General features: G+C 58.3%; 52 protein-coding genes, 2 tRNA genes and 1 pseudogene (1 of these 55 running past the window's edge). 20 read left to right on the top strand and 35 right to left on the bottom strand.

The window, feature by feature from the left end; translation table 11 throughout:
- On the top strand, positions 1-266 hold the final stretch of the coding sequence (chbG, locus tag G5533_RS03000) for a chitin disaccharide deacetylase (RefSeq protein WP_441254461.1). 499 nt of this gene lie to the left of the window's left edge; the window shows 266 of its 765 coding nt (coding positions 500-765); its start codon lies off the left edge, out of view; it ends in the stop codon at positions 264-266.
- 84 nt (positions 267-350) lie between these two features.
- Here the strand turns inward: chbG and G5533_RS02995 are convergent.
- A tRNA-Ser gene (locus G5533_RS02995) sits at positions 351-438 on the bottom strand.
- Between the two features lie 208 nt (positions 439-646).
- Here G5533_RS02995 and G5533_RS02990 point away from each other — a divergent pair.
- The 3 genes from G5533_RS02990 to G5533_RS02980 all read left to right on the top strand — a co-directional run bounded on the left by G5533_RS02990 (position 647) and on the right by G5533_RS02980 (position 3,996).
- Entirely contained in the window at positions 647-1,303 is a 657-nt protein-coding gene (locus tag G5533_RS02990) for a Bax inhibitor-1/YccA family protein (RefSeq protein ID WP_005338308.1), read from the top strand.
- Between the two features lie 164 nt (positions 1,304-1,467).
- Positions 1,468-3,621 carry a YccS family putative transporter gene (yccS, locus tag G5533_RS02985; protein ID WP_227342213.1) on the top strand — a complete coding sequence of 718 codons (2,154 nt, stop codon included), beginning with the start codon at positions 1,468-1,470 and terminating at the stop codon, positions 3,619-3,621.
- Positions 3,622-3,645: 24 nt separating this feature from the next.
- Entirely contained in the window at positions 3,646-3,996 is a 351-nt protein-coding gene (locus tag G5533_RS02980) for a TusE/DsrC/DsvC family sulfur relay protein (RefSeq protein WP_019446869.1), read from the top strand.
- A gap of 113 nt (positions 3,997-4,109) precedes the next feature.
- Here G5533_RS02980 and G5533_RS02975 read toward each other — a convergent pair whose 3' ends face one another.
- From G5533_RS02975 to G5533_RS02965, 3 genes are all read right to left on the bottom strand, one after another.
- The gene (locus G5533_RS02975) at positions 4,110-5,024 is read right to left on the bottom strand and encodes a Gfo/Idh/MocA family protein (protein ID WP_441254460.1); all 915 of its coding nucleotides are present in this window, start codon (positions 5,022-5,024) and stop codon (positions 4,110-4,112) included.
- A gap of 128 nt (positions 5,025-5,152) precedes the next feature.
- On the bottom strand, positions 5,153-5,284 hold the full coding sequence (locus tag G5533_RS02970; RefSeq protein WP_441254459.1) for a hypothetical protein: 132 nt from the start codon (positions 5,282-5,284) through the stop codon (positions 5,153-5,155).
- 241 nt (positions 5,285-5,525) lie between these two features.
- A complete protein-coding gene (locus G5533_RS02965; RefSeq protein ID WP_441254458.1) occupies positions 5,526-6,476 on the bottom strand; it encodes a transposase in 951 nt (316 codons plus the stop codon).
- A gap of 251 nt (positions 6,477-6,727) precedes the next feature.
- Between G5533_RS02965 and G5533_RS02960 the strand changes: the two genes are divergently transcribed.
- Together G5533_RS02960 and G5533_RS02955 are read left to right on the top strand one after the other, a co-directional pair.
- Positions 6,728-8,227, top strand: coding sequence for a histidine-type phosphatase (locus tag G5533_RS02960; protein ID WP_441254457.1), 1,500 nt, complete (start codon positions 6,728-6,730; stop codon positions 8,225-8,227).
- Between the two features lie 343 nt (positions 8,228-8,570).
- Complete coding sequence (locus tag G5533_RS02955; RefSeq protein WP_252412630.1) at positions 8,571-10,031, top strand: hypothetical protein; 1,461 nt, start codon at positions 8,571-8,573, stop codon at positions 10,029-10,031.
- 212 nt (positions 10,032-10,243) lie between these two features.
- On the opposite strand, the gene G5533_RS02950 is transcribed toward G5533_RS02955, so the two are convergent.
- The 5 genes from G5533_RS02950 to G5533_RS02930 form a co-directional block, all read right to left on the bottom strand.
- Positions 10,244-10,702, bottom strand: coding sequence for a hypothetical protein (locus G5533_RS02950; protein WP_252412629.1), 459 nt, complete (start codon positions 10,700-10,702; stop codon positions 10,244-10,246).
- Positions 10,703-10,835: 133 nt separating this feature from the next.
- Positions 10,836-13,235: a YgiQ family radical SAM protein gene (locus tag G5533_RS02945; protein WP_441254456.1), complete on the bottom strand. Its 2,400-nt coding sequence runs from the start codon at positions 13,233-13,235 to the stop codon at positions 10,836-10,838.
- 224 nt (positions 13,236-13,459) lie between these two features.
- Complete coding sequence (gene befA / locus G5533_RS02940) at positions 13,460-14,236, bottom strand: beta cell expansion factor BefA (protein ID WP_323912847.1); 777 nt, start codon at positions 14,234-14,236, stop codon at positions 13,460-13,462.
- 213 nt (positions 14,237-14,449) lie between these two features.
- Positions 14,450-15,889 (bottom strand): pyruvate kinase, encoded by a 1,440-nt coding sequence (gene pyk, locus G5533_RS02935; RefSeq protein WP_266134250.1) that lies wholly within the window; start codon positions 15,887-15,889, stop codon positions 14,450-14,452.
- Between the two features lie 174 nt (positions 15,890-16,063).
- Positions 16,064-16,918: a MurR/RpiR family transcriptional regulator gene (locus G5533_RS02930; protein ID WP_005334759.1), complete on the bottom strand. Its 855-nt coding sequence runs from the start codon at positions 16,916-16,918 to the stop codon at positions 16,064-16,066.
- A 347-nt stretch (positions 16,919-17,265) separates the two neighbouring features.
- Here G5533_RS02930 and glk point away from each other — a divergent pair.
- Positions 17,266-18,237: pseudogene (glk, locus tag G5533_RS02925) on the top strand (glucokinase); the annotation flags it as partial.
- A gap of 205 nt (positions 18,238-18,442) precedes the next feature.
- On the opposite strand, the gene G5533_RS02920 reads toward glk, so the two are convergent.
- Positions 18,443-18,943: an SRPBCC family protein gene (locus G5533_RS02920; RefSeq protein WP_005347626.1), complete on the bottom strand. Its 501-nt coding sequence runs from the start codon at positions 18,941-18,943 to the stop codon at positions 18,443-18,445.
- Between the two features lie 155 nt (positions 18,944-19,098).
- Between G5533_RS02920 and G5533_RS02915 the strand changes: the two genes are divergently transcribed.
- On the top strand, positions 19,099-19,521 hold the full coding sequence (locus G5533_RS02915; protein ID WP_216980278.1) for a GNAT family N-acetyltransferase: 423 nt from the start codon (positions 19,099-19,101) through the stop codon (positions 19,519-19,521).
- Between the two features lie 154 nt (positions 19,522-19,675).
- Here the strand turns inward: G5533_RS02915 and G5533_RS02910 are convergent, their stop codons facing one another.
- From G5533_RS02910 to G5533_RS02900, 3 genes are all read right to left on the bottom strand, one after another.
- The gene (locus tag G5533_RS02910) at positions 19,676-21,202 is read right to left on the bottom strand and encodes a methyl-accepting chemotaxis protein (RefSeq protein WP_421212002.1); all 1,527 of its coding nucleotides are present in this window, start codon (positions 21,200-21,202) and stop codon (positions 19,676-19,678) included.
- A 40-nt stretch (positions 21,203-21,242) separates the two neighbouring features.
- Positions 21,243-21,974: a substrate-binding periplasmic protein gene (locus tag G5533_RS02905; protein WP_441254455.1), complete on the bottom strand. Its 732-nt coding sequence runs from the start codon at positions 21,972-21,974 to the stop codon at positions 21,243-21,245.
- 550 nt (positions 21,975-22,524) lie between these two features.
- Positions 22,525-23,763 (bottom strand): uracil-xanthine permease family protein, encoded by a 1,239-nt coding sequence (locus G5533_RS02900; protein WP_005347636.1) that lies wholly within the window; start codon positions 23,761-23,763, stop codon positions 22,525-22,527.
- Positions 23,764-24,069: 306 nt separating this feature from the next.
- Between G5533_RS02900 and G5533_RS02895 the strand changes: the two genes are divergently transcribed.
- Positions 24,070-25,197: a hypothetical protein gene (locus tag G5533_RS02895; RefSeq protein WP_441254454.1), complete on the top strand. Its 1,128-nt coding sequence runs from the start codon at positions 24,070-24,072 to the stop codon at positions 25,195-25,197.
- A complete protein-coding gene (locus G5533_RS02890) occupies positions 25,194-25,535 on the top strand; it encodes an RT0821/Lpp0805 family surface protein (RefSeq protein ID WP_441254453.1) in 342 nt (113 codons plus the stop codon). Before G5533_RS02895 ends, G5533_RS02890 begins: the two co-directional genes overlap by 4 nt.
- Positions 25,536-25,622: 87 nt before the next feature.
- On the opposite strand, the gene G5533_RS02885 is transcribed toward G5533_RS02890, so the two are convergent.
- Entirely contained in the window at positions 25,623-27,338 is a 1,716-nt protein-coding gene (locus G5533_RS02885; RefSeq protein WP_236396763.1) for an NAD-dependent malic enzyme, read from the bottom strand.
- Between the two features lie 275 nt (positions 27,339-27,613).
- Here G5533_RS02885 and G5533_RS02880 point away from each other — a divergent pair, with 275 nt between their 5' ends.
- Complete coding sequence (locus G5533_RS02880; RefSeq protein ID WP_441254452.1) at positions 27,614-28,378, top strand: substrate-binding periplasmic protein; 765 nt, start codon at positions 27,614-27,616, stop codon at positions 28,376-28,378.
- 87 nt (positions 28,379-28,465) lie between these two features.
- Here the strand turns inward: G5533_RS02880 and G5533_RS02875 are convergent, their stop codons facing one another.
- From G5533_RS02875 to G5533_RS02830, 10 genes are all read right to left on the bottom strand, one after another.
- Positions 28,466-28,876: a hypothetical protein gene (locus G5533_RS02875; protein WP_013723543.1), complete on the bottom strand. Its 411-nt coding sequence runs from the start codon at positions 28,874-28,876 to the stop codon at positions 28,466-28,468.
- Positions 28,877-29,035: 159 nt separating this feature from the next.
- Entirely contained in the window at positions 29,036-30,007 is a 972-nt protein-coding gene (locus tag G5533_RS02870) for a formate dehydrogenase subunit gamma (protein ID WP_005334792.1), read from the bottom strand.
- Positions 30,004-30,630 carry a formate dehydrogenase FDH3 subunit beta gene (fdh3B, locus tag G5533_RS02865; protein WP_441254451.1) on the bottom strand — a complete coding sequence of 209 codons (627 nt, stop codon included), beginning with the start codon at positions 30,628-30,630 and terminating at the stop codon, positions 30,004-30,006. The genes G5533_RS02870 and fdh3B overlap by 4 nt, the downstream gene beginning before the upstream one ends.
- A gap of 4 nt (positions 30,631-30,634) precedes the next feature.
- A complete protein-coding gene (locus G5533_RS02860; protein WP_429058253.1) occupies positions 30,635-33,511 on the bottom strand; it encodes a formate dehydrogenase subunit alpha in 2,877 nt (958 codons plus the stop codon).
- A gap of 23 nt (positions 33,512-33,534) precedes the next feature.
- On the bottom strand, positions 33,535-33,738 hold the full coding sequence (locus G5533_RS02855; protein ID WP_005303194.1) for a transcriptional initiation protein Tat: 204 nt from the start codon (positions 33,736-33,738) through the stop codon (positions 33,535-33,537).
- A gap of 133 nt (positions 33,739-33,871) precedes the next feature.
- On the bottom strand, positions 33,872-34,489 hold the full coding sequence (locus tag G5533_RS02850; protein ID WP_441254450.1) for a TorD/DmsD family molecular chaperone: 618 nt from the start codon (positions 34,487-34,489) through the stop codon (positions 33,872-33,874).
- A gap of 9 nt (positions 34,490-34,498) precedes the next feature.
- The gene (locus G5533_RS02845; protein ID WP_441254449.1) at positions 34,499-36,268 is read right to left on the bottom strand and encodes a 4Fe-4S binding protein; all 1,770 of its coding nucleotides are present in this window, start codon (positions 36,266-36,268) and stop codon (positions 34,499-34,501) included.
- Between the two features lie 103 nt (positions 36,269-36,371).
- Positions 36,372-36,965, bottom strand: a complete 594-nt coding sequence (locus tag G5533_RS02840) for a DUF3306 domain-containing protein (protein WP_441254448.1) — start codon at positions 36,963-36,965, stop codon at positions 36,372-36,374.
- A complete protein-coding gene (locus G5533_RS02835; protein ID WP_441254447.1) occupies positions 36,958-37,512 on the bottom strand; it encodes a DUF3305 domain-containing protein in 555 nt (184 codons plus the stop codon). Before G5533_RS02835 ends, G5533_RS02840 begins: the two co-directional genes overlap by 8 nt.
- Positions 37,513-37,691: 179 nt before the next feature.
- Positions 37,692-39,557, bottom strand: a complete 1,866-nt coding sequence (locus tag G5533_RS02830; RefSeq protein ID WP_441254445.1) for a P-loop NTPase fold protein — start codon at positions 39,555-39,557, stop codon at positions 37,692-37,694.
- A 240-nt stretch (positions 39,558-39,797) separates the two neighbouring features.
- Here G5533_RS02830 and G5533_RS02825 point away from each other — a divergent pair, with 240 nt between their 5' ends.
- Together G5533_RS02825 and G5533_RS02820 are read left to right on the top strand one after the other, a co-directional pair.
- Positions 39,798-40,655, top strand: coding sequence for a formate dehydrogenase accessory sulfurtransferase FdhD (locus G5533_RS02825; RefSeq protein WP_441254444.1), 858 nt, complete (start codon positions 39,798-39,800; stop codon positions 40,653-40,655).
- 15 nt (positions 40,656-40,670) lie between these two features.
- A complete protein-coding gene (locus G5533_RS02820; RefSeq protein WP_013723539.1) occupies positions 40,671-41,537 on the top strand; it encodes a helix-turn-helix transcriptional regulator in 867 nt (288 codons plus the stop codon).
- 80 nt (positions 41,538-41,617) lie between these two features.
- Here the strand turns inward: G5533_RS02820 and G5533_RS02815 are convergent, their stop codons facing one another.
- Together G5533_RS02815 and G5533_RS02810 are read right to left on the bottom strand one after the other, a co-directional pair.
- A complete protein-coding gene (locus G5533_RS02815) occupies positions 41,618-43,720 on the bottom strand; it encodes a sensor histidine kinase (RefSeq protein ID WP_441254443.1) in 2,103 nt (700 codons plus the stop codon).
- 25 nt (positions 43,721-43,745) lie between these two features.
- Complete coding sequence (locus G5533_RS02810) at positions 43,746-45,101, bottom strand: sigma-54-dependent transcriptional regulator (RefSeq protein ID WP_266134262.1); 1,356 nt, start codon at positions 45,099-45,101, stop codon at positions 43,746-43,748.
- Positions 45,102-45,355: 254 nt separating this feature from the next.
- Here G5533_RS02810 and G5533_RS02805 point away from each other — a divergent pair, with 254 nt between their 5' ends.
- From G5533_RS02805 to G5533_RS02780, 6 genes are all read left to right on the top strand, one after another.
- A complete protein-coding gene (locus G5533_RS02805) occupies positions 45,356-46,198 on the top strand; it encodes a substrate-binding domain-containing protein (RefSeq protein ID WP_266134263.1) in 843 nt (280 codons plus the stop codon).
- A 129-nt stretch (positions 46,199-46,327) separates the two neighbouring features.
- A complete protein-coding gene (locus G5533_RS02800) occupies positions 46,328-47,029 on the top strand; it encodes an ABC transporter permease (RefSeq protein ID WP_019446238.1) in 702 nt (233 codons plus the stop codon).
- 34 nt (positions 47,030-47,063) lie between these two features.
- Positions 47,064-47,759, top strand: a complete 696-nt coding sequence (locus G5533_RS02795) for an energy-coupling factor ABC transporter ATP-binding protein (protein ID WP_441254442.1) — start codon at positions 47,064-47,066, stop codon at positions 47,757-47,759.
- Entirely contained in the window at positions 47,731-48,375 is a 645-nt protein-coding gene (mobA, locus tag G5533_RS02790) for a molybdenum cofactor guanylyltransferase MobA (RefSeq protein ID WP_441254441.1), read from the top strand. The genes G5533_RS02795 and mobA overlap by 29 nt, the downstream gene beginning before the upstream one ends.
- Positions 48,372-50,150, top strand: a complete 1,779-nt coding sequence (locus G5533_RS02785; RefSeq protein WP_227342171.1) for a bifunctional molybdopterin-guanine dinucleotide biosynthesis adaptor protein MobB/molybdopterin molybdotransferase MoeA — start codon at positions 48,372-48,374, stop codon at positions 50,148-50,150. Before mobA ends, G5533_RS02785 begins: the two co-directional genes overlap by 4 nt.
- Positions 50,151-50,212: 62 nt before the next feature.
- A complete protein-coding gene (locus G5533_RS02780; RefSeq protein WP_042054492.1) occupies positions 50,213-51,271 on the top strand; it encodes an FUSC family protein in 1,059 nt (352 codons plus the stop codon).
- A 58-nt stretch (positions 51,272-51,329) separates the two neighbouring features.
- Here the strand turns inward: G5533_RS02780 and G5533_RS02775 are convergent, their stop codons facing one another.
- From G5533_RS02775 to G5533_RS02740, 8 genes are all read right to left on the bottom strand, one after another.
- Entirely contained in the window at positions 51,330-51,884 is a 555-nt protein-coding gene (locus G5533_RS02775) for a DUF3332 domain-containing protein (protein WP_421255843.1), read from the bottom strand.
- Positions 51,885-52,064: 180 nt separating this feature from the next.
- Entirely contained in the window at positions 52,065-53,366 is a 1,302-nt protein-coding gene (locus G5533_RS02770; RefSeq protein ID WP_216978275.1) for a methyl-accepting chemotaxis protein, read from the bottom strand.
- Between the two features lie 91 nt (positions 53,367-53,457).
- Complete coding sequence (locus tag G5533_RS02765; RefSeq protein ID WP_441254440.1) at positions 53,458-53,937, bottom strand: GNAT family N-acetyltransferase; 480 nt, start codon at positions 53,935-53,937, stop codon at positions 53,458-53,460.
- A 97-nt stretch (positions 53,938-54,034) separates the two neighbouring features.
- Complete coding sequence (locus G5533_RS02760; protein ID WP_047439976.1) at positions 54,035-54,478, bottom strand: DoxX family protein; 444 nt, start codon at positions 54,476-54,478, stop codon at positions 54,035-54,037.
- Positions 54,475-55,227, bottom strand: a complete 753-nt coding sequence (locus tag G5533_RS02755) for an HvfC/BufC family peptide modification chaperone (protein WP_441254439.1) — start codon at positions 55,225-55,227, stop codon at positions 54,475-54,477. The genes G5533_RS02760 and G5533_RS02755 overlap by 4 nt, the downstream gene beginning before the upstream one ends.
- Positions 55,220-56,068, bottom strand: a complete 849-nt coding sequence (bufB, locus tag G5533_RS02750) for an MNIO family bufferin maturase (RefSeq protein ID WP_005362133.1) — start codon at positions 56,066-56,068, stop codon at positions 55,220-55,222. The genes G5533_RS02755 and bufB overlap by 8 nt, the downstream gene beginning before the upstream one ends.
- Positions 56,069-56,140: 72 nt before the next feature.
- Positions 56,141-56,404: a BufA1 family periplasmic bufferin-type metallophore gene (locus G5533_RS02745; protein WP_005334862.1), complete on the bottom strand. Its 264-nt coding sequence runs from the start codon at positions 56,402-56,404 to the stop codon at positions 56,141-56,143.
- Between the two features lie 434 nt (positions 56,405-56,838).
- On the bottom strand, positions 56,839-57,039 hold the full coding sequence (locus tag G5533_RS02740) for a YbfA family protein (protein WP_005334863.1): 201 nt from the start codon (positions 57,037-57,039) through the stop codon (positions 56,839-56,841).
- Between the two features lie 212 nt (positions 57,040-57,251).
- On the opposite strand from G5533_RS02740, the gene G5533_RS02735 reads away from it, so the two are divergent.
- Positions 57,252-57,545 (top strand): hypothetical protein, encoded by a 294-nt coding sequence (locus G5533_RS02735; protein ID WP_323911541.1) that lies wholly within the window; start codon positions 57,252-57,254, stop codon positions 57,543-57,545.
- Between the two features lie 48 nt (positions 57,546-57,593).
- Here G5533_RS02735 and G5533_RS02730 read toward each other — a convergent pair.
- Positions 57,594-57,667: transfer RNA gene (locus G5533_RS02730), tRNA-Cys, on the bottom strand.
- Positions 57,668-57,671: the final 4 nt, after the last annotated feature.

Here is a 57,671-nt window from a genome sequence, read left to right as displayed (position 1 = left end):
CGCAGAGCTGCGATCGGTTCGACGACCGCTTCTACGGCGCGCAGCTGACCCAAGCCAGCCTGCTGCAACTGCTCGATGAGGCCAGTGAACTGGGGGCCAATTCGCTCGAGATCATGTGCCACCCTTCCTTTGTCGATCTTGAAATGCAGGGCAGCTCCTACTGCCAGCCCCGCCTCAACGAACTGGCGATCCTGACCGACCCGTCCCTGCCCGCCCTTATCGCCGAGCGCGGCTACCGCCTCGCCAGCTATCGGGAGTGGCAATAGCCGCAGGCCATCAGGTGGACCGGTAAAAACCGCAGATACAAAAAAGCCCAAGCGATTGAATCGCTTGGGCTTTCTCTTTGAATATGGCGGAGGAGGTGGGATTTGAACCCACGGATGGTCGCCCATCGCCGGTTTTCAAGACCGGTGCATTCAGCCGCTCTGCCACCCCTCCGAACGGCGTGCATACTACGCTAAGCCCTTGTTCATATGCAATACATATTTCCTGTGGGATAGTGTGCGGGAGCAAAATGGCAGGTGGCTTGAAATTGTTCCTCGTCATCCCTATTTGTTCTACATACAATGCGTAAACATGCAGTAACAAACAGCGATCACGAGGCGGCTGCTCGCCGTCTCACCCGGACATCAAGAGGACACCCAAGATGGATACCCGTTCTATCTACACTGGCACCCAAAGTGCCGTACGCGATACCAACAAGGTGCTGCGTAACACCTATATGCTGCTCTCCCTCACTCTGGGCTTCTCTGCCGTGGTGGCGGGGGTCGCTACCGTGATGAACATGCCGCCGCTGCACTGGGCCGTGTTCCTGATCGGCGTCTACGGTCTGATGTTCCTGACCGAGAAGAATCGCAACAACGGCATGGGGCTGGTCTTCACCTTCGCCCTGACCGGTCTGCTGGGCTATAGCCTGGGCCCCATCATTAACATGTACATGAACAATGGTGGTGGCGAGATCGTGATGACCGCCCTTGGCGGCACCGCGCTCACTTTCTTCGGTCTGTCGGCCTATGCCCTGACCACCAAGCGTGACCTCTCTTTCATCGGCGGCATGCTGTTCGTCGGTTTCTGGGTACTGCTGGTGGCCATGATTGCCAACATCTTCCTGCAGATGAGCGCCCTGAGCCTGGCTCTGTCCGCCATGTTCATGCTCTTCTCCTCCGGTGCCATCCTGCTGACTACCCAGCAGATCGTGCGCGGTGGCGAGACCAACTACATCTCTGCCACCGTCACCCTGTATGTCTCCATCTACAACATCTTCCTGAGCCTGCTGAGCCTGCTTGGCGGCAACCGCAACTAATCAGAAACCCCGCTTCGGCGGGGTTTTTATTGGCGCCGATTTTTGTCAGGATAAGTTGTAAATCAAGGATATGAAGCGAAGTGGCCCTGATTTGGATCAGGGCCACTTCGCGCTTGGCGGGTTACTATCTCGCTCTCGTTTCGATCAAGGGTTTCACCTGTCTCATGCCGATGGATCTCTCTGGCCTGCTGCGCCGACTGCTGACCGATAGTCACATCTACTTCGCTCTCAAGGTGCTGCTGGCCATTCTCGGTCTGCTCGCCTTCACCCTGGCCACCGGCAATATCCAGCTCACCGTGCTGCTCTCCCTCGGGGTCGTGGCGGGTGCCATTGCCGAAACCGACGACAGCCTGTGGGGACGCCTTAAAAACCTCGCCATGACGCTCATCTGCTTCATGTTCGCGTCCCTCTGTGTGCAGTATCTCTACCCCACCCCCTGGCTGTTTGCCATCGGGCTGGCCAGCTCCACCTTTATCTTTGTGATGGTGGGGGCCCTCGGTGCCCGCTACGCCACCATCAGCTTTGGCTCGCTGCTGATCGCCATCTACACCATGCTGGGGGCCGCCAAGGCGCCGGATCTCTTCTACCAGCCGCTGGCACTCGGCGCCGGCGCCCTCTGGTACGGGCTGGTCTCGTTTATCTGGCTCTGGCTGCTGCCCTACAAGACCCTGCACGAGCAACTGGCCCAGAGCTACTTCGCCCTTGGCCGCTACCTGCTGGAAAAGTCCCGCTTCTTCCCGGCGGACGAGCACGGCGCCCAGGCCATTCGCCACAATCTGGCCCAGCTCAACATCAATCTGGTGAGCGCGCTGACCCTCACCAAGTCGGCCCTCAACGCCCGCCTGAGCCGCCGCCATCCGGCGAGCCCCGAGCTGGCCAGCCTGCTGCGCCTCTATCTTCTGGCGCTGGAGATTCACGAGCGAGCCACCTCCAGCCACTATCCCTACAGCCGGTTGGAAGCGGAGCTCAAGCAAGGCATCGTACTGGAAGGATTTCAGGAGGTGTTCCTGCAACTCTCCGAGGCATGCCAGCGGCTGGGTTACGCCATTCTGGTGCACAAGCCCTACGCCCATAACAAGCGCATCCACTGGACGCTGGAGGCCCTAGGCGATCAGCTGGAGTTCACCAATCTCAAGCAGCACTACCCGAAAACCCTGCTGACGCCGATGAAATTCCTGCGCCGCAATCTGGCCAGCATCAACCAGTTGCTGGGCAGCGCCGAAGTGCTGCAAAACCCCGAGCAGCCGGAGCAGGATCTGCCAGCGCTGGCGCGCCCCCCCCGCCTGCCGCTGCTAGCCCAGCTCAAGCAGCACCTCACCTTGCACTCCATGGTGTTTCGCCACGCGCTGCGTTTGTCGCTCGGACTGGTGATCGGCTACGGCATACTGCAAACCTTTGATATGGATAAGGGCTACTGGATTTTGCTGACCGTGCTGTTTGTCTGCCAGCCCAGCTACAGCGCCACCCGCCGCCGACTGGTGCAGCGGATGCTCGGCACCTTCGCCGGCATACTGGTGGGCATTCCGGTGCTCTGGCTGTTTCCCGAGCTGCACGTCCAGCTGGTGGTGATGGGGCTGGCCGCTTTCCTCTTCTTTACCCAGGTGCGCAACAACTACAGCGCCGCGGTCTGCTTTATCACCCTCTACGTGCTGATGGCGTTCAATCTGCTTGATGGCATCGGCTTTGCCATTCTCGGGCCACGGCTGCTCGATACCCTGCTCGGCTGCCTGATCTCTTACGGGCTGGTGGCCTGGCTCTGGCCGGACTGGCAGTACAAGCGGCTGCCGACTCTTATCGCCAATTCGCTCTCGGCCAACGCCCGCTATCTCTCGGCGGTGCTGGCGAGCCTCAAGCAGCAGCGGGACGAGTCCATCGACTATCGGGTGGCGCGCAAGAGCGCCCATCTGGCGGACAGCGAGCTGGCCACCGCCTGGCAGAGCATGCTGGTGGAGCCACAAAAGCGCCGCCGCTTCCTCGATCTCTGCTTTACCCTCACCTGGCGCAACCACGCCCTGCTCTCCTACATCTCGGCGCTTGGAGCCCATCGCGACAAACTGGAGGCCATCAGCGGGCTGGATGAGGTGCGCCACCACATCTGCCACACCCTGGAGCAGGCCGCCGGCCATCTGGCGGGCAACCCATCCAGCTCTATCGGTGGTCAGTGCCCGGTGATAAGTCCGGACAGCAGCGAGGAGCAGCTGATGCTGACCCAGCAGCTCAACCTGATCAGCGAGCTGGCGGATCAGCTGCTGCATCTGGCCAACGAGAGCCGGTTGCTCACCGGGGATCAAGGCGCTACCATGCCCGCCCAATCCTGATAGCCCCATTAGCGAGGAGCCCTCATGTCTGCGTCCGAAAAACATCAGCTGGAATTCAACGGCCAACTCATCGAGACCGATGCCAAGGGCTACCTGCTCAACAGCAACGACTGGAGCGAGGAGCTGGCGCTGGTGCTGGCAGCGCAGGAGGGGATCACGCTTGAGGAGCCACACTGGGAAGTGGTGCGCTTTGTGCGCGCCTTCTATCTGGAGTTCAACACCTCCCCCGCCATCCGCGCGCTGGTCAAGGCGATGGAGAAGCAGTACGGCCCCGAGAAGGGCAACAGCCGCTACCTCTACAAGCTGTTCCCGGAAGGGCCCGCCAAGCAGGCAACCAAGATTGGCGGCCTGCCCAAGCCGGTGAAGTGCATCTGATCCCATGCATCTCATCCCATAACAACGGGGGGCCGCAACTGCGGCCCCCCGTTGTGTTTGGTGCGCTACCTTGGCACACCTCGTCTTCATATCTCTCAGGCTTCCAGCCAGCCTTATTCCCGCTTGTCAGCCAGCGCCACCAGCTGCTCCGCCAGCCGATGACCGTGCAGGTAGGAGGCGATCAGCTCGCTGTCGGCCTTGCCGATTTCAATCTGCTGATACCAGTGCGCCAGCATGGCGGCAAAGCCGCGCTGGGCCAGCACCGGCTGCCAGTCGTTGGGGCTAAGCATCTCGGCCTGCTTATCGCGGGCGATGCTGCCGCGAGTGCAGTTCTCAAGGTGCAGGGAGAGGTTGTCGCCGTAGGCATCGATGCGCTCCTCGGTGATCCCGGCGCTGCGGTTCATGCTGCCGCTGATGGCACGATCGCCGCTCTGCCAGCTGACGCTTACCCCAGCCAGCAAGCTATTGTCCTTCGTATCAGGTCGCAATACCGCATGAAAGTCGCCGCCCGGCACGCCGCCATAGAAGCAGAGGCTGTCGAGCACATGGATAAAGTCGTCGAACAGGAAATCCCGCGCCTTGCCCGGCAGAGCGAAGCGGTGTTTTTGCCAGTTAAGCTCGGTGAGCGGCTGGGCACGGGCAGCATCCATGGCGGGCAGATAGCGGCGGTTAAAGCCGGTAAAGAGGGCGCAATCTTGCGCAATGGCGAGGTTGGCCAGTCCCTCGGCCTCGGCCAGATTGTCGCACAGGGGCTTATCGACAAAGGTAGGGATCCCTGCCCGCAGGCACTGCTCGACCAGCTCGCGGTGAACGGCGGTAGCGGCGTGGATCATCACGGCGTCGGGGCGACTGGCCAGCATGGCCGCCACATCGGTAAAGCACTCGGCGACCCGATACTGGCGGGCCAGCTTCTCCAGCACCGCCGGATTGCGGGTACAGAGCAGCGGGGTGACCCGCTCGTCACTCGCCAGCAGCGGCAGATAGGCTTTTTGGGCGATATCCCCCAGACCAATCATGGCAATGCGCATCTCAACTCCTTTTCACTCGATAACGGGACAAGCGGATAACTGCCCGCACCATCGCAGGATTTGTCCCGCAGATCCAGCCTGCCGTTAGCGCGCTGGCTGGCGTGCGCAGCTCTGTGCAAACGGCGACGTTATCCGGGCATGGCAAGATCGCAGACCAACTTGATCACCTCGGCCAGCCACTCGATGGCCAGATTGCCCTGACTTTTGCGGTGTCTGCCAACCACCACCTCGAACTGCTGCGGCGTTCCGGTCAGTTCCACGTTGCGAAAATCGCCGAGGGCGGCGATGGCCGACGGAAGGAATCAAATTGGGACACCCATCTTTGGAGCAAGCCACTACTAGGCTACTTGCAGGCCCAATAAGGGGAGGTATCCGAACTGATGCCTGCAAAAGTTGGCTGGTGGGAGAGATTGCCAGGTTTAGAAAGCAACATCCCCTGCACAGCCATTTATTGGACTATGTGCAATACCCGGAGCTATCAGCAGGGTGGATGCAAAGCTATCACAGCCTTGGTTGATGGCATCGTCGCTGGCCACAGTGGCGGGCAAACTGCTGACATTGATATCTGTCTCCCACCACTCTGATCCCTTGTCGCCTGAACAGCGTCACCTGCTTCAACCAGCGAACAGCATCGAGTCCCAATCGTTCCAGAATGGGTCCAAATTGGGCCGGAATATGACCCCGCTTGTCGGGCCGAATAACACGACCAGTCCAATCAACCAGCATCAGGTAGTCGCTGAAGGCATAAGGCAGCTCTTCAGGCTTACCCTGGCGGGCAAACGGCAGCAAAAGTGGTGGCAAAACCTCAGTAGTAGCAGGCGCGTCAAGGCGCTGTTTGATACTGGTGTATTCACTCTGCTCTGGCCGATCGGTCAACGCAGCTCGTATCGGATTGAGGTCAACATACGCCATACAGGCCAACAAGGCGGATTCGGTGAGCAAAGCCTGACTCTTGAAGCGCCCCTCCCAGAAATGGCCCTTGCAACCATCTTCCTGATTGGCCTGACGGGCCAGATTTTCATTGAGTAGCCGAATAAACCAACTTATGGAGTGAAGCCGCTCCCGCCATTGGGCCAGCAATTGCTGCACGACAGCCAGCTCAGGCTCGATCAACATCTCCCCCTGATACCAGCGCCTGACCAAATGCGGCCACTGGAATAGCGCCGCCCAGCGCTCAGCCACCTCCCGCTCACTCCAGTTGGCTGCGGTATCGGGCTCCACCTTGAGCACCAGATGATAATGATTGCTCATCACCGCATAAGCACAAATGCCAATTGCAAACAGCCGCGATAGTTGCCCCAACTTGTCGACCACCCACTGACGCCGATGCTCATAACTCTGGCCAGAATGGGCATCGTCACCACACAGAAAGGCTCGCCGCACACAGCGGCTGACCACATGGTAGTAAGGCGTATCCTGCAAGCTGATTTGACGTGAACGGGCAATGGTCATGGCACATCCCTCAACGGTGACCTCTTGAGTCAAGAGCAGCCCTACGCCACTGTCAAAAAGGTGGGTGTCCCAATAAAGGGAGCCAGTGCTTGGTTGAGCCTCTATTGCCCTCCCTATAACCATCCTCTGCCCCTCCCCTTGCTTACTGCTTTATCAGAAGTCATCAGCCTGTCATCTGGCTGACATCCCGTGGTCATTTTCAAGCCATAGAGTTTTTCACTTATTTTTCATATGGATAGATAAGGAACATCATGACTTTCCCGCGCTCTTCTTATGTGGCTTTGGCCGTCTCACTGGTCTTGCTTGGCGGCTGCCAGTCAGAGAACGAATCGTCTACCGACAGCCAGGGCAAAACCGCCTATCAATACAGCACCAAAGCGGTCTACAGCCCGCAGCAGCAGGCGGAGAGCTACGAGCCAGCGCCCCAGGGGTTCAGCCCGGTCTTTACCGAGATGGTGGCGCGCCACGGCTCGCGCTCCCTCTCCAGCCCGAAATATGACGTGCTGACCAAGCTGGTATGGGAAGAGGCGCAGCGTCAGGGGGCGCTCACCACTCTCGGGCAGGGGTTGGGAGGCAAGGTCGATCTGGTGACGGCCGCCAACCAGAAACTGGGTTACGGCCTGCTCTCGGCGCTGGGCAAGGAGGAGCACGCCAATCTCGCCACCCGGCTGGCGGCGCGGCTGCCGGCCCTGCTCAACAGCAGCGAGCTCCACTGCATCAAGGTGGTCACCTCGGGCAAGGACAGGGCCAACGAAAGCGCCTTCTACTTTATGGAGAGCCTCAAGCGCGACGTGAACTATGTCAGCGACTCGGCGCAGTGCTACCTCACGCAGGATGACCCCTCGAAGATCGACAAAAAGCTGGTCAACAAGTTCGAGCTCTACTTCCACAAGACCACGCCCGAGGGGGATTACGCCCGCTACCTGCCCGCCTATGAGAGCTACCAGCGCTTTATCGGCGACGAAGATGCAGGAATCGCCCCGGCCCCCGAGCTGGCCAGGGCGCTGGATCAGCTTAAAAACCTGAGCAAGACCAAAGAGATGGCCCGCAGCATGCTGGAGCGTATCTACAGCAAGGGCTTTGTCGACTATCTGGCGGGCGGCGTCGAGTTTGTCGCCGTCAACCCGGAGGATGGCGGCATGACCTATGTGCGCGACGAAGTGGATGCCGCCCTGATGCTCTACAACCTCTTTATCATCGGCCCCGGCATGATCCGCGAAGCTCAGGCACAGGGCAGCGAACCCTGGGCGCTGGAGCAGTTCATCACCCCGGAAGAGTCTGCCTGGTTCTCCTACCTCTCCGATGCGGAAGATTTCTACGAGAAGGGGCCGAGCTTTGCCAACCAGAGCGCCCCCTACGCCATTGCCCAGCCGCTGCTCGACGGCCTGTTTGGCGAGGTGCAGCGTCAGGTGGTGGAAGGCGAGCAGAGCCGACGGGCCACCCTGCGCTTTGCCCACGCCGAAGCCATTATCCCCCTCGCCGCCCTGATGAAGCTGGAAGGGAGCCGTCAGGGGGCCAGCCCGGATCAGCTGTTCAGCCAGCAGAACAACGAGTGGCGCGGCGGCTGGGTCTCCCCCTATACCGCCAATATTCAGTGGGATATCTACCAGAACGGGCAGCGGCAGGTGCTGGTCAAGATGCTCTACAACGAAAAGGAGATCGCCTTTAAAACCGGCTGCCAGCCCTACCAAAGCGGCAGCCACTACTACGACTTCGAGGAGCTCAAGCGCTGCTACGGCTATAACGGCTAACCCCAAACACGCCGGATATGGCAATCACAAGGGGCGACCAACAGGTCGCCCCAATTCACACCCCTTTCCTGCTGGCCAAAGCGGGATATGGCTATAAAGCCGCCTTCCGGTTCCATTTGCTGATCAAGCGCAAAAAATGATTAATTTCTGATGATTGTGTCACTTAAAGGCTCGCCTCGGCAGTTTCGTTTGGCTTACCATGGCAATGCAGCGACCTATTAGGCTGCATGGAATAGTTCTGAGCCAGAAAATTGGAACTACTAAATAAAATTAAATGCCTTTTTGTTTTACTGTGTCTATTTAACACATCAGATGCACATCATTTATTAAAGAGAGGGAACACGTGAACATATACTTTTCTGACTATTTTGGAGTAACAAAGCAAGATATTGATTCCTATGGTGCATTCAATGTCTCTCTTATAAATGATCTTCCTGTTTTTATAGACCCATTTCTTTTATTTAGCAGTGATAAGGAAGACTATCAAAATCTACACAAGGAAATAATAAAGTACATTACATTTTTACGGGATATGTCTGACACAGATATGATTTCACCAGGCCTCATAAAGCATTGGTTTCTTTTTCCTGAAGTAAAACAAAACTGGCTTGGATATAGCAAGGTGGCCAATGGTGGTTCTGGCCTTGGCACAAAGTTTGCTCATGCACTAAATGAAAACTTAAGCTCGATATTTAATAATTTCGGCAATGAACAAATAACTAAAGGCAGCCATTTAGAAAAATTATGCCTCATTAAAGATGGCGTAGGAAAAGATGCAATAAGTGATTTCACCACGAACCTTATAAAGGGATACTTGTGTGAATACACGCAAAATTTTGCAAAAATTTACCTTGAGAAATCAAGATGCAAGGAGGTTAATGTCAAACATGCTAAATTTGACTATCAAACAAGAAGATGGATGTCACAGAAATACAACCTCCCATATATAGATGGGGATTTTGTTTTGCTCACACCAAAAGACATACTTACAAAGGATGAAGCTTGGATCAATAAATATGACATTATTGGTGACTTTGATGACATCGCTGAATCCATTCCTAACATTGAGTTACGAGCTCAGATAAACGAGTATCTATTAAGACAAATACCCGAAAAAGCGAATAGAAAAGAAATAAATCAAGCTATATCAAGAACCCTTTTACAGTTTCCTGTATTGATTGACCATTATATAAGATACAAAGAAGACCACAGCAATGAAGCTATTGCCCTGAGTGAGCAAAAGGTGGCGGAAACTGAAGCCGTATTTATACGTCAAGTGACTAATCTAGTTGAAATACTAAGGGCTCAGAAAATATTTTACTCTCAAAAGGGTGATACTTTTGAAGAAGCCTACAATCGTGTTAACTTTTTAAAACAGGTAATTGAAAGTAACGATGGATATCGATTGTTTTATGTCAAAGGCGAACCAGTAAAGCGTGAATCTGATTTACAACTGATATTCAGGCTCACTTGGTATGCTGCGGAAGAAGATGTTAATGCCGAAGTTAATAATGGACGTGGCCCCGTAGATTACAAGATATCAAGAGGCTCCAGAGATAGTACACTTGTTGAGTTTAAACTAGCCAGTAACAGTAAGCTTAAACAAAATCTTGCTAAACAAGTAGAAGTTTATAAAGAGGCAAATCAAACAAAAAAATCTATAAAAGTCATTCTCTATTTTACCGATCATGAGTTAGATAAGCTTCTTAGAGTGCTCAAAGAATTAAAACTAAGTCAAGGAAAAGAACTTGTATTAATTGATGCAAGAGCCACAAACAAAGCTTCCGGATCCAATGCAAAGTAAGTTTGCTCAAGTAATAAACGTTAAATGGATATTTTCATTACAATTAACAATAAAAAAGCGATCACTAGATCGCTTTTCCATTTTTTTTAATTACCAAGCTGACTATTTTAACGCTCGTTCACTTAATGCTATTTACTTCACCAAGATTTTACCGTGCCATCTATCTTACCTATGTAAAAGTGGTGGGCAGCACATTTATTAATGATCAAGATCTAGAGTTGTTGATTTGCCTCTGGTAACCGTTGATGTTCATTAAGAAAACCTTGCAACAGTAAATGTTCTAATGCAGCAGGAGATATATTATCTTTCACGGAGATTATCTTTATAATCAATTCGCTAAGAGAGATTTTCTTATTATATCCTTCAGGTGAGGCTCCCGAGGTTTTAGGTGAATAGAGCAAGTATTCTTTATCTATATTATATGGTGTTTTAGCTGAAAAAAGCCTATCCCTTACAGATCGCCCCCCCTTTTCCTTATTTTTCTGTATTTTCCCTGCACTACCTATATAAAAAGGATATGCTTCTCCTTTCTTCGATAGAATATAAACCCCAGAATTATTTTCATTTATACTATTCATTAAAATCTCTCTGCTTTCACCTGTGTATTCTTTTACATTAAATGTTTTGTTGCAATCACAAAATATTTCAGAGAATGACTTAAATATATCCATTACTTAACTCTCCATGGTTAAATATTATTTTTAATGTCAAAACATCATAATATGACACTCTATTGTAATGTCGAAATAAAAAGGCGACCATCCGGTCGCCTTTTTTATTTCTATCGCTTTCTAATCAGGGAACTCACCGAGCCGGTCGCTTGGCACCATTTCCTTTGGCCGCAGGCTTGCCGCCTTGGGCAACGGGTTGGGCGCCCGGCTTGGCAGAGCCAGCGCGGGTCGGGGTTTTACCCTTATGGGCGGGTTTTCCGGCAGGTTTACCCTGACCAGTACCCTGCGCAGCGGGCTTGCCGTTGCCCGAGCCTTTCTGGAGCTGAGAACCGACCGGTTTGCCATTGCCCACCTTGCCACCATTTCTGCTGGTTGACGGGGCATTGCCTGCTCCAGCCTCGCTGCGGGCGGCCTTGTTGCCCGCCCCATTGCCACGCTGGTGACTGATGTTGCTGTGACGGGTCAGGGCCGGTTTCATGCCCTTGCCGCTGGCGGCGCGTTCGTTGCGCCCTTCCGCTGGCACCAGACAGCCGGGGCCATTGCCAATCAGGTGGCCCTTGCCCATGGCGAGCAGGGCTTCGCGGATCATCGGCCAGCCAGCGGGATCGTGGTAGCGCAGCAGCGCCTTGTGCAGGCGGCGACGGCGCTCGCCCTTGGCGACAAACACATCGCCACCGGTGCGGCTCACCTTGTTTAACGGGTTTTTCTCCGTGTAATACATGGTGGTGGCGTTGGCGAGCGGCGACGGATAGAAGTTCTGCACCTGATCGAGCTTGAAGCGGTTCTCTTTGACCCAGAGCGCCAGATTGATCATGTCTTCATCTGTGGTGCCCGGGTGGGCGGAGATAAAGTAGGGGATCAGGTACTGCTGCTTGCCCGCCTCTTTGGAGTATTTGTCGAACAGCTCCTTGAACTGGTAGTAGCTGCCCATGCCCGGCTTCATCATCTTGGAGAGCGGCCCCTCCTCGGTGTGTTCCGGCGCGATCTTGAGGTAGCCGCCGACGTGGTACTTGGCCAGCTCCTTGATATAGCGGGGATCTTCCACCGCGATGTCGTAACGCACGCCGGAGGCGATGAGGATCTTCTTGATCCCCTTGAGGTCGCGCGCCTTGCGATAGAGGTTGATGGTCGGGCTGTGGTCGGTGTCCATGTGCGGGCAGATGGTAGGCCAGACACAGGAGGCGCGACGGCAGGTCTGCTCGGCCTTGGGGCTCTTGCAGCGCAGCTTGTACATGTTGGCGGTGGGGCCACCGAGATCCGAGATGACGCCGGTAAAGCCCGGCACCTTGTCGCGGATATCTTCGATTTCTTTGAGGATCGACTCTTCCGAGCGGCTCTGGATGATGCGCCCTTCGTGCTCGGTGATGGAGCAGAAGGAGCAGCCGCCAAAGCAGCCGCGCATGATGTTGACCGAGGTCTTGATCATCTCGAAGGCGGGGATCTTCTCGTTGCCATAGGCCGGGTGCGGCACCCGCTGGTAGGGCAGGCCGAATACGCCGTCCATCTCCTCGGTTTCCAGCGGGAAGGCGGGCGGGTTAACCCAGACGATGCGATCGCCGTGAGCCTGTGACAGGGCGCGGGCACAACCGGGGTTGGTCTCGTGGTGCAGAATGCGCGAGGCGTGGGCGTAGAGCACCTTGTCCTCTTTCACCCGCTCGAACGCCGGCAGCTTCACATAGGTTTTTTCCCACGGCTTGGGCTTGGGCGGCTGCACCAGCACAGGCTGGGCTTCCTGCGCGGCAGGGGCCGCTTCGGTCGCATCATCCGAGCATGGGGCCCCTTCCATATAGGGGTTCATGATGGGATCGATGCGGCCAATCTGGTCGAGCTTGCTCGAATCCACCCCTTTCCAGCCCGGCAGCGGCTCCTTGCGGATGACGGCAGTGCCGCGAATATCCTGCATGGTGTCGATGGTCTCCCCCGCTGCGATGCGGTGAGCCACTTCCACCAGCGGCCGCTCGGCGTTGCCGTAGATCAGGATATCGGCCTTGGCATCGAGCAGGATGGAGCGGCGGATGGTCTCGGACCAGTAGTCGTAGTGGGCGATACGGCGTAAGGAAGCTTCGATGCCGCCGATAACGACGGGCACCTCTTTGAAGGCCTCTTTACAGCGCTGGGTATAGACCAGGGTGGCGCGATCCGGCCGCTTGCCCCCCACATCCCCCGGGGTGTAGGCGTCGTCGTGGCGCAGCTTTTTGTCGGAGGTGTAGCGGTTGATCATGGAGTCCATGTTGCCCGCAGTCACCCCGAAGAAGAGGTTCGGTTTGCCCAGACGCATAAAGTCATCCTTCGATGACCAGTCCGGCTGGGCGATGATGCCGACCCGAAAACCCTGCGCTTCGAGCATGCGGCCGATGACCGCCATGCCGAAGCTCGGGTGATCCACGTAGGCATCCCCCGTCACCAGAATGACGTCGCAGCTGTCCCAACCCAGCTTGTCCATCTCTTTGCGGGACATGGGCAGGAAGGGCGCCGTGCCGTAGCACTCGGCCCAATAGCGGGGATAGGAGAAAAGGTTGGGTACCGGCTGCATTTTAACCACCTGGAACAATTCGGGTCGCGCATTATACCGGTTGCGGCCAAGGGGGGCGATGGCTTTTTGTCCCCAGCATTCGCACGGGAAAAGGCGCTTTGCCATCCAACACCACCGTCACGCCACCACAAACAAGCACGCCCGCAGGATGAGTGCGGGCGATCTTTGACTGCAACTGCCGCACGGTGAGCCGGGCCAATGCGGGGGGCTCACCGCCTGAATGGTTACTGACTCAAATCCTTGTCGATCCAGTATTTGGAGCCGGAGATGTTGGCATCGAACAGCAATCCCTTCTCGCCGATCTGGTAGATGGCCATGCCGCCGTTGTATTTGGCGGTCAGCTCGGCGCTCTCCTTGCCAGCTACCACGCCCACTTCGGAAGTGGCCTCCCAACCCTGGGTCACGAAGGCATCGAATCTGGCTTTGTCTTCAAACAGGATCACCTGCTGATAGAACTTGCCACCGATACCGGCCGCCAGCCCCGCGCCAAACATCTTCATATAGGTGTGTTTGCCACTCTTGCGATTGATGGCCACCCCGGCGCCCTGATTGGTATGCAGCATCAGGGAGAACTTGCGCGAATCGAATACTGCGTAGCCATACGCCTTGTCAAACAGCAACTTGGCTGAAGGCTGTTCATTGAACAGGCGCACCAGTGCCGTGTCGGCCATGGTGTTGAGCGCCACCCGCGCCTCCTGCGGGGTTTTGGGCTCCAGCATCTCGTCGAGCTTCTTGTCGGCTACCTTCAGCCACTCCTTGCCAGTGGCGATGCTCTTGTCGGTCCAGACCCCGGCGGTATTGAACGCCTCTTCACCCCAGGCAGAGATGGAGGCCCAACTCTTTTTGGAGAAGTCGCTGACATCCTGCCATACCTCCTTGCTAGTCTCACTCACGGCGGTGCCGAGATCGGCGGCGGCAGCCTTCAGTTTCTCCCAGTCGGCATGGCTGGGTGACACCACCAACGTCAGTGACAGGGCCAGCAACCAGTTACGCTTGTTCATTTTTTCACTCCCGTATTGTCGAGTGTCTGGGTTACCCGGTGCGATCCCCTACAACGGGCTACCCGGTGAAAATCACTCCCGCATTATCGGAAGGGGAATCCGGTTAAGCAATCATTGAGTCCTGTTTATCCCGCCAAAGCGCGACAGCCGTTAATAAAAAGGCTGCTCATCAGAGAGGAGCAGCCTTGTTGAACACTGTGAAACCGGACGGGCTTATTCGACCATCATCACCTTGCAGGTGTTGGTACTGCCGACGGTTTCCATCTTGTCACCGTGGGTCAGCAGTACCATGTCCCCGCTTTGCAGCAGCCCCTTATCCTTGAGCACGGCCAGCGCGTCGCGGCACACTTCGTAGACCGGTTTGGTCTCGTCACCGTCGAACAGCACCGGGGTCACACCACGGTAGAGGTTGGCCCAGGCCAGGGTCTTGTTGTGGGGGGACATGGCGAAGATCGGCAGACCGGAGCTGATACGGGACATCAGCAGCGGCGTGGTGCCCGATTCGGTCAGCGCCACGATCGCCTTGACCCCTTCCAGGTGGTTGGCTGCGTACATGGTGGACATGGCAACCGCCTCTTCCACCGAGGTGAAGGTGTAGCTCATGCGGTGGTTGGAGACGTTCAGGCTCGGGTGCTTTTCGGCACCGACACAGACGCTCGCCATGGAGGTGACCGTCTCGATGGGGAACTGACCGGCAGCGGTTTCGGCAGAGAGCATCACCGCATCGGTACCATCCAGCACGGCGTTGGCGACGTCCATCACTTCGGCACGAGTCGGCAGCGGCGCATTGATCATCGATTCCATCATCTGGGTGGCGGTGATCACCACACGGTTGAGACGACGGGAGTGACGGATCAGCTTCTTCTGTACACCAACCAGCTCGGGGTCACCGATCTCGACGCCCAGATCGCCACGGGCAACCATAACGGCATCAGAGCCGAGGATGATATCTTCCATCGCTTCGTCAGTGGCGACGGTCTCGGCGCGCTCGACCTTGGCCACGATCTTGGCATTGGAGCCAGCTTCGCGAGCCAGTTCGCGGGCGTAACGCAGATCATCACCGCAGCGCGGGAAGGAGACGGCCAGATAATCCACGTTCATCAGCGCGGCTGTCTTGATATCTTCCTTGTCTTTCTCGGTCAGGGCTGGTGCGGAGAGACCGCCCCCTTTCTTGTTGATGCCCTTGTTATTGGAGAGCGGGCCCGCCACGGTCACAGTGGTATGGATGCGGGTGCCTTCCACGCTCTCGACTTTCAGTTGTACACGGCCATCGTCCAGCAGCAGGATGTCACCCGGCACCACATCATTTGGCAGGCTCTTGTAGTCGATACCAACCTGCTCCTGACAGCCTTCACCCTTGCCCAGGGCTGCATCCAGCACGAACTTGTCACCGATGGCGAGATAGATCTTGCCATCCTTGAAGGTGGATACACGGATTTTCGGGCCTTGCAGGTCACCCATGATGGCAACGTGGCGGCCGAGCTTGGCAGCAATGTCACGCACCTGATTGGCGCGCTGGATATGATCTTCAGGAGTGCCGTGAGAGAAGTTCATCCGCACCATGTCGGCACCAGCGCGGATAATCCCTTCGAGGATCCCTTCGCGGTCGGTGGCCGGACCAAGTGTGGTTACAATCTTTGTACGTCTAGGCATGAAAGACTCCAATATGAAGTTGAGATAACTTGAGATTCTGCCCCATCAAACCGATGGCTCGATGCACCCGCTTGCAAACCATCCGGGTGGTTTTTGTTATTAAGTTACAATACCACATCAAGACTACACCAAGGAGGGTGGCATAGACAGTCGGGGGCCAAAGCCCCCGACGATTCAGGAAGAGTGTGGTGTTTCAAAACGGGATTCGCGCAATCCCTCTTTTACCTTCTTCAGGTTTTCACGAAATTTCATCCCCCGGCGCAGGGTAAATCCGGTTGCCAGCACATCCACCAGCGCCAGCTGCGCGATGCGGGAAGCCATCGGCATGTAGACATCGGTATCTTCCGGCACATCCATGGAGAGCACCAGGTTGCACTCGCGCGCCAGTGGGGAATCCTTGGCGGTCATGCCGATGACGGTGGCGTCGTTCTCGCGCGCCAGCGCGGCGATCTCGACCAGCGCCTTGGTGCGGCCGGTATGGGAGATCAGCACCACCACGTCCCCTTCGCTGCTGTTGATGCAGCTCATGCGCATCATGACGATATCGTCAAAGCTCACCACCGGGATATTGAAGCGGAAGAACTTGTTCTGGGCATCGCGGGCAACGGCTGAGGAGGCACCAAGACCAAAGAAGCTTATCTTCTTGGACTGGGTCAGGATATCGACACAGCGGTTGATGGCCGAGATATCCAGGCTGTTCTTGGCTGCATCCAGACAAGCCATGGTGGATTCGAAGATTTTGGCCGTGTAGGTATCGGGGCCGTCTTCTGCTTCCACATGACGATTGACGTAAGGAGTGCCATTGGCCAGGCTCTGGGCCAGATGGAGTTTGAAATCGGGGAAGCCTTTGGTATCGAGGCGACGGCAAAAACGGTTGACGGTCGGTTCACTGACGTCGGCCATTTTGGCCAGGGCGGCGATGCTGGAGTGGATGGCGGTCTGGGGAGACGCCAGGATCACCTCGGCAACCTTGCGTTCTGATTTACTGAAACTTTCCAGGTTGTTCGTAATTTTATCAAGGGTATTCATCATCACCACCAGACGTTTTTGTAATTTAGCTTCAGTGTCTTTGCACTAAATCTACGGCTAAGCAGGTTTCCAATCAAGCTGATGACTATACAAGACAAGCGGTTATCGCAACTAACGCCTGCCGTACAAAGTATGACTCATCTCTAATTATTTCGTACTTTTCGTTACAAAACGTCACCTCACTGTGAAACCGCTTACAAATGTTGCAAAGCAACAACACTGTGAGCAGGCGCACGTTTGTATCGATCCGGCGGGTGAGTGAGCCTGAGCTCGGATAGAATGGGCCGTCATAATCCAACAATAATGTCGGGACACCAGAGTCGTCCCCATCCTGTAACGAAGGAGTTGTTATGCAGCATACCCATGCGCTGGTCGGCGATGTCGGCGGTACCAATGCGCGTCTGGCCCTGTGTGAGCTGGCCACCGGTACTATCTCTCAGGCAAAGACCTACTCAGGTCTGGCCCATCCCAGCCTTGAAGCCGTGGTTCGCCTCTATCTGGAGGAACACAAGGTCGAGGTGGCTGAAGCCTGCATCGCCATCGCCTGCCCCATCAATGGTGACTGGGTCGCCATGACCAACCACAGCTGGGAGTTCTCCATCAGCGAGATGCAGAGCAATCTCGGGCTGGCGCGCCTGCAGGTAATCAACGACTTTACCGCGGTCTCGATGGCGGTACCGGTATTGGCCGAATCGGATCGCATCCAGCTGGGCGGCGCCGCACCGGTAGCTGGCAAACCCATCGCCATCTATGGAGCGGGCACCGGCCTTGGGGTTGCGCATCTGGTCAAGGCGGGCGATCAGTGGTTGAGCCTGCCGGGCGAAGGGGGTCATGTGGATTTTGCCGCCAACACCGAAGAGGAAGATGCGGTGCTGCAAGTAATGCGAGGCGAACTGGGCCATGTCTCGGCCGAGCGTTTCTTATCCGGCCCGGGCCTGGTCAATCTCTATCGCGGGCTGGTGAAATCCGATGGTCGTGAGCCGGAGCCGTTCGCCCCTAAAGACATTACCGAACGTGCGCTGGCGGGCGAGTGTCTGGATTGCCGCCGCACCCTGAGCCTGTTCTGCGTGCTGATGGGCCGCTTTGCCGGCAACCTGGCGCTCAATATGGGCACCTTTGGCGGCGTCTATATCGCAGGTGGGATAGTGCCGCGCTTCCAGGAGTTCTTCACCAGTTCCGGTTTCCGGGTTGCCTTTGAAGACAAGGGCCGTTTCAAATCCTACCTCAAGGATATTCCGGTATTCCTGATCACCCATGAAGGGCCTGGCCTGCTCGGTGCTGGCGCTTACCTGCGCCAGTCGATGGGGATTACCATCTGATTGGAAGGTGGAGTGAAGCTGGAACATCCGTGGTTCAGCATCGATTCAGTGTGGATGGCATATAGTAGCAGCACGTAACCAAGAGGGCCGCACTTCACAAGGAGTGGAAAGCGACTCTCATCCGCTGGATACGTTTGTCACCTGACAAGCCTGAACTGTTTCAACCGGCCTTCTGGCCGGTTTTTTTTATCTCTGAGATCGGACACTACTGGGCCAGCGCCTTCAACTGTGTCTTGTCGGGCGGGTTGTTCCAGTCGATGGGGCCATGGGTAAAGCGGTACTGCAACCGTGGCAAGCTGGTCTCCAGCCACTCTTCCCTAAAGTAGGCATACCCCTGATTCCAATCAGGATCATTGGCCCAACCGGTTTGCAGGAAGTAGAGGCGAGTGCCCTGCCCTTCCGGCACAAAGCGCAGACAAACCTGAGTCTTCTGCTGACGAATATGGGGCAGACTGGGCGGAAAATTCCAGCTAAAGCTGAGCAGATCATAGGGCATGACGGCCATGACCCTGCACCCTTCACTCCCCCGTTCACCCAGTGGAGCATCAGGCCTGAAGTAGATTTCGAAGGGGCCATTCGGTTCGGCTACCATCAAACACTCGGGAGCCAGAAAACTGCGCAGACCACTCTCTGTTGTCCAGGCGTGCCACACGTCATCGATATGAGCCGGAACAAAAATGTTGCCTTCAATCTGTTTATTGTCCATAAATCAACAATCCTCACGCCATCCATACAGGGGACTTCGGCAGTATAGCCCCATGACAAATGTAATGGACAGCCCTTAATCACACCCTTGTCATTTGCCCCAGATAACCTTGCCAGCGCGCAACAGGGAACAGTGACCGCCCTTGGGAGAGCATGATGATCAGGCGCATGGAAGAACGTGATATCACCCCGCTGGCCAAGCTGTTTTTACAAGGCCGCAGACAAACCTTTCACTGGGTAGACCCCTCCCTGTTTCACCTGGATGACTTTATCGAGCAGACCCAGGGAGAAGAGATATGGGTGGCAGAGCGAGGGGGGACTGTCTGTGGATTTATCGCCGTATGGCAACCCGAGCACTTTGTGCATCATTTGTACGTTGCGAGCGACTGGCATGGTCAGGGGATTGGGCGAGCGCTGCTCGAACATGGTCTGGCTGATAGTCCCTGCAAGGCATCACTCAAGGTGGCAACCCGCAATACGGCGGCCGTGGCCTTCTATCATCGGCTTGGCTGGCAGCATGGAAACGAGACCGGGTATTGCGAGATCACTGGCCCCTGGTGCAAGCTGTCTCGTGAGTAGACAACCGCACTCCAGACTGTCATGCATGGTCTCGGAAAGGGAAAATATCGATCCGGGCTTGCATGGCAGAAAATGAGAACACCACGACCACCCGTTGCGCGCGTGATCGCGACCATCGCTCGCACCGAGGATCCCCCCTGGGCGTATGTGCTCTCTAGACCCGAAACAGCTTGAGGAGGGTATCGAGCTGACCGGAGAGCTGGCGCAAATCGCTGCTGGCTTCAGCCACTTGCACTACCCTGGCCGCGCTCTCGCTATTAAGGGTGGCTATCCGGTTCACGCTATGGCTCACCGCCTCCGCTACCGAGTGTTGCTCTTCCGAGGCTTGGGCAATATACATGTTCATCTCGCGGATCAGACTGACCTGGTTTTTTATCTTCTCCACCGATATCTGTACATCAGCTGCTTCGGCTCCCGCACGAGAGGCCTGCTCCTGGCTCAGCAGCATCCCGGCACCAACATTCTGGGTCGCCTGTTGCAGCCGTTTGATGCTGGCACTGATCTCTTCGGTCGACTGACGGGTACGACCTGACAAGGTTCGCACTTCATCGGCCACCACCGCAAAACCGCGCCCCTGATCCCCAGCCCTCGCCGCCTCGATGGCGGCATTGAGCGCCAGCAGATTGGTCTGCTCGGCAATACCATTGATCACTTCGATAATATTGCCGATGCTGCTGCTCTCGGTAGAGAGGGAGCGCATCAGCCCCGCCACCCGTTCCACCTCTCCCACCAGCTGGTGAATCGCCTGATTGGCATGACCGGCCAGATTGTAGCCCTGTTCGACATAAAGGTTGGCCTCATCGGTCGCCGTAGCAGTCTTCACTGCATTACCTGCCACCTCCTGCACCGCCTGGCTCATCTCGGTAATGGCAGTCGCGACCTGATCCAGCTCCAGTTGCTGGGCATCACTGGCGCCCCGAGTATCCGCCGCAAGGGTGTCACAACGTTCCGCGGTCTGCAGCACGCCAGCAGAGAGCTCGTTGATTTCGGCCACCATCTCCTGAAGCTTGGCAATAAAGTGATTGATGTTGGTGGCCAGCGCGCCCATCTCATCCTGACGGAGGATCTTGAGACGCCGGGTCAGATCCCCCTCTCCCCTGGCCAAATCGAACACCGCCAGATTCATCTGATGAAGTGGTCTCAGCACATTGCGATGAATGAGTACCATCAACAAGGCAATGATACAGATATCAAGTACCAGGATCTGCCAGACAGTGGTGATCAACTGCTGGCGCAAGTTGGCCTGAATGGCCGCATCACTGGTTTCGACCAGCAATCTGGCCACGGTATTTTTCTGGCCGCTGTCGTCGTAGACCAGATCATACCCCCCATAGGCCGCCGTATCGGCGGGTATGGCCGTTACAGGGGAAATAGTGCCCGCTGCATCGCGGGCAAACCCGGCCACCAGCTTCTCCTTGTTGACCACCAGCAGTGTGCTGAGCATATCGGCCGCCAGCTCGGATTTGAGCGATGCCTCGATAAAGGCCGACTCATAATTCCACAAAGGGCCAGGCAAGGAGAGCTGCAGTCGCTTGATCGCCTGCTCGACCAGCTGAGCCTGTTTGCTGTAGCTCTCTTCCCTCACCGAGCTGTAGTTATAACCACCAAACAGTACCAGTAGCAGACTCACCGAGAGGGAAGTCAGTACGGCAATCCTGAACTTCAGACTTTTCCAATCCATGACTTCCTCCCGGTATTAACGGCAGCAGGAACAGTACAACTTACTGGTAATTGGCGTTGATTTTCTCGATGGTGCCGTCGGCTTTCATGGCTGCCAGAACCTCGTTGAGCTTGTTGATGAGTTCATCGGGCGTATCCTTGTTAAACGCCAAACTCATCTGGGTTTCCTTGAACACGAAGACCGGCTTGGGTGAGGCCACCTTCTCCTTGCTGGCCAGATAGGGCGCCAGATACTGGCCGGTTGCCCAGAGATCGATACGACCGGCCTCCAGTTTTTTCACGTTGGCGGTGTCATTGGCTGCCAGCTGCAACTTGGCAAATCCCTGTGCCTTAAGATACTCGGCTGCCGCATCACCGTTGTAGCCCCCCACCGAATACTGCTTGGCCTCTTCCAGTGAAGAGACTGTGATATTGGCCGTCGAGCTGGAGAAGAACACCCAGTTGTTATTGACCAGCGGCCCCACCCATTTGAACAGCGCCTCACGCTCCGGGGTACGAGTCGTGGAGTAGAGTGCGGTGTTGGGAGTGCTGAGGGTATCTTCATACGCCCGCTTCCAGGGCATCAGGGTCAGCTTGTATTCGACGCCGGCACGCTTGAGCAGCTCTTCGACCACCTCGGTCGATAGCCCGACAATCTTGCCCCCCTCCCCCTGCATGTTGAACGGAGGGTAATCCTCGGTCATCACGTTCAGTGGCGCAGCCTGAACTGCGCTTATCGCCATCATGGAAGAGACTGAAAAAATTGCACTTTTCCACAGCAGTTGATAGTTCATTGCAACCTCGCTTTGCTTGCCATTCATCCCTGAACATCCGCCGTTACCGATGGCGGTGCACATCTGACCCGCTGGGGTCATGCCGGCTTTCACGGCTCGCCGCCCACCCATGTGCAGCAGCAAACAGATCCGGATTTTGCCAGTGCGCAACGAAACGCAATCGGCGGGGGAGGCTCACGACAAATCGAGGTGGAAACATGCCAGGGCAGCATGAGGGGAGTGTGGAGGGGGCGGATAAACCTCTGCCATACAACAGCGCTGTGGCGAAGCAGAAGCGCATCGTTTAATGACCAGGGTCTGGGAGAGAAATGATAGAAAACGCCAACATCCATTTTCCCATACTGCTCGAGGAGACCTCAGAGCCAAACCTGTCCTTTAGCTAAGGTCACGAAAAGAGATACGTCAAATGAGAGTGCTAACCCCCTCATCTACTTCCAAATTAGATTCCAGATGAGCTCCGCAGAGCCGAAAAGTGGCGCGAGAGAACCGAAACAGAGAAGACCACCGCGAGGTGGCCTTCTACAAGTTAACGATGAACGTCTGGCGATACTCAATCCTTGGCGGCGTCCATCACACCTTCTTCGGAGTGCGCAGGCAGGATCAGGTTGAGCAGGATGGCGGCAACGGAGGCCAGGCCAACACCGGCCAGCGCGAAGTCGCCAATCTTCATCTCCAGCGCACCGACACCGACAGTAAGAGTCACGGCGACGATGGCGATATTGCGCGACAGTCCCAGATCCACCTTGGATTCCACCAGCGTCTTGAGACCGATGGCAGCGATGGATCCGAACAGCAGCAGCATGATACCGCCCATCACCGGCATCGGGATGGAGGTGAGCAACGCATTGAACTTGCCGAAGAAGGCCAGAATGATGGCAAACACCGCAGCCCAGGTCATGGTGACCGGATTGAAGTTGCGAGTGATCATCACGGCACCGGTCACTTCGGCGTAGGTGGTCACGGGTGGGCCACCGATGAAACCGGCGAAGCAGACTCCGATACCGTCACCGGCCAGCGTACGATGCAAACCCGGATCCTTGGTGTAATCCTTGCCAGTCACGCCACCAATCGCCAACACGCCACCGATATGCTCGATACAGGGGGCGATGGCTACCGGCAACATGAACAACGCAGCAGCCCAGTTGATCTCCGGGGTTTCGAAGTGGGGCAGCGCCAGCCAGGGGGCGTTCACCATGCCATCGAAACTCACCTGGCCCATGAACACCGCCGAGACATAACCGGCAATCACACCGCACAGGATGGGGATCAGCTTGATCCACCCCTTGCAGAACACAGCTGCAATCAGGGTGACCGCCAGCGAGATACCGGCCAGCGTCAGCGCAGTCCCCGCAGGAACCACCTGCTCACCACCGGCGCGGCCCATCGCCATGTTGCAGGCAACCTGCGCCACAGAAAGACCGATCACCATGATCACCGGGCCAATCACCACCGGGGGCAGCAATTTGTGCACAAAACCCATCCCTTTTGCCCGGATCAGCGCAGCCAGAATGAAATACATGAAACCGGCGGCAAACAGGCCAAACATGGTGGATGGCAATCCCCAAGTCTGGGTGGCGTAGATGATGGGAGCGATAAAGGCAAAGCTGGAACCGAGGAAAATCGGGACCTGGCGGCGGGTGCAGAGCTGGAACAACAGGGTGCCCACACCGGCGCCAAGCAGGGCCATGGAGGGGTTCAGTCCGGTGAGCAGGGGCACCAGAACCATGGCACCGAAGGCGACAAACAGGATTTGCAGCCCGGCGACACTTTGCTTGACTAAGGAAAACATGGATGTCCTTAATTTTTTGATAACTGATGGGGATATTTATCACTTTTCAGTCATCACAAGACTTTTTCAAGGCACAAAATGAACACAAATGCGTCACCTGTTACCTTTTACTGCTTGGGAAGGGCATGAAACTAGCTTTTTAGGCGGGATTCGTTGCTACAAGCATCGAGTATGCGATTTTACGCATTATTGTGACGAACGCCAATCGTTTTTCCATCATGTTTATTGTGTTCATGGTCAAAAATGCCGCCACCAGGGGCGCGCTCTATAATGGATCCTGTGAATCAAGATGGACAAGGAGTCCCCATGTCACAGCCCCCATTCAAGGCCAGCCAGCGCAGATTGCTGATCGGCTCGGCCATCGCTCTCGCCCTGTTTGCGAACCCGTTCAGTTATGATTTCGCCCACAATGAGTGGCAAATGAATCAGGCCTATGCCAAGTCCTGCTTTATCGCCGGCACTCGCATCACGATGGCCGATGGCTCCACCCGCCCCATAGAGACGCTCCGGGTCGGTGAACGAGTGCTGGATCAACACGGCGGCAGTAACCGGATCCTGGCGATCGAACGGGTCATACTGGGCAAGCGCAGACTCTACGGGATCAATGATCTGCCCCCATTCTTTACCGCAGAGCACCCTCTGCTGACCACGCAGGGCTGGGCGGCCATCTCACCGGCCATGACCCGAACCGAAAACCCGCAACTGGCGGTGCTGCCGCTATTTACCGGCATGCAGATAATGTGTCGCCCGGCACCTGTCATGGTGGCGGGCAATCTGGCCCTGCAACCCCAGCCGGAATTACTGCTGGTTGAGTCACTCTGCTGGATCGAGGCGTCTCCCACTACCGCACTCTTCAATCTGCTGCTCGATGGCAGCCACAGCTACATCGCCAATGAGCTGATCGTTCACAACAAAGATGGCGATGGTGGCAGTGGGGGCAGCAGTGGTGGTGGCGACAGCGGTGGAGGCAGCGACAGCGGTGGAGGCAGCGATAGCGGTGGAGGCAGCGATAGCGGTGGAGGCAGCGACAGCGGCGGCGGCAGCGACAGCGATGGGGGCAGCAACAGCGGCGGTGGCAGCGACAGCGATGGGGGCAGCGATGACAGTGGCGGCCAGGGCGAGCATGCCGGCGGAGAGCAGCATGGTGGAGGTGAACGGCATGCTGGTGGAGAAAAACATGCAGGGGGAGAACGCCATGGGGGTGGCCGCGGGTTTGGCAATGGCGTTGATGACAACGGCGTGGATGCCGTCGATGCCAACGGCAACAAACTAAGAGGTGATGGCACGGTCGATGACAACGGTGTGGATGCCGTCGATGCCAACGGCAACAAGCTCAGGGGCGATGGCACGGTCGACGATCGCCAGCAAGTGCTTACCGATGAGCAGGAGCGGGCGCTGCTCAACAACGGTTTTCGCCAACAGGGGCAACCATGATGCGTTATCTGCTAACACTCCTCCTGCTCGGCCTCGCTGGCTGCGCCACGGTCGACACCCCGCCGCTTTACCATCAGATGGATAAGGCAGATGTTCAACTGGCCAATCAGGCCCTTGCCAAAGCGCTGGAAACCCGCACCAAAGGGCAGAGCCTCACCTGGTTCAATCCGGCTAATCGTCACTCGGGCAGCGTCACGCCGCTACGCACCTTCCTCCATGCCAGCGGGGAGTGGTGTCGCGACTATCGCGAGCAACTCTATATCGGCCAGGCGAGTCAGCAGTGGCAGGATACCGCCTGTCGCAATCAGCAAGGGCGCTGGCGACCATTGCGAACTTAGTGAATGCCACGGGGTAAACGAAAGGGGGTAGCAGCGCTACCCCCTTGTCATCTTTACCGACCCTTTATCGGGGTGGTGAATACGCGGTTATACCCGACGATAGGGCAGGTAAACCGGCTCCCACATGTGGTTGAGGATATGCTGATGCAGATCCTGCCCGATCAGCGGGTGGGACGGATCCCGACGCACGATATCCTTGAGCACGGCGGTGGCCACATGCACCGAGATGTTGCGCAGTTCGCGAATACGCGGATAGACGGCTCCCTTGGCCAGATCCTCTTCGCTTACGCACTCGGCCAGCGCAAAGGCGGCGGTGGTGAAGATATCCGGGCTGATCTCGCGGATCTGGCTGACGATGGCCGCCAGACCTACACCGGGGAAGATAAAGACGTTGTTGCCCTGCCCCACCCGGAACTCCTGCCCCTCGTAGCTCACGTCCTTGAACGGACTACCGGTTGCAACGATGGCTTTGCCCTTGCTCCAGCGGTAGATATCCTCCGGCAGCGCTTCACAGTTGGCGGTCGGGTTGGAGAGCGGGAACACCATGGGGCGCTCGCAATGCTGCAGCATCAGCTGGATGTGTTCTTCCTGGAAGGCACCGCCCGAGCCACTGGTACCCAGCAGCACGGTAATGGGCACATGACGCAGTACATCGGCCAGATTGGCCTTGCCGGGCACCTCGGTGTCCCAGCCTGCCAGCAGCAGCCCCGGTTTGGCGTAGCGACGCTTGTACTCGTCAAGTCCCTCGCGGTTGTCGCACACCAGCCCCTGGGTATCCAGGATGTAGATGCGATCCCGCGCGGCCTGCGGATCCATCCCCTCACGGATCATCCCCGCGCAGATCTGATCCGCGACACCAACCCCGCCAGCGCCAGCGCCGTAGACCAGATAGTTCTGCTGGCCCAGGGTCTCCCCCTTGACCTTGACCGCGCCTATGATACCGGCCAGCACCACGGCACCGGTGCCCTGAATATCATCGTTGAATGACGGCAGTGCCTGCTGGTAGCGGGCCAGATTGTTGAAGGCATTGGATTTGCTGAAGTCTTCCCACTGGAGCACGGCATTGGGGAAGTGGCGCTTGACCCCCTGCACGAACTTGTCGATGAACTCTTCATACTCCTTGCCGCGAATACGCTTGTGGGGGCGCCCCAGATACATGGGATCATCGAGCAGTTTCTGGTTGTCGGTGCCCACATCCAGCGCGATGGGCATGCAGCAGGCGGGGTGAATACCGGCCCCCAGGGTATAGAGCGCCAGCTTGCCGATGGGGATCCCCATGCCGCCAACACCCTGGTCGCCGATCCCCAGAATGCCCTGGCTGTCGGTGACAACTATGATGCGGATCGATTTGGCATCGAAGTGGCGGGCCTGACTGCCCATGTCATCCACGTTGTCCGGGGTAATGTAGAGGCCGCGCGGCTTCTGGAAGCGGTGGCTGAACTCCTGGCACGCCTTGCCCACGGTCGGGGTATAGATATAGGGAGTCATCTCCTCCACATGGCGTGACAACAGGGCATAGAAGAGAGTCTCGTTGCGATCCTGCAGAGCACGCAGGTTCTGGTACTTCTCGATATCGCTGCAAGCGCTCTTGAACCCCTCATACACTCGCTCGAGCTGGGCTTCAAAAGTTTGTACCTGAGGCGGCAGCAAACCATCGAGATCAAAATCGGCCCGCTCCTGTTCGGTGAAGGCCGTGCCCTTGTTGAGGTATCGATTGTTAAGCAGATCAGTGCCGGTCAGCGCAACGGGGCGAAAATCCTGTCCCTGTGCATCTTTCCACAGCAGATATTGTCCGGTAGCCATAGTCATTCTCTTTGATTTACGTGAAATTGCCGTTCGGCAGGAGAGCAAGACTCATAATGAAATCAATCATATGACGTTTACTCGATCGGTTTTGTGAGCTTGGGCATACCCTGTGGCCAAAATCCGCTCATCTCACTCCCCGAGTGATAAATATCCACGGAGAGGAATGAGACTCATGCTAGCATTGCGATCAATTCCGCAACGTTTCACCATGCCGCAGCCGGGAGTGACCTGATGCCCTCGACTTTTTCAGCCAGCTTTTGCCTCCTCTCGCCATGCGTCTGATACTGCTCCTTGCCCTGTCACAACTGCTTGCCTGCCAGTCGGCTCTCGCCGCACCGGGCCGGGTACTCAACATCATCGTGGGTGAATGGCCCCCTTTCGTCTCCGAGCAGTCAAAACAGCACGGGCCAGTGGCCCACCTCATCAGCGATCTGTTCAAGGAGGCGGGCTATGAGGTGAAGTTCCACTTCGCCCCCTGGGGTCGGGTCTATTCGCTGGCGGCCAACAGCCAGCTCTACGACGCCACCGCCGTCTGGATGCACAAACCGGAGCGGGAGCAGGATTTTCTATTTAGCGAAGCGGTGCTGCAGGAGCAGTTTGTCTTCTTCTCCCTCAAATCACGGCAGCTGCAGGCCGAGCGCCTTGAGCAGATCATCGGCATGCGGTTGGGGGGCGATATCGCCTATAGCTACGGGCCCGAGCTGGACAAGATGGTGGCCGATGGCAAGGTAACCCAACAGAAAGTCACCGACGTGAAACAGAATTTCGGCAAGCTGCTGCGCGGACGGATCGACCTCTATCCGCAAGAGCTGCGAGTCGGTTTGGCCGAGTTGCAGAGCCAGCTCGATCCCGCCAGCGCGGCACTCATCACCCACAGTCAGACCCCTTTTCTGCGCAACGACAGCTTCGTGATGTTCCCGCGCAAGATGCCGGATTCAGCCAAACTGCGGGATCAGTTCAATCAGCAGTTGCAGCAGGCCATCGCCAGCGGACGTTATAAGCGCTACTTCGAACGGCTTTCCCGGAGGGACTATTAACCTTGGCGAAGCAAAAACAGAGGGGATAAAACAACGGTGGCGGCCCTTTGTGGCCGCCACCTCTGTGATGCTTGTCAGCTGCAGGCATTAGCCGCTGATGCCCACCTCCAGCTTGAACGGCGTCTTGGCCTTGCTGCTCTCGGCCGCCCCCATCTGGTAGACCCGAATGGTATAAGTGCCCTTGGCAGGCAGGGTCGCCTCAAAGTTGTTCCCTTCCGTAGAGCCGATAAACATCGCCTCCCCCTTGCTGCCCGGCGGCAGAATATTGAAGTAGGGCTTGCCGGTCAGGATCACCACCATGCTCTGGCCCTTGTTGGCCGTCAGCTTGTAATCGAGGGTCTGGCTACCTTGAATGGTGCCGTTGATAGTCGCCCCTGACTCCCCCTTCTTGAACTGCACCTGCTGAGTCTTGATCCCGTCAGCCGCCTGCGCCACGCCCGCAATACCACCGAAGAGCGCAGATGCACATACCGCGGCCAGCCATGCTTTTCTCATCATTTGTCATCCCTTGTGTCAATGGAACCCCTGTTACTGTTGCTCAAGGTGGCCCAAAAAACCATCACCGTTTGCGGCATCGCTCAATCAATTTGCCATCACGATCGACCCGCCATCAAAAGGGGCGCCGTAGCGCCCCTTCTCTTTACTCTTTGTCGACCATCAGCTTGATTTGCCCGCCTTGGGCTCATCGAGGGTGTGTTTCACCTCTTCATACCAGAGGTCATGGTGCTCCTTGGCCCAGGTCTCGTCCACCTCGCCGGTCACCATCCCCTCCAGCGCCCCTTCCAGCTGGAACAGACCCATGTAGATATGGAAGATAAAGCCGCAGATAAGGATCAGCGCTCCGACGATATGGATGAAGCTGGCCCACTCCATCTGACGGCGCAGCTGGCCGAAGATAGGGAAGTCGAGGAACAGCCCGGTCGCCACCACAATGCCGCCAAACCAGATCAGCAGCCAGAAGATCGCCTTCTCGCCACCGTTGGAGAAGCCCGCCGAGGGGTGACTTCCCTTGTGCTTGCCGAGCATGCCGCCAAACTTCATGAACCACTGTACATCCACCATGTTGACGATGTTGTGGCGGAACCACTTGATGAGCACCCCCATCAGGCAGAGGAAGAAGAGCGGCCCTACATAGTTGTGGAACACCTTGGCAAACCAGATCCAGTTCTCCCACACCCCGAGGCTCACCACCGGCTTGATGAAGTACTTGCCATAGATGATGGCCAGCCCCGACCCGGAGAGGGTCAGAAACATGGCCGCCGTGGTCCAGTGCAGCGCCCGATCCAGCCTGCTCCAGCGCTTGAGCTTGCGCCCGGTGCGCGGTTTGGAGAGCTTGGTCTGCCCCACCACCAGATACATCAGGCCACACATGGCGAGCGACCCGAAAATAGCGATGGCGCCGAGCGGCGACACCCACTTGGTCTTCACCTCGAACCAGAGTTGGCCCGGCACCGAGATCAGCACCCCGTGCTCCGGCGAGCGGGAGGTGGTCACCCCCTCCTGCCCATCCTTCACCGCCCGCCAGTAATCGGCGCCGGCAAAGCCGACCGCCTCTTTCTCGGCATCGGCGAAACTTGCGGTACTCACCAGCAGCAGGGCAGCAAACAGGGCCATTAGCCAGGTTTTCATGCCGCCCCTCCCTGCTTGTTCAGCTTGCTGGCATCCTGGAACAACTCATCGCCATTACCCCAAGCCGCATCCTTGGCACCACGATAGGCAACCCGCTCGCGGAAGATGTCGGAGATCACCTGCGCATCCCCCGCCAACAGCGCCTTGGTGGAGCAGAGCTCGGCACACATGGGTAGCTTGCCCTCGGCGATGCGGTTGGCACCGTACTTCTGGCGCTCCGCTTCGCTGTGATCCTCTTCCGGGCCACCGGCGCAGAAGGTGCACTTGTCCATCTTGCCCCGATCGCCAAAGGCGGCGGTCTTCGGGAACTGGGGGGCACCAAACGGGCAGGCGAACAGGCAGTAGCCGCAACCGATGCAGAGATCCTTGTTGTGCAGCACGATGCCGTCGTCGGTGTGATAGAAGCAGTCGGCAGGGCAGACCGCCATGCAGGGCGCGTCGGTGCAGTGCATGCAGGCGACCGAGATGGAGGTCTCCCCCGGCAGGCCGTCGTTTAGGGTCACCACCCGGCGGCGCTGGATGCCCCACTCCAGGGCATCATCGTTCTCGTTCTTGCACGCCGTCACACAGCCGTTGCACTCGATGCAGCGCTTGGTGTCACACATGAATTTCATTCTGGCCATGGGATCAGGCTCCTACTTTGCGAAAACGGCACAGGGTGACCTTGGTCTCCTGCATCTGGGTGACCGGGTCATAACCATAGGTGGTGACTATGTTGACCGACTCCCCCAGCACATAGGGGTCAGACCCTTCCGGATATTTGGATCGCAGATCCTTGCCCTCGAAGTGGCCGCCGAAGTGGAACGGCATAAAGGCGAGCCCCGGCTTGACCCGCGGGGTCACCAGCGCCTTCACCTTGACCCGGCCCCCTTCCGGCCCCTCGACCCACACATCCTGACCGTCGCGCACGCCGACATCGTTGGCATCCGCCGGGTTCATCTCGACGAACATCTCCTGCTGCAATTCAGCCAGCCAGGGGTTGGAGCGGGTCTCGTCACCGCCCCCCTCGTACTCCACCAGACGGCCGGAGGTGAGGATGATCGGGAACTCCTTGCTGACGTCCTTCTCCTGCACCGAGGCGTACTGGGTCGGCAGGCGCCACAGGCTCTTCGAATCAGGCCAGGTGGCGTAGTCGGCCAGCAGATCCCGGCGCGGGGTGTAGAGCGGCTCGCGGTGCTTGGGCACCTGATCCGGGAAGGTCCACACTACGCAGCGCGCCTTGGCGTTGCCGTAGGGCACGAAGCCATGCTTGATGGCGACCCGCTGGATACCGCCGGAGAGATCGGTCTTCCAGTTCTTGCCCTCGGCCTCTTTCTTCTCGGCCTCGGTCAGCTCATCCCACCAGCCGAGCTGCTTCATCAGGTCGGCAGTGATCTCGGGATAACCGTCTTCCACCTCGCTCCCCTTCGGCCAGGAGTCTTCGGCGAGCAGCGAGACGCCCTGATACTCGATGCCGAAACGGGCACGGAAACCGCCGCCCCCTTCCGATACCGGAATGCTGGTGTCGTAGAGGATATGGCTGCCCGGGTGCTTCATCTCCGGGGTGCCCCAGCAGGGCCAGGGCAGACCGTACACTTCGCCACTGACCGGGCCGCCCTCGGCCTTGAGGTTGGTCTTGTGGAAGGTGTGCCAGTTCTGCTGGTGCGCCTTGAGCCGTTCCGGGCTCTGGCCGGTGTAACCCACACTCCACATGCCGCGGTTGTATTCGCGGGTGATGTCTTCCAGCAGTGGCTGGTTGTTCTCTACCTTGATGTGCTTGAACAGCTGGTCGGCAAAGCCGAGCTTCTTGCTTAGCAGATACATGATCTCGTGATCGACCTTGGATTCGAACAGGGGTTCTATCACCTTGTCGCGCCACTGCATGGAGCGGTTGGTGGCGGTGACGGAACCATAGGTCTCGAACTGGGTGGTGGCCGGCAGCAGGTAGACGCCGTCGGTGCGATCGTTCATGACGGCAGCGACTGTGGGATACGGGTCGACAATCACCATCATGTCGAGCTTTTGCATCGCCTTCTTCATTTCCGGGCCGCGGGTCTGGGAGTTGACCGCATGGCCCCAGTAGAACATGGCGCGGATATTGGAACCCTGCTCGATGAGATCGGCGTTCTCCAATACCCCATCCACCCAGCGGGAGACCGGAATGCCGTTGTTGTTCATCGGCAGCTTGCCGTTGTAGGCCTTGTTGTCGAAGCGCGCCTTGATCCACTCGTAATCGACATCCCACACCCGGGCCCAGTGCTTCCAGGAGCCCTCTTCCAGCCCGTAGTAGCCGGGCAGGGAGTCGGAGGTGACGCCAAAGTCGGTGGCGCCCTGCACGTTGTCGTGACCACGGAAGATGTTGGTGCCCGCCCCGCTCTTGCCCACGTTGCCGAGGGCCAGTTCGAGGATGCAGTAGGCGCGGGTATTGTTGTTGCCTGTGGTGTGCTGGGTACCGCCCATGCACCAGACCACGCAGCCGGGGCGGTTGTCGGCCAGCAGCTTGGCGGCGCCATAGACCTGCTGCTCGTTGAGGCCGGTCACCCGCTCCACTTCGGCCGGAGTCCAGCGCGCCACCTCTTTTTGCACCTCGTCCATGCCGTAGACGCGGGTGCGGATGAACTCCTTGTCTTCCCAACCGTTCTTGAAGATGTGCCAGAGCATGCCCCAGATAAAGGCGACGTCGGTACCCGGACGCAGAGAGAGGTACATATCAGCCTTGGCGGCGGTGCGGGTGCGACGCGGGTCGACCACCAGGATCTTGCAGCCGTTGCGCTCTTTGGCCAGCAGGATGTGCTGCATGGCGACCGGGTGGGCCTCCGCCGGGTTGGAGCCGATAAACATGATCGACTTGCTGTTGTGCATGTCGTTCAGGCTGTTGGTCATGGCGCCGTAGCCCCAGGTGTTGGCGACCCCAGCGACCGTGGTGGAGTGGCAGATCCGCGCCTGGTGATCCACGTTGTTGGTGCCCCAAAGCGACGCCATCTTACGAAACAGGTAGGCCTGCTCGTTGGAGTGCTTGGCGGAGCCGAGCCAGTAGACGCTGTCGGGGCCGGACTCCTTGCGAAGGCGCAGCACTTCGTTGCCCACCTCTTCGATGGCTTGATCCCAGCTGATGCGCTGCCACTTGCCGCCCACCAGCTTCATCGGGTACTTGAGGCGACGCTCGCCGTGGCCATGCTCGCGCAGGGCCGCCCCCTTGGCGCAGTGACCGCCAAGGTTGAAGGGGTGATCAAAGGCCGGTTCCTGACCGGTCCAGACGCCGTTTTGCACCTCGGCATAGACGCCGCAGCCCACCGAGCAGTGGGAACAGATGGTACGCTTCACCTCGACCGGCACCTCGGCCGCCACGGTTTTGGCCTCGGCCCGCTGCATCATGGCTGGCGCCAGCCAACCGGCGGCCACGGCGCCACCGGCTACCAGACCGGAGTTGACCATAAAGGCGCGACGGGTCAGCCCCTGACCGCGAATGGCCTGATTGCCCTGCTCGCCCGCCTGGGGCTGCTCGGCACGTTTTGTCAGTTTCATGAGTTCTCCTTCACTGATCCGGCTCAGTCGGTGCCGCGCAGGGTGCGATAAAAGTCGTGAACATGGGGGGTCTCCCGATAGCCCTTGTCAGGCTCGGTGTCGTGGGTCAGCACCTCTTTGCCCACCACCCGACCGGTGGCACCGGCCAGCACGCCTATGGTGGCGACCACGCCAACTCCCTTGATCAGATTGCGGCGGGACGGGTCTTTCAGCTGTTCATCGCTCATTCTTGTGACCTCTGTTGTTGTTCTTGCTGGCGCCTGCGCGCCAGCTTCGCGTCCAATGGGATATCTCGTCTGCTCGTTTTGTTATGCGCAGCTCTTGTTATGCGCAGCTCTTGTTGTGCACAGACAGGGGCGTTCAGCCCGGCACCACGCAGGCGCCAAACGGCAGGCGCAATTCGTTTTCCAGCTTGAAGAAATCTTCGGCAAGGGCGCCGACCGCCCGGTAGAAGCTGCCCCCTTTCGCCTGTTGCTGATCGCGGCAGCAGGCGAGTACCCAGGGGGCAAGGTGGCGTTCATAGAAGCGGTTGCGCTCCGGGTGCTGCTCGGCAATCAACACCGCCATCACCTCACAGAGGGCGGCGAGATGATCTTCCGGCTCGCACACTCCGCTCTGGCGCTCGAAACCGAGGGACTGCAGATCTGCGCGCAGCACCGCCAGCGGCAGCTCCATCAAAGAGCCGGTGAGATACCAGGAGGCAAACGGCACAATTTCACCGCGCCCCAGCCCGATAAAGAGATCCTGATACTCCTCGGCAAGCTCGTTTTCGTGGTGGCTACTGGCTGCCAACTGCACCAGCCCGAGCCCTCTGGCAAAGGGGCCAGGCATGGCCTGCAACCCTTGCAGCCAGGCGAGCTGTTCGCCACGGGGAGCGGCGCGCCAGAGGCTCGCCAGCAGGGCGTAGAGATCGGAGCTGCTCTGTTCCAGTTCGGTCATGGTCAATTCGCCAGCCTTTTCTTTATGTTGTTCACTCATCACTGGCCCTCACACCTTGAGCTGGGAGACGGGATCCGCCGCCAGCGCCGCAAACACATCCTTGACCCGACACTCCTCGCACATCAGCAACCGCTGGGCGGCCTCGTTCTGGAAGTGGGAGTGACCGGCCAGTTTTTGCTGGATGCGGCGGATCATCGAGGCGGGCGCGAACGGCTTGCCGCAGCGAATGCAGCAGGCCGCCTCTTCGGCTTTCAGGCTCTGCACGGCGCGGCGCGCCTCGGGCACGGGTTGCAGGCGGGGCACCAGTACGATGGCCTGCTCGGGGCACGCCTTTTCACACATGCCGCACTGGATGCAATCCTGCTCGATAAAGTTGAGACCCGGAGTGTGCCCCACCGCATGCAGGGCACGGCTCGGGCAGACCGCCACGCAACCCATGCAGAGGGTGCAGTCAGACTCTTTGAGTTCCACATGGCCGTAAGGGGCACCGTGGGGCACAGCCAGCGGCTCGCGGCTCCCTTCGTTGGCCTGCCAGAGGGCATCGAAGGCGGCAAACAGGTTCTCCCGTTTGTCCCCTTTCAGCGGCTTCTCCAGCAGGGCAACTGCTGGCAGACCGGAGATCGGCTTATCTTCGGCATCAACGTTAAACAGGGTGATGCGATCGGCAGAGAGACCGGCGCCCGCCAAGAGCACGGCGGCACTCGCCAGTTCCCGCTCAACCAGCGCACGGACGCTTTCGGGGGCATCGTCACCCAGCGCAATACGCACTGCGCTGGCGCCATAGGCGAGTGCGGCGAACCAGCTCTCGATGCCTAAACTCGCGCTCTCCTCCACCCAGACCGGCAGCCAGTTGGCGGGCAGGCGGGTGAGTTCGGCTTCCACCCATTCGCGCTCGTTTTCACCGGCGATCAGCAGCTGCGGCGCTTCGCCGCCCGCCTCTCGGTAGTGCTTGAGCAAGCGCAGCAGGTAGTCGCCGCTGGTGTTGGCATCGGGCTGGTGATAGGCAATCGCCCCGGTCGGGCAGGCAGAGGCGCAGCTACCAAAGCCCTGACAGAGATGGGGATCGATCTGGATTAGACCATTGATGGGCTTGAGGGCATCGGTCGGGCAAACATCGAGGCAGCGGCTGCAACCGGGCACGCCGCGGGCGGTAAAGGCGCAGGCCTCGGGGTCGAGGCGAAAATAGCGCGGCTTGTCGAAAATACCGGTCAGCGCACAGAGCTCGGCGAGCCGTTCAGCCAAGTCTGTGTCATCAGCCAGATGCAGATAACCGACCGGCGGACGCTCCAGCGCAAAGAGCGGGGCACGGCCCAGATCGGCCACCAGATCGAAGCGCGGTTCCCGTGGCTGTTCACTAACAGCAGCCGCTTGGTGTGGAAAGCCTTGTTGTGGGAAACAAAGCGCAGCCAGATTAACCCGCTCACCCTGACCATTGAGGCCGGTGAGCTGGAACTGCCCCAGATACCCTGTCAGGCTCGGTTCGCGCAGGGTCAGGGCCGCGAGGGATGCCGTGGCATCGAAAATGGTATCGAGATCTGCCGCCTCGGCATCGTGGACCGCTTCGGTCACCAGCAGGGTGGGCTTCACCCCGGCGGGCAGCAGGCTGGCAGCGCGGCGAATGCGATCTTCCGGGCCGACCAGCAGCAGGCGCCCCTGACTCTGGTAAGAGACAGTGGCCGGGATCAGGTTGTCGGTCTTGACCGTATGCTGCAGGGCATAGGCGCGAGCGCGCGCGTTATGCTCGGCCGCCCCCGCCCCATGGGCAAGATTGGAGGCCAGATTTGGGCTCAGATTTGGCAATGTTTGTTCAGTGCTCACATACGCTCCTGTGCGCGCCACCTCATGGGATGGGCGCTTGTTGGTAAGCCGAGAGAGCAAGAGGCGAGCCAACTCCCCCGGAAAAAAAGTGACTGACAGGGAGTCAGGATCCTGAGGGTTCCATTCCCCCACCTTTGGTTGGGACATTTTGTCCACCACAGGAAACCAAAATGTCCCGATCGTCGCTGTGGGTTTGAGAATGGTTATCAGCCAGCTCGTCGGCGGCAGGTTCGCTGGCAACCGCCACCGGTTCAGCAGACCCGCTGGCCGGATTGGTCGATTCGCTCTCCGGGGCGGTTACCTGATCCACCAGCCAGTTGCGCAGCCCGGCGGTCAGGGCCGCAGGCAGCAATTCGGGCTGGCTGAAATCCTGGGTGTAGTCGTCAAGCCCATCCGGCTTGTGGCTGCGAAACATGGCCCGCAGCGCCTCCCTGTCGGGGAGTTTGGCCTTGCCCGGCTGAGCCGTTTTCAGCAGCGGTTCGCCACTCTCGGCCCCCTCAACGGCAAGGGGTTCACTGCTCCCCTTGTCAGTGCTGACTACGGGGCTATCCAGCGAGGCATCTGGAGTTTCATCTTCGCCACTGCCTTCGATGGGGGCGGCAACCGCCTCGGGGCTAACCTCTTCCCGTGGCTGCAATACCTGATGCTTGCGCGCCTCACTCTTGCGAGACGACCAGCGCTTAAGGAACTCACTCATGGGCGCGATTTCCGCTGTCACCACCACGCTCGCGGCCATCGGTGCCGGTGGCTTTAACGGCGCCGCAGCTGGCTTGATCTACCGTATCGACACCGAGCTGATCCTGCGCCCGCCCCTTGCCCTTCTTGCCCTTGCGACGGGCCTCCAGCAGCTCGCCGTGACGACCGATAAAGGCCTCCACCCAGGCTTGCAGCGCTTCTGGCAGCGGGCAGGAGAGCACCTGCCGCTCGCCATCCATATAGGCGGCGGCCACGGTCTGGCTCAGGGTCAGACCATCGGCCACAAAGCCACTTTCCACGCGGCTTCCGGTGACAAACAGGCGGGGCGAGCCGGAGCTCAAGTTGAAGCGATAATCCCCCCGCTCATCGCGAAACAGGGTCAGGGGCAAGGCACCGGCAGCCTCGGGCTCGGCGGGGTGGAGCGCCGCAATCTCGAAACGGCGGCTCTGCCAGCGGCCAACCTGACTGTCGATGGCCTTTAACTCCAGTTGCAGCCAGCGCTGCGGGGAGAGGGGTTTGGTTGTCTCTTGCACTGTCACGGCTCCCATCAGAAGGTCTCTGCCGGGCCACCCTCCTCCATGCTCCACCCCGTTCGGAGCGGTTCACAGCAGAACATTCAGGGCGGCCACGGCCAACAATGGGATAAGACATAGCAAGAGTGGGGCCAAAGTAAGACAAGTGAAGCTAGATATGGCGTGCATGTCATATTTATTGCTATTAAATTTTATTATTTTTCTTGTTCTAGCTGCTCAATAGCAGGTGATATATATCTGTCTATAAACGTACTTATTCTGTAGCCGCTTAATTTCCCATTAAATTTTTCACGCTGCTTCTCCATAATGTTTTTAACTTGCTTTAGCCAATCCAACTCCTTTATTAAATCCACATGGAATCTATCGATTGAGTAACGTTGTTTAAACATAGAGCCTGTTCTTCTAAAACTATCATTTGATAGTGATATTAATTTTGCGACAAAATCTTCAGGGTTAATGCATTTTAAAATAGGGATGTTATAGTATATATTTTCCTCTTTGTTGCAGAGAATAAGCCTTAATACAAATAAAGGATTATTAGTTTCCATTAAGTTAAGCAATTCATTAGCTACATTAGGTAAGGATTGAACTCTAGACTCTTTAATTTTTTCATCTAGATACTCATTAAATAATTCAAACTCCTCTATATCTCTTCCAGCAAAACCAAGCCCACCCCAACTATCTTCATCAAAATCAAGACTGTTATCATAAATTTCATTTGGCAACAGATTTTCTGCTAAAAGATAATCTACGTAACTTTTGAAATCAATAAGAATTCGCTCCGCAGTCTTGTTAATTAGATTAATTTCAGATAATCGCATAAATAATCCAGCAATATGTTTTACAACAAAATGGTTTTTATATTTTCTTGCTGTCACATCTTTGCTTACCAAATCAACCAATATATCAAATTCTGCATCAGATAAGTCATGAAAATGCCATAACTTAATCCAGTTATCTGTATTTTCATCTTGATAATACTTATTGGACTCTATCGATTCCTTTATTTTCGCTTCATTTATTATCCCTTTATCAAAGAAATCGATCCAAATTGATTCCTCTACTATTGGTTCACTAAAGTCTATCATTGGATACTTTTCAGACAACACTGAATATATCGTCTTATTCTTTCCTTCTTCACCTCGCGCCAAATATTCCTCATACATGCTATCTTTGATTCTAGCCATCTGATTTACACTAAAATTAACACTCCTAATTTCAAATGAGTAACATAGAAACTTCTTTAATAACTCCTCTTTCATTTCCACTTTATCGAAAGCTGTTTCAGGAAGTGCATTAAATAAACGTTCGAAGTCCCAAAGAGCCTGTTTTAAATGCCTTAGGTTCTTGCATTCAGAAAAATTATAAACAGACACTATACTATCATTATTATCTTGATAAAACGCCTTAATTGTTCCAGATGCCGAACTTATAAAAGACTCTAATGCTAATTTTGTATTTGGCACCAATTCAAAAGTCTTTCCAATCAGTTTTTCCTTCGCTCTCGAATAACATTTATCTTGACTTTCTCTAGATAGAATTTCATTTTCGTTTGCAATTATTACAACTTTATACCCTTGATGTTCAACAAATTGATTTATATACCCCAATAAACTTCCAATTTCTATTGAACAACGTTCAAGATCATCAAAAACCAAGACAAATCCATCTGTATCCTTTAGATAATCAGGAATACCCAACTCATCTACAGATATTTTTTTTGTGGTTTCACCGTTACCATCACCATCTAAATCCACCTTGATTGTGGCTTTCAAAACCCCTTTTAACAATTTCGAGGCCAACTTCATTTTTTTGGATGCTAAAACAGGGTGCATTTGTTCAAAAAATGCATTCTCTATGTCATCAAAACTTACTACCCCATACAAACTAACATATAAATATTTACCTGAATCACTCTGAAACTTATCTAATGCCTTTTGAATAAACCAAGACTTGCCTGCCCCCCAAGCACCCTTAATTAAAATCGCATACTCTGGTGAATGATTAAAATTAAAGTAATAATCAAGGAAATCACTCACATGTTTGTTGGGATCGATCATTTATCACCTATTTTAAACAATTAAGTTAACATCTTTTTTCGTTAAGGCTGTAAAAGCAGCTGTACATAGCATCACTACTTATTAAAAAATGAACATTAGAACAATCCTCTCAATTTTATAACAACCCTACTCACGATAGAAATTAAGCGCTACCGTTTCCTGAAATTTTTACCAAACAATCTGGAACAAAACTTGCTGTATCCCTCCCCTTAGATCCCGGCAACCGGTCGCGAGGGGCCCATGACAACGACCTTTATCAAAAGCAATGCTGCCGCCCAGCTCACCATGGCCGTCGAGGTGATGGATGAACAGGGCACGATGAACACCCGCCAAATCGCCTGTGAGCGGCCACTGACGGTCTACCTCAACTGGAAGGAAATCGTAACCCTGATGACGCTGGGGGCCCGCCCCGAGGCGCTGGTGCTGGGTTATCTGAAAAATCAGGGCTTTATCGAGGATATTACGGCCATCGAGTCGGTGATCGTCGACTGGGAGAGCGAGGCCGCCGCCGTGGTGAGCAGCCAGCAGGCCGACGACCTCGACAAGTCACTGGAGAAGAAGACGGTCACCTCCGGCTGCGGTCAGGGCACCATGTATGGCAGCGTGATGAAGAAGCTCGAAGGGGTGGTCTTGGCGGCGCCCGAGCTTAAACAGAGCACCCTCTACGCCCTGCTCAAGGCGCTGTCGGCCCATAACGAAACCTACAAGATGGCGGGTGCCGTCCATGGCTGCGCCATCTGCCGCGGCGCTGAAATCCTCTCCTTTGTCGAGGACGTGGGGCGCCACAATGCAGTGGATACTCTGGCGGGCGAGCTCTGGATACGCGGCGAGGCTGGCCACGACAAGATCTTCTACACCACAGGGCGGCTCACCTCGGAGATGGTGATCAAGGTGGCGCAGATGGGCATTCCGGTGCTGCTGTCGCGCTCCGGCGTCACCCAGATGGGGCTGGATCTGGCCCGCCAGCTCGGCATCACCATGATTGCCCGCGCCAAGGGGCGCCACTTCGAGGTATTCAGCGGTCACGACCATATGGTGCTGGACGAGAAGCCGCCGGTGCTGGCGCCCAGTCCGGCTGGTCGCGGGATGCGGGACTAAGCAATGAACGAATTTATGAACGTCAAGCAGGTGGCGGAATACCTCGATCTCAACGAGAAGAAGGTCTACCAGCTCGCCAACGAGGCGCGCATCCCCGCCACCAAGGCGACCGGCAAGTGGCTGTTTCCCCGCTCCCTGCTCGATCGCTGGCTGCTCGGCAGTTGCCACGAGGGGGTAATGAACGACCGGCTGCTGCTGGCTGGCTCGGACGATGTGCTGCTGCACTACGCCAGCAGCCGCTTGGCACAGCAGCTCGGCACCCAGGCACTGGTGGGCTACACCCCGTGCGGCACCCGTCAGGGGCTGGCGATGCTGGCGCGCGGCCATGTGGATCTCTGCGCCATCCACTGGGGGCAGGCCGAGGAGGCGCACCTGCGCCACCCGGCGCTGGTGCAGCAGTATCAGGGCCACCGGCAATGGGTGATCGTTCATGGATTCAGGCGGGTGCAGGGGCTGGTGCTGCGGCAAGGGCTGCAACCCAAGGAGGCGAAAGAGGCGCTCGACTGGCGCTGGGCCATGCGTCAGGAGGGGGCTGGCAGCCAGCGCGCCCTGCAGGAGTGGCTGCAAACCCAGGGGGAGTCGCTGACCCGGCTGGAGCGCACCCTCGAGGTCAACAGCGAGCGGGAGCTGGCCGCCGCCATCAGCCGTGGCGATGCGGATGTCGGGCCCGGCGCCCAGAGCACAGCCACCGAGTTTGGCCTCGGCTTTATGCCCTTGTCGCAGGAGTGCTTCGATCTGGTGATGCCGCAGGGGGTCTTCTTTCGCACCCTGCTGCAACAGCTGATCGGCTGGCTGCAATCCCCCGAGGGGCGCGAGCTGGCGGCTCGCCTCGGCGGCTATGACCTGACCCAGAGCGGCAAGCTGGTATGGAGTCCGCAGTAAAGAACCACTCCCCCACCGACAAAACAGCCCGCCAACCATGTTGACGGGCTGTTTTTATCACGGGCCTTTTTATAACAGCATCAATCGCTTGTCTCACGCCCCTCGGCATTGAGGGCGATGCGCCACCCTTCCAGTTTCGCGGGCTCGCTGCCGCTTGGCAGCAGGGCGTGGCTGCGCAGCCGCACGGTAAAGCAGCTCCCCTGCCCCGGGGTGGAGTCCACCAAGAGCTCGCCGCCCCAGCGGCTGATGATGCGGTGACTCAGGGCCAGCCCCAGTCCGGTGCCGGTGGCGCGGGTGGTGAAGAAGGGATCGAAGATCTTGTCGATAATGGCCGCCTCGATGCCGCTACCGTTGTCGATCACCCGCACCTCGGCCCTGCGCAGCTGACCCAGTTCATCGACCCAGTCGCGGCTCTCGACCCGGATCTCCCCCTTCTCTCCCAGCGCGTGGCTGGCGTTGACCAGCAGGTTTATCAGCACCTGCAGCAGCTGCTGTCGATCCGCCTCGATGGGCTGCTGGGCCCTGAGATCGGCCACCAGCTCCACCTGCTGCTGGCGCAGGGCGGAGCGCACCAGAGTCAGGCTCTCCTCGATGATGGGGTTGAGGTGCTGCCACACAGGCGCCGTCTCATAGTCGCCGGGGCGAGAGTATTGCAGCAGGCTGCGGGTGATGGCGCGGATGCGCTCGATCTGGGCCAGCACCAGCGCCAGCTCCTCGCTGACCGGCTCGGCCGCCTCCCCCAGCTCCAGCTTCATCAGCTCCACGTTGCCGAGGATCACCGCCAGCGGGTTGTTGATCTCGTGGGCCACCCCGGCCGAGAGCTCGCCAAGGGCCGCCAGCTTCTCGCTGATAAGCAGCTGCTGGCGCGCCTCGGTCAGCATATGGATATGATCTTCCAGCTCGGCAGTCTTGAGCTCGAGACTTTGGGTGCGCTCGGCCACCTTCTGCTCCAGCTCATCGGCGCTACGGGCCATCTGCTGCTGGTGCGCTTCCTGCCTGTCCAGCATGGCGTCAAACTGGCGACCGAGCTGGGCCAGCTCGTGGTCAGGGTCGAGGGCCAGCGGGCCGATGCGAGCCGACTCCCCGGCCTGCACCTGCCGCACCACCTTGTGCATCCGCTCGATGGGGGAGAAGAGATCCCGCGCGCCGCGATAGACCAGCAGGCCGGAGAGCAGCAACAGCAGCACCACGCCGGAGCCCAGCTCCACCAGATTGGTGAGGTAGGTGCGGATAATGGGCCACTCGAGAAAGCCCACATAGAGCATGCCGAGCCGCTCGCCCCTGGCGCCCAAGAGCGGCTCGTAACCCGAGACATACCAAGCGTCGTGAACGAAGGCGCGGTCAACCCACATCTCCCCCCGCCCCAGCACCTGCTCGCGCACTGGCGGCGAGACCCGGGTGCCCACCGCCCGGCCCACCTGACGGCGGCTGCTGACCGGCACATTGGTGCTCACCCGCAGATCGTCGAGAAACAGGGTGACGGTGCCGACGCTGCCATCCGGCAGGGTATTTTTGGCAAACACCTGGCCCTTGAGCTCATCCACCAGCCGGGTGCTGCCGTTGACAAGCTCGCCCCCCTCCAGCACCGCCCAGAGCGATCCGTCGCGACCCATCACAGGGGTCAGTGACAGGCTGATCAGCCCCCGGTTCTCCACCGCTTTGGTGCCATCCCGCTGCCACAACACGGCCCGCTTGGCCAGTTGCGGGGAGAGGGCGAGCATCTCCTGCTGCGACCAGACCACGAAGTGGCTGACGCTGCGCCCGGCCGTGAGGGCGGCGCGCTCCTGCGCCGTCAGCTGATCCAGCTCGGGGCCACGGCGCAAGCGCAGAAAATCGAGACCATAGTTGGCCGCCAGCGGCATCACCCAGTCATGCAGCTGATCCGGCGATTCCCGCAGCCGCAGCTGAAAGGCCCAGGCATCGCGCAGATGCTCGAGATGCTCGGTCTGGCGCTGCTGCTGCACCGTGATGGCGTGATGGGCCACCCCGAGATCGCTGCGCACCGTGGTGAGCAGGTTCTGCCAGCTGTAGGTGAGGGTCCAGTAGAGGGTGAGCGCAATCATGCCCACCAGGGTGAGCATGATGGGTACCGAGGTGAGCAGCAGCAGGCGCCAGCGCACCTTGGTGCGCACGCAACGGGGCAACAGCGCGCGCATGCAGCGGGAGAGCAGGGTCAGTTTCATCGCCACCCCATCCGATCAGCCTTCCTCATTCGATGGCCCACTCTTTGAATTTGCGATCCAGCGTCTTGCGCGCCACCCCGAGCACCCGGGAGGCGGCAGACTTGTTGCCATCATGGCTCGCCACCACCTGCAGGATGTGGGCTTTTTCCACCTCCGCCAGCGGCCACGCCAGCGGATAACCCTCCTCGCTCGTCCCCTGTTCGGCAGGCTTGCTGCTCTGCCAGTAATCCGCCGGGGGCTTGCCCAGCAGCAGGCAGCGCTCGATGAGGTTGCGCAGCTCCCGCACGTTGCCGGGCCAGGGGTAGGCCTGCATCGCCACCACATCCTCGTGGGTCCAGCTCAAGGAACCCATCCCCATCTCGGCGGTGAGCTGGCGGGTGAAGTGGTGTACCAGCGCGGGGATATCGTCGATCCGCTCCCGCAACGGGGCGACCGGCAGCGCCACCACGTTGAGGCGATAGAAGAGATCTTCGCGAAAGCGGCCCGCCTCCACCTCTTCCTTGAGGTTGCGGTTGGTGGCGGCGACGATGCGCACATCCACCGCCAATTCGCGCTCGGCACCGACCGGGCGGATGGCCTTCTGCTCCAGTGCCCGCAGCAGGGAGGCCTGCATGGCGAGCGGCATCTCGCCGATCTCGTCGAGAAACAGGGTGCCCTGATGGGCGACCCGAAACAGGCCGTCACGCCCCTTGCGGGCGCCGGTAAAGGCCCCCTGCACATGGCCGAACAGCTCGCTTTCCAGCAGCTCCGGCGCGATGGAGGCGCAGTTGAGGGGCACAAAGGCCCCCATCCGGCCAGAGAGTTGATGCAGGGCGCGGGCCACCAGCTCCTTGCCGGTGCCGGACTCCCCCTCCACCAGCACGGCGGCGTTGGAGGGAGCCACTCTGGCGATGAGCGTCTTGAGCTCGCGGGTCTTGGCACTGTCGCCGATCAGGGTGGGCGGGAAGAGCTTGCTCACCTCCCGGCGCAGCAGCAGGTTCTCCCGCTCCATCTGGCGGCGCTCGATGACTCTGTCCACCGCCTGCACCATTTGATCGAGGTTGAAGGGCTTGAGGATAAAGTCGCTGGCGCCGAGGCGCAGCGCCTTGAGGGCGGTCTCCATATCGCCAAAACCGGTCATGAAGATGATGTCGCTGCGGCGGGTGGCCGGGTCGATGGCTTCGTGCCACTCGATACCGGAGCGCCCCGGCAGCCGGATGTCGGCGATGATAAGGTCAAAGTGAAGGCGGCAGCGCAGGGCTTCCGCCTCCTCCACACTGGCGGCAGTCTCAATCTGGGCAAAACGCTTGGCCAGCGCCTTGGCCAGAAAGCTGCGCATGCCGGGCTCATCGTCAACGATAAGCAGGGAGAGGGCAGACCAGCGGCTGGGAGGGAGTGTCATGGAAAAAAGTACCTCGGATGCACGTACGGTCGGTGAATGTCCCGATAACCGGAACCTTAGTGGGACATTTTGTCCTTACCGTATCAAAAGCACCAACACCAATTATTAAAAGCGATAACAAGCTCACCTAATTGATTCTAATAAGCTTCTGTTTTTAAACGGCAAACCGTGAATGCAGCGGCAAAGGAACGGTTTGGCACCCTGCTTGCTTACTCTTGCCCTCTCCTCAGCCACCCTGAAAAAGTTGCATCACGATGACGATAAAAACCAGCCTCAAACGTTTTGCCCTCTCCCTCGCCACCAGCCTGCTGATCGCCGGTGCTGCCCACGCCGAAGCGGATACTAATGCCACAAAAGCGCCGATCCGCCTCGCCACCACCACCAGCACCGAGCAGTCCGGTCTGCTGGGCTGGCTGCTGCCCCAGTTCACCAAGGAGACTGGTTATCCGGTGCAGGTAATGGCGGCTGGTACCGGCCAGAGCCTGAAGATGGGCGAAAACGGCGACGCGGATCTGGTGATGACCCACGCCCCCTCTGCCGAGAAGAAGTTCGTCGATGCGGGCTTTGGCATCGAGCCGGTACACCTGATGTACAACGACTTCGTCATCGTCGGCCCGGCCAAAGATCCGGCGGGTCTCGGCAAACTGCACGACGCGGCCAAGGGGCTGCAAGCCATCAAGGAGCAGGGCCAGACCTTTATCTCCCGCGGTGACGAGTCCGGTACCCACATCAAGGAGAAGACCCTGTGGCAGGCGGCTGACGTCAAACCCGAGTTTGCCGGTTACAAATCCATCGGCCAGGGGATGGGCCCGACCCTGACCATGGCCTCGGAGCTGGGTGCCTACACCCTGACCGACCGCGGCACCTGGCTCGCCTACCAGAGCAAGCTGGATCTCGCCGTACTGCTGGAGGGTGACAAGCGCCTGTTCAACCCCTATCAGGTGATCCTGGTCAACCCCAAGCGCTACCCGGATCTCAACACCGAAGGGGCCCGCACCCTGAAGAACTGGCTGATCTCCGAGCATGGCCAGAAGCTGATCGGCGACTTCAAGGTGGCGGGTCAGGCGCTGTTTGTAGCGGATGCCAACGGGAAATAATGGCAACCCTGACCCCTGCGATGACCTTGATGGCCCTCCCCCGGTTCGCTGAGGGAGGCGCCTGATGCCGACCCTGCTCGACACGACCGTATTGACGGCCCTCGCCCTGCACGATGAGAGAGAGGTCTGATGCCGACATTGATCGACACGACATTGGCGGCTCTCGCCCTGCTGTTCAGTGGTGACACCGAACTGTGGCAGGTGGTGGGGGTCTCCTTCTCCGTCTCCTGCATCGCCCTGCTGTTGGTGCTGCTGCCCGCCTTGCTGCTGGGCTTTGCCCTGGCCTATCTGCCGCTGCCCGGCCGCTGGCTCTGGCTCTCCTGCATCAATACCCTGCAATCGGTGCCGACCGTGGTGATTGGCCTCTTGCTCTATATGCTGCTGTCGCGGGCCGGCCCCTTTGGCGACTGGAAGCTGCTCTTTACCCAGCAGGCGATGGTGGTGGGGCAGATGCTGATCGCCTTCCCGGTGATCGCCACCATGGCCCACGCGGCGTTTGTTCAGAGCGATCGGCGCGCCTGGGAAACCGCCCTGACCCTGGGGGTCTCCTGGCCCAAGGCGCTGATCGGCCTGATGCACGAGTGCCGTTTTGGTCTGCTGGCCGCCATCATCGGCGCCTTCAGCCGCATCGTCACCGAGGTGGGCTGCTCCATGATGGTAGGGGGCAATATCCTGCACTTCACCCGCAATATCCCCACCGCCATCGCGCTGGAGACCCAGAAAGGGGCCTTCACCCAGGGGGTGGCGCTCGGCATAGTGCTGCTCACCCTCGCCCTCTTGCTCAACCTGCTGCTCACCGCGTGTCGCGGCCACAGCTATCTGAAGAACTGACCATGCCCCCACTGTGTACCAACAGGAGTACCCCATGGCCCTGACCGCCCACCAGCTGACGATGCGCTTTGGCGAGCGCCAGCTGTTCGAGATTGACCGGCTCGCCATCGCACCGGGGGATGCCATCTGGCTGCACGGAGCCAACGGGGTAGGCAAGACCACTCTGCTCAAAATCCTGGCGGGGCTGCTGGCACCCACCCGCGGTCACACCAATCTGCCGGGGCGCTGGCAACAGCGGCTCAACCGGCTGCTCAAGCGGGATCTGGGGCCGGGCCGGGTCACCTATCTGCACCAGACTCCCTATCTGTTCGATCGCACGGTGCACGACAACGTGGCCTGGGCGCTCGATAAACAACTCGGCAGCGAGATCCGGGTGTTCGAGGCGCTGCGCCGGGTCGAGCTGGAAGGGCTGGCGCGGGAGCACATCAGCATCCTCTCTGGTGGCGAACGGCAACGGCTGGCGATGGCCCGCGCCTGGGCGCTGCAACCGGCCTTTCTGCTGATGGATGAGCCCACCGCCAATCTCGACACACATTCGGTTGCCCTGATGGCCGCATTGGCGCAAGATCTGCGGGAACATGGCAGCGGCCTGGTCGTCATCAGCCACCAGAGCAATGCCCTGACCGACCTGTGCGAGCGGCAATGGACCCTCGCCCGTGGCCAGCTGCAAGAGACGACCCCTTTAAAAATCATCGAGCGACATGACTTCAAGAAGCGAATCCCCCTCTAGCCCTTTTCCCGTGTCGGCAGTGATCCTCGCCGGCGGCCGCGCCACCCGGATGGGGGGCGAAGACAAGGGATGGGTAGCACTGGCGGGACGCCCTCTTATCGACCATGTTTTGGCGCGCCTGCGCCCCCAGGTAGATGAGGTATTGATCAACGCCAACCGCAGTCAGGCCCGCTATCAGGCGCTGGCCCCGGTCATCAGCGATGACAACAACGACTATCTCGGCCCGCTGGCGGGCATGCAGGCAGGTCTTGCTGCCGCCCGTCACGACTGGGTGCTGTTTGTCCCTTGCGATGGCCCCGCCCTGCCGCTGGATCTGATGAGCCGCTTTCGCGCCGCCCTGACCCCGGATACCGAGCTGGTAGTGGCCCACGATGGCGACTGGTTGCAACCCGTGGTGGCCCTGCTGCACAAATCCCTGCTCCCCTCCCTCACCGCTGCGTTGGCAGAGGGAGAGCGCAAAATCGATATCTGGTTTGCCCGCCACAATATGGCGGTGGTGAGCTTTGCCGATCAGCCGGATGCCTTTATCAATCTCAATAGCCCTGCCGAGCTGGCCGCCTACGAGGCCCGTCTGCTCGCCCCGGCTATCGACCCCCAACAAGGAGTCACCTCATGACCCCGGCCCCCACCCTTCCCCTGCTCGGCTTCGCCGCCTGGAGCGGCACCGGCAAGACCACCTTGCTGGAGCAGTTGATCCCCCTGCTGGTGGATCGCGGCCTGCGCATCGGGGTGCTCAAGCACGCACACCACGACTTTGATATCGATCAGCCGGGCAAAGACAGCTATCGTCTGCGCAAGGCGGGTGCCCAGCAGATGATGGTCGCCTCCCGTCGTCGTCATGCTCGCATTACTGAAACAACGCACGGCGAGACCGAGCTGGCCGAAGCGGACTTTCGCCAGCTGCTGGCCAGCTTCGATCAAACAGAGCTCGATCTGCTCTTGGTCGAGGGGTTCAAGCACGAACACTTCCCGAAAATCGAGCTGCACCGCGCCGAGATTGGCAAGCCGCTGCTCTTCCCCGAAGACAGCGACATCATCGCGCTGGCCAGCGATCAGCCCCAACAGAGTGGCGAACAACAGCAGACAAGCCTGCCTCGCCTCGATATCAACGATCTGGCGGCCATTGCCGACTTCGTCTGCCGCTGGCTTGACGGCTGCCAGAGCAAGGAGCCGGAGGCGGGCAAGGGCTTTCTCTCGGTCGAGGCGGCCCGCAACGCCATTCTGGCGGCCCTCACCCCGAGCACGGCCTGCAGCGACAAACCGCTGGCCCAGAGCCACGGCGCCGTGCTGGCCGCCGATCTGATAAGCCCTATCAATGTGCCGCCCCACGCCAACTCGGCGATGGATGGCATTGGCCTTCGTAGCGACGATCTCGCCGCCGGCCGCTGGCAACTGGTGGGGGAAGTGCTGGCAGGCCAGCAGCGCCACGAGCCTGTGCTGGCCGGTCAGGCGGTGCAGATCATGACCGGCGCCCCGCTGCCCCCCGGTGTCGATACCGTGGTGATGCGTGAAGAGACGCTGATTGAAGGTGAGTGGGTTACGGTCACCGCACCGATCCAGGCGGGACAGAATGTGCGCCTCGCCGGGGAAGATCTCGCCAAAGGTGCGGTCGCCATCCCGGCCGGTACCTGGCTTGGCGCCCCCCAGCTGGGGCTGGCGGCATCACTCGGTCAGGCATCGCTCTGCGTGCGCACCCCGCTGAAAGTGGCGCTGTTCAGTACCGGCGACGAGGTACAGGCCCCGGGCGAACTGCTCGCCCCCGGCCATATCTTCGACAGCAACCGCTTCACCCTGATGGCCCTTATTCGCGCCGCCGGTTGCGAGGTGATGGACCTTGGCATCATTCCCGATGACAAGACCATTCTGCGCCAGCAGCTGGAGCAGGCCGCCGCCAGCGCCGATCTGGTGCTGAGCTCGGGCGGGGTCTCGGTGGGCAATGCCGACTTTATCAAGCTGGTGCTGGCGGAGCTCGGCCAGATCGATTTCTGGCGCATCCAGATGCGGCCGGGCCGCCCGCTCGCCTTTGGCAAGCTGGGGCAGACCCCCTTCTTCGGCCTGCCGGGCAATCCGGTGGCGGCGATGATCTGCGTGCTGCAGTTTGTCGAGCCCGCCATCGCCCGCTTGCAAGGCAAGCGGTGGCAGCCGCTGCGCCTCTCGGCACTGGCAGACGAGAAGATGAAGAGCCGCCCGGGACGCACCGAGTTTCTGCGCGGCATCTTTCATCAGGACCGTAACGGCCAGCTGCGGGTGCGCACCACAGGGCCACAGGGCTCGGGCATTCTCAGCTCCATGGCCGAGGCCAACTGCCTGATTGAAATCGTACCGGATCAACCCGGGATCGCCGTTGGCGAGCGGGTCTGGATCCACCCCCTGCAGGGACGACTGGCCTAAATCCCGACGGGGCGTCGGCCGGATGCACGGCGCCCCGTCACCCACCTGACAGGAGGCAGACCGTGCGTCTTGATGCCCCCCTCTCCCGACTCGATCTGCTGGTCTATGGCCGCTACCGGATCGTCCATGGCCTGCGCATTGCGCTCGCCTTTATGCTCACCTTTCTGCTGACCCGCGAGCTGAAACTGCCGGAGAGCACCTGGCCGCTGATAACCTTGGTGGTGGTGATGGGCCCCATCTCGTTTTGGGGCAATGTGCTCTCCCGCGCCCTGCAGCGGGTGGTGGGCACCATCTTCGGCGCCAGTTGCGGGGTGGTGGCGCTCTATCTCGAGATCTACTCGCTACCACTTACCCTGATCTGGTGCGGGTGCATCATGTTCCTCTGCGGCTATCTGGCCCTCGGCAAGCGCCCCTATGTGGGGCTGCTGATCGGCATCACCCTGGGAGTCACCATGGGGGCCATGCCGGGGGATATAGAGACGGCGCTGTGGCGCAGTGCCGATGTGATACTGGGCTCCCTGCTGGCGCTGCTCTTTTGCAGCATCTATCCCCAGCGGGCCTACAGCCACTGGCGCCTGCAGTTGCACCAGATCTTGCAGCAGTCGGGGCGGCTCTATCACACCCACCTATCCCCCAATGTGCTGGAGCGCCCGCGCCTCAAGCACAATCTCTCCCAACTGCTGGCACAGACCGGCAAACTGCGGGCCCTGCTGGCCCCGGCGGCCAAGGAGACACGCCACAGCGTCGCCCTGTTTGATGCGGTGCAGGTCACCATGCGCAACACCCTCTGCACTCTTGAGATGCTGGCCAACACCTACTGGAACGATCGGGAGAGCCACTTCCTGATGCAGAGCACGGCTGCGCTGCAAGCCTGCCATCTGGCCACCGAGGAGGCGATCAACCAGCTTGCCCTGATGATGCAAACCGGTGACGGTCGCGGGGCCGATGCCGCCATCGCCCGCCTGCACGAGGTGGCGACCCAGGTATCGCTGCCGCCCAACGCAGAGGCAGCCATCAATGGCTACCTCTGGCTCAACGTCCAGCTGACCGAACAGCTCACCCACCTGCGCCGCCTGCTGGGACTGATCCTCACCCCGCCCCATCGCAAGCAGCCGGACTAGACCCAATGCAAAACGCCCCGCAGTTGCGGGGCGTTCTTGTCGGCATAGGCACTGATGATCAGGTCGCCGTGCGGGCGTTCTCGCTCATCTGCTCCAGCTCTGACCGGGTCAGGGTAGAAACAAACTTGCCATCAAAATAGATATCCATCAGCTCACCACGCTTTTCTCCGCGCATCATGCTGCTGCGACCATCCAGATAGTGCACCTCCATCTGGGCGGTATGCTCGTCCGGGTAGCTGATCTCCACCTCGCGTACCCCTTGCGGCAGCATGGCCAGCGGCACCGTCTTGAGGGCCGGATCCAGATGCTGGTTCACCTTGATCACCGGATCGGCTTTCATGTCCACCACAGCCGGAGACTTGCCGGTGATGGGGTTCTTGCCAGACCAGAACTCGATGGTATTGAAGACGAACAGGTCAGCGGTCGCGGCCAGACCGTAGACAGGGGAGAGCAGCATAAAGACCCCGGCACGAGCGTAGCGGTTATCCACCACGCTCAGGTTGCCCTTGGTGACCATGCCGGAAAGCCCCATCTGCCCCATACAGCCGCCCAGACCCATGCTCGCGACCATAACCAGCAGGGCCATTGCCCGCCCCTTCTGTTGTAATGCCATCTTGTTCTGTTCCTGCTCTGAAATAAATGAGGCGGCAAGCCTAATCAAGGGGCCAGAAGAGGACAATTCACAATGGCGGGACGATACAGGAGGGGTTCAGATTGGCGTACCAAGTGAGCAATAAATAAGCACCGATGGAATAATCATCCATTCGGTGCCTCGTTCAACAACCAATAACCGTCAGGAGCCGATGGCCAGATTGGAGACTGTCTCGGTCACATTGATGGCGCCCTGCTCGATCTGTGACATCACGCCACTCACCTCGCCGATCTGCTCCTTGCCACGCTGGGCACTGGTGGCCACCTCATTGATGTTGCCGGTGATCTGGGCCGTCAGTTCGCGGTTTTTCTGAACCACGCTGGCGATCTCGCCGGTCGAGAGGGAGGTGCGCGCAGCCAGCTGACGTACTTCGTCGGCCACCACCGCAAAACCGCGCCCCTGATCGCCGGCCCGGGCTGCCTCAATGGCGGCGTTAAGGGCCAGCAGATTGGTCTGCTCGGCAATACTGCTGATGGTAGATACGATGGCTTCAATGCTTTTCGACTGCTCATTGAGCTGGCCAATCAGACCGGAAGTGCGGCTCACCTGTTCGGAAATGGCGCTGGAGATGGCAACCGATGCCGCCAGCAGTTCAGACCCGGTTTCGGCAAAGCGGGTGGTCTCCTGCGAAATGGTCTGGGCTATGTTGGCCGCCTCGCTCACTGCCTGGGAGCGCTTGATCCGCTCTGTCACCTCACTGGCAAACTTGATCACCTTGACCACCTTGCCGCTCTCATCCTTGATGGGGTTGTAGGTAGCCTCCAGCCAGATCTCGTTGCCGTGGCTGTCACGACGACTGAACAGCCCCGACTTGAGCTGGCCGTGGGCCAGATCGTCCCAGAAGTGAGGTTGCTCGTGATAGAAGCTCTCATCGCAAAACAGCCTGTGATGCTGCCCCTTGAGCTGCGAAAGGGAGTAACCGACGCAGGAGAGGAAATTCTGATTGGCCGTCACAATCTCCCCCTTGGGGGTGAACTCGATAATGGCGAGTGCCCGATCGAGTGCCGAGATGATCGCTTTCTGACGACTCAACTGCTGATAACTCTCGGTGATATCGGAGGCTATCTTGACGACCCTGACCACCTTGCCCTCAACCTTGACCGGGAAGTAGGTAGCCTCCAGCCACAACTCCCTGCCATGTTTGTCAATGCGCTGGTAGATGCCACTGTGGGAATGCCCCTGACGCAACTGTTCCCAAAACTGGGCATAGGAGGATGACTGGGCGTAGTGGGCATCACAAAAGATCCGGTGGTGTTTACCAATTACCTCCTGCTCGCTATAGCCCACCACACTCAGAAACAGCGGGTTCGCCTCGAGGATCTCGCCACTTGGTGTGAAACTGATGGTAGCGACACCGACTTTTACTGCATCAATAAATGCCTGGGCCTGGGCCAACTGCATTTGACACGCTTGTAATTCCGCTTTGAGTTTGAAGTTGAACATCTTGCCCTGCCCCTCTGTTACCTGTTTACAACTACATCACATCTGCATGAACTTTAGACGAGAAAGCAGAGGGATAACGGGGTCCCATCGATTAAGGTGCCAGATCCCACTCCAGATAGGCCGGATTGGCGACAAAGCCGATCCGCTCATAGAGAGGGCGCCCCTGCTCGCTGGCATGGAGCCACACCTTGCCCAGCTGACGCGATCTGGCGAAGGCCGTTATGGCATCGAGCAGCGCCGTGGCGATCCCCTGCTGGCGCCATTGTGGCCGCGTATACATATTGAGCAGGTACCCCTCCACTCCCGCCAGATTGCCGGGATAGGGCGGCCGTTCAAATAATGCCAGCGTCCCTGCCGCCACGATCTGTTTGCCGCCCTCCTGCGTATCGGCCTCAGCCAGCCAGGATAAAGCACTCTCTTCACTCATCGCCCGGGTAAAGTAGTCAAGGGTGGCCTGCCACAAGGCCGGGTCTGCCTGCGGCGTCACCAGCTCACCGACCTCACAAAACAGCTCCATGCGCAGCGCCACCAGTGCGGGAATATCTACGACCCTTGCCTGACGAATAATCATTGGCTGCTCCTTTTCTCTCATGGGAAATTTCGCCGGCCGTCATTATGACAAAGAGCGCCTTGTGGCGCTCTTTGTCATTGGGGAAATCACTGATAAATCAATGGCTGCGACGTGTCAGCCAGTGATCCAGGCTCAGCACACCGCCGCCCCAGATGATCAGGGTCAGCAGCATCCAGCCCCACAGCTGGTGATCGTAAAAGCCACCCGCCCAGAGGGTCGGGTAGGAGATCACCGCCATGATATTGAAGCCAAACAGCAGCAAGGCGGCTGGGCGAGTAAAAAGCCCCGCCAGCAGGAAGAGCGGCAGCAGCAGCTCGGTCGCCGTCCCCAGATAAGCAGCCCACAACCAGGGCAACAGGGGCACCTGATACTCGGATTCAAACAGATAGAGGGTGGAATCCCACGCCGTGAGCTTGAGCCAGCCTGAAGTGAAAAAAACCGAGGCGACCCAAAGCCGCGCCAGCAACAGCACACCAGCGCTGCTCCAGCGCGGCAAATCACCACTCGAGCTGGCCAGCGCCAGCCATTTGTTTGCCATCATGGCATGACCTCCATATCCACCAGCAGACCAAGGGCTATCAGGCGAGTGAGATGTTCATTGGCCGCAGGGTCGGCCGCCAGCAGTTCGACCAGCGCCGTACCGGCGAGACAACCCTGTAGCAGCGCCCACTCACCCGCCGTCAGGGGCAAGGGGGCAACCCGGCAATCCGGCTGTTTCTTCAATGCCAACCAGACGGGGGCATCAAGCACCTCCACCGCTTCACCACCGTGCAGCGCCATCTGCCACAGGGCCAGCACCGGATAATCGCTGGCAACCAGCAGCAGATCCGTGGCTGGCAAGAGTCGCAGCCGCTCCCATTGTTGCGGCGATAATGCGGCCAGACGCTCGGCTGGCCAGCAGCGTGATTCCAGCGGCAGCAGACTGGCACGCTCAAGCTGCCATTCGAACTGAGCCAGCGCCTCCAGCCAGGGCAGTCCGGTTGTAGTCGGCAAGCGGGCCAACCATTGGCCAAATCCGGCGCCATAGTGCATGACGCTCCCTTCCCTGAGCGGCTCGGCCAATACGAAGCCACGGGCCGCCGCTGCAAAAAAGTCATCCCCGACCATGGCCTTGACGGCGGGATAACTGCTCGCCAGCACCTCGCCAAGGCTCAGGATGAAGTGGTTGCGATAGACCTGCAGCACCGATTCGGCAGAAAAGAGCCGGGAGCTGATGTGAGGGGAAATGGCGTCAGGCGCTCCCAGCAGACCATCGGCAAAGCGCTGTTGCAGCTGTGCCAGTTCAGCCATGGGCCACCTCCCGTGGTGCACTCATGGCACGCGCCTCATCCAGAATGGCGCCGGCCTGCGCCGCCTCTGCCAGCAAGACCGGCAGCGGCGGGATCTCGAGGTCCCACTCAATCAGGGTGGGAATGGCCTGCTTGCGGCAGATCTGGCGATAGAGTTCCCAGACCGGCTCCACCACAGGGGCGCTGTGGGTATCGATATAAAGGGAGCCTTCCGGCAGCTGTTTCTCGGTATAACCGGCCAGATGGATCTCCCCGACGGTGGCGAGATCGATCGCCGCCAGATACTCATCGCAAGAGAAACCGTGATTGAAGGCACTGACATAGAGATTGTTGAGGTCGAGCAGGATGCCGCACTCGCTGCGCTGCTGCAGCTCGGCCAGAAATTCCCACTCGCTCATCTCCCCGGGCAGTTGCAGATAGGAGGAGGGATTTTCAATCAGCATGCGGCAACCCAGAGTCTGTTGTACCTGCTGGATCTTGTCGCTCATGTTGCGCAGGGAGGCTCGGGTATAGGGCACTGGCAGCAGATCGTTGAAGTAACGCCCACCAATGCTGCCCCAGCTGAGATGTTCGGAGATCCGTACCGGTTTGATCGCCGCGGCCAGTGTCGACAACTGCTGCAGATGGTGCGGATCGAGCGGGTCGGCAGAACCGAGGGACATGCCAACGCCGTGAAGACTGACTGGGTAGTGCTGCGCCAGTTCGGCGAGCACCTGAAAACCCTGGCTGTGCCGTTCGAAGTAATTTTCACTGTGCACCTCCAGCCAACCGACTGCCGGCAGGGTTTGCCGGATCTCGTCGTAATGGGGAGTGCGTAATCCGATGCCAATCAAAGGGTTCATCGCAAGACTCGCTTTCGCCAACCAGAGAAGATGCAGGGGGCGGCCCGTTGGCCATCCCCTGCCCGATGTCTCTTACTTCGGTTGCAGCGAACCGCCGACCAGCTTCTCGCACAGCCCTTTGGGCATCACCACAAAGGCATCACCCTGAGCATCTTCCTTGGCGGTACCGGCGCAGGAGCTGCTCTTGGTCGCACAGTCATTCTTGCTGGCCTTGACCACGCCGTAGCACTTCTCCTTTTCATCGGCAGCCATGGCTGGCGCCGCGATAAATTGGGCGCCCAGCGCCAGTAGACCGGTCATGGCGGAGGCGATAGCAGTGCTTTTTTTAACATTCATGTTCATGTTCCTTTTGATGTCGTTGGATGTTGCTGATATCCCCGATTTGTCGCAACCGGGTACCTGCAATAGAACCGGCAAACGGGATATTCCCTTTCAAAAAAAACACAAAATGAGTTAAAAAATCCAAAGGCAGACACTCAATCAATTGATTTTAAACAGCTATTTCATCATTAAAAATTTCTCGACGACTACCTATTAATGAACGAGGAAAGTGCCATATGGTGCTTTCATCCCGTTAATCTTCTTCACTGCTTCCATCAAAAGAGATGCGTCAGACATAAAAAATCCCTGCCAACAGGCAGGGCTGGATGCAACTTTAAAGAAACAAGACATAAACAATCGGAGTGGTGTTGGGAGCCAGGAGTTGCGGCAAGCAGATAAAAAAAGAGACAGCTTTGGCTGTCTCTTTTTGCACATGGTGCGAATGGGGTTTAGTAGAAGATCCGCTCGCCACGCTCGCTCATTTTGAGCCACACCGGTTTGGTGCTGGTTTTGTTCCAGATCCGGTGCAGATAGCTGTAGAAGCGGGCACGATCGCTGCGAAACAGCATCACGGGGAAAGCCAGAATGCCCACCAGCAATACATAAATACGACGAAGAATAATCTGAGTCAGGGAAAAGGGATGAAACATGATGTAACTCCTTACTGGTAAGACCACTGAGCAAAGATTACCCCACTCCATGTAGGATTACTACATCACCAACGCATTTTTTTATAAAAAAATGGTGAAAAACGGGAAATACTGAAAACGGGTTACGTCATTAACCAACAGTTAACAAACTTGCGAAAATCGTGCGCTTTGCCACAGTTATCAGGGGAAAAACATGCAGTAGGGAGACACGCATGAAACTGCCGGAAGTGGCACTGCTGGTGCTGATGGTTGCCCTGACACGGGCACAACTGGAGGAATGGCAACTGAATCGGGAAGATACCATCGTGCTGGCCGAACGGGGCGTGCCCACCGTCAGCCTGTGGCAATGTGGCACGCTGAAGCAACGGATCGCGGATCTCAACCAGCACAGTGCCGAGGTGCAGTTTCAATATCGGGGGCAAAACATGGCGGATGTGAGCCACTATCTCGAGCGCGAGTGGAAACAGGCTGGCTGCGAACAGTTACTGGTACAGCAAGGATACTGACCAAAGCTCAGACTCGAAGAGTGATGATTGAGATAAACAGAGAAAAGATGGAGGCACGTTCCGGAGTCGAACCGGACTAAACGGATTTGCAATCCGCTGCATAACCGCTTTGCTAACGCGCCATGC

The sequence above is a fragment of the Aeromonas sp. A600620 genome, from assembly GCF_029479985.1.
Taxonomy (GTDB): domain Bacteria; phylum Pseudomonadota; class Gammaproteobacteria; order Enterobacterales; family Aeromonadaceae; genus Aeromonas; species Aeromonas veronii_A.
Note: the sequence above shows the minus strand (reverse complement) of the source record. Positions and strands in the feature narration are given on the sequence as shown.

Coding starts and splice junctions, on each gene's coding strand:
- G5533_RS02860 (WP_429058253.1), bottom strand. CDS start 33,511: ATGAAACTGACAAAACGTGCCGAGCAGCCCCAGGCGGGCGAGCAGGGC.
- G5533_RS02760 (WP_047439976.1), bottom strand. CDS start 54,478: ATGATGGCAAACAAATGGCTGGCGCTGGCCAGCTCGAGTGGTGATTTG.
- G5533_RS02895 (WP_441254454.1), top strand. CDS start 24,070: ATGTCACAGCCCCCATTCAAGGCCAGCCAGCGCAGATTGCTGATCGGC.
- G5533_RS02820 (WP_013723539.1), top strand. CDS start 40,671: ATGAACGTCAAGCAGGTGGCGGAATACCTCGATCTCAACGAGAAGAAG.
- G5533_RS02785 (WP_227342171.1), top strand. CDS start 48,372: ATGACCCCGGCCCCCACCCTTCCCCTGCTCGGCTTCGCCGCCTGGAGC.
- G5533_RS02840 (WP_441254448.1), bottom strand. CDS start 36,965: ATGAGTGAGTTCCTTAAGCGCTGGTCGTCTCGCAAGAGTGAGGCGCGC.
- befA (WP_323912847.1), bottom strand. CDS start 14,236: ATGAACAAGCGTAACTGGTTGCTGGCCCTGTCACTGACGTTGGTGGTG.
- G5533_RS02875 (WP_013723543.1), bottom strand. CDS start 28,876: ATGATGAGAAAAGCATGGCTGGCCGCGGTATGTGCATCTGCGCTCTTC.
- G5533_RS02965 (WP_441254458.1), bottom strand. CDS start 6,476: ATGACCATTGCCCGTTCACGTCAAATCAGCTTGCAGGATACGCCTTAC.
- pyk (WP_266134250.1), bottom strand. CDS start 15,889: ATGCCTAGACGTACAAAGATTGTAACCACACTTGGTCCGGCCACCGAC.
- bufB (WP_005362133.1), bottom strand. CDS start 56,068: ATGAACCCTTTGATTGGCATCGGATTACGCACTCCCCATTACGACGAG.
- G5533_RS02975 (WP_441254460.1), bottom strand. CDS start 5,024: ATGCGCATTGCCATGATTGGTCTGGGGGATATCGCCCAAAAAGCCTAT.
- G5533_RS02835 (WP_441254447.1), bottom strand. CDS start 37,512: ATGGGAGCCGTGACAGTGCAAGAGACAACCAAACCCCTCTCCCCGCAG.
- G5533_RS02735 (WP_323911541.1), top strand. CDS start 57,252: ATGAAACTGCCGGAAGTGGCACTGCTGGTGCTGATGGTTGCCCTGACA.
- G5533_RS02880 (WP_441254452.1), top strand. CDS start 27,614: ATGCGTCTGATACTGCTCCTTGCCCTGTCACAACTGCTTGCCTGCCAG.
- G5533_RS02810 (WP_266134262.1), bottom strand. CDS start 45,101: ATGACACTCCCTCCCAGCCGCTGGTCTGCCCTCTCCCTGCTTATCGTT.
- G5533_RS02915 (WP_216980278.1), top strand. CDS start 19,099: ATGATCAGGCGCATGGAAGAACGTGATATCACCCCGCTGGCCAAGCTG.
- G5533_RS02830 (WP_441254445.1), bottom strand. CDS start 39,557: ATGATCGATCCCAACAAACATGTGAGTGATTTCCTTGATTATTACTTT.
- G5533_RS02960 (WP_441254457.1), top strand. CDS start 6,728: ATGACTTTCCCGCGCTCTTCTTATGTGGCTTTGGCCGTCTCACTGGTC.
- G5533_RS02800 (WP_019446238.1), top strand. CDS start 46,328: ATGCCGACATTGATCGACACGACATTGGCGGCTCTCGCCCTGCTGTTC.
- yccS (WP_227342213.1), top strand. CDS start 1,468: ATGCCGATGGATCTCTCTGGCCTGCTGCGCCGACTGCTGACCGATAGT.
- G5533_RS02745 (WP_005334862.1), bottom strand. CDS start 56,404: ATGAATGTTAAAAAAAGCACTGCTATCGCCTCCGCCATGACCGGTCTA.
- G5533_RS02755 (WP_441254439.1), bottom strand. CDS start 55,227: ATGGCTGAACTGGCACAGCTGCAACAGCGCTTTGCCGATGGTCTGCTG.
- G5533_RS02920 (WP_005347626.1), bottom strand. CDS start 18,943: ATGGACAATAAACAGATTGAAGGCAACATTTTTGTTCCGGCTCATATC.
- G5533_RS02885 (WP_236396763.1), bottom strand. CDS start 27,338: ATGGCTACCGGACAATATCTGCTGTGGAAAGATGCACAGGGACAGGAT.
- G5533_RS02740 (WP_005334863.1), bottom strand. CDS start 57,039: ATGTTTCATCCCTTTTCCCTGACTCAGATTATTCTTCGTCGTATTTAT.
- G5533_RS02900 (WP_005347636.1), bottom strand. CDS start 23,763: ATGTTTTCCTTAGTCAAGCAAAGTGTCGCCGGGCTGCAAATCCTGTTT.
- G5533_RS02795 (WP_441254442.1), top strand. CDS start 47,064: ATGGCCCTGACCGCCCACCAGCTGACGATGCGCTTTGGCGAGCGCCAG.
- G5533_RS02850 (WP_441254450.1), bottom strand. CDS start 34,489: ATGAGTGAACAACATAAAGAAAAGGCTGGCGAATTGACCATGACCGAA.
- fdh3B (WP_441254451.1), bottom strand. CDS start 30,630: ATGGCCAGAATGAAATTCATGTGTGACACCAAGCGCTGCATCGAGTGC.
- G5533_RS02890 (WP_441254453.1), top strand. CDS start 25,194: ATGATGCGTTATCTGCTAACACTCCTCCTGCTCGGCCTCGCTGGCTGC.
- G5533_RS02950 (WP_252412629.1), bottom strand. CDS start 10,702: ATGGATATATTTAAGTCATTCTCTGAAATATTTTGTGATTGCAACAAA.
- G5533_RS02770 (WP_216978275.1), bottom strand. CDS start 53,366: ATGTTCAACTTCAAACTCAAAGCGGAATTACAAGCGTGTCAAATGCAG.
- G5533_RS02855 (WP_005303194.1), bottom strand. CDS start 33,738: ATGAGCGATGAACAGCTGAAAGACCCGTCCCGCCGCAATCTGATCAAG.
- G5533_RS02870 (WP_005334792.1), bottom strand. CDS start 30,007: ATGAAAACCTGGCTAATGGCCCTGTTTGCTGCCCTGCTGCTGGTGAGT.
- G5533_RS02930 (WP_005334759.1), bottom strand. CDS start 16,918: ATGAATACCCTTGATAAAATTACGAACAACCTGGAAAGTTTCAGTAAA.
- G5533_RS02825 (WP_441254444.1), top strand. CDS start 39,798: ATGACAACGACCTTTATCAAAAGCAATGCTGCCGCCCAGCTCACCATG.
- G5533_RS02990 (WP_005338308.1), top strand. CDS start 647: ATGGATACCCGTTCTATCTACACTGGCACCCAAAGTGCCGTACGCGAT.
- G5533_RS02775 (WP_421255843.1), bottom strand. CDS start 51,884: ATGGCATTACAACAGAAGGGGCGGGCAATGGCCCTGCTGGTTATGGTC.
- G5533_RS02765 (WP_441254440.1), bottom strand. CDS start 53,937: ATGATTATTCGTCAGGCAAGGGTCGTAGATATTCCCGCACTGGTGGCG.
- G5533_RS02805 (WP_266134263.1), top strand. CDS start 45,356: ATGACGATAAAAACCAGCCTCAAACGTTTTGCCCTCTCCCTCGCCACC.
- G5533_RS02815 (WP_441254443.1), bottom strand. CDS start 43,720: ATGAAACTGACCCTGCTCTCCCGCTGCATGCGCGCGCTGTTGCCCCGT.
- G5533_RS02945 (WP_441254456.1), bottom strand. CDS start 13,235: ATGCAGCCGGTACCCAACCTTTTCTCCTATCCCCGCTATTGGGCCGAG.
- G5533_RS02910 (WP_421212002.1), bottom strand. CDS start 21,202: ATGGATTGGAAAAGTCTGAAGTTCAGGATTGCCGTACTGACTTCCCTC.
- mobA (WP_441254441.1), top strand. CDS start 47,731: ATGACTTCAAGAAGCGAATCCCCCTCTAGCCCTTTTCCCGTGTCGGCA.
- G5533_RS02905 (WP_441254455.1), bottom strand. CDS start 21,974: ATGAACTATCAACTGCTGTGGAAAAGTGCAATTTTTTCAGTCTCTTCC.
- G5533_RS02980 (WP_019446869.1), top strand. CDS start 3,646: ATGTCTGCGTCCGAAAAACATCAGCTGGAATTCAACGGCCAACTCATC.